The organism is Methanofastidiosum sp. (genome assembly GCA_035362715.1).
Classification (GTDB): Archaea; Methanobacteriota_B; Thermococci; order Methanofastidiosales; family Methanofastidiosaceae; genus Methanofastidiosum.
Genome location: DAOSDU010000006.1, coordinates 1 through 55,634, shown reverse-complemented (window position 1 = coordinate 55,634; position 55,634 = coordinate 1). Strand labels below are relative to the sequence as shown.

Below are 55,634 nucleotides of genomic sequence, written 5' to 3'. Positions count from 1 at the left end.
AAGTTTTAAGAAATTCATGAGTATTAAAGATACATTTCCTGAACTTGAAACAGGTAAAAATTCTAAAAATCCCTGAATAGCCCCAACTATCAACAACTCAACTAGATTCATCCTTTCCACTTTGAGATCTTTCGTATAAATGCTAATATTGATGCTTCAGAAACCATACCTGCAATTTGCACGTTGTCTGATACCCAAAAGCACGGTATTGCTCCAATCTTTCGCTTTAAAACTGCTTCCTGATTTTTAGCAACGTCAACTATTTGATATGAAAGTTTACCATGTGAAAGGTATGATAATGCAATTGTGAAATTAAGTGCCCTATTTGAATGCTTCTTATTCTTTTCAAGGAACAGCAAAACTGTTTCAGGGTAGATTGTTGAAATTAGTTCATTATTTTTCTTAATCATTTCGATACTGAAGTTGGGATCTGTTACAAGTTTTTCTCCAAAGATAAAAGAAACTCCGCCTCTATCACATTCTATGATGCACTTCCCACAAAGAGAGCACCCAATGTTTGAAAGGGGGTATACCCCATACCCTTCGTCCAATATTGGAATCTTCTTGAAAATATCACATGATTTTTTACAGCTCTGAGCATTGCATCCAATACATTTTGTATAATCAATTATCAGGCTGACATTTTCAATTATATATCTTTCAGTTTTTATCTTGTAAATTAATTCATCTTCAGAAAATGATCCATTGTAATATTTTCCATTGATATAGACAGAAGGTAGATTATCCTGATAGTACCATTCTGCTCTTTTGTCTCTTGCATTGATATACTCGAAGTTAATCTTATCAGACGCATCAACAATAGCAAGTAATACGGCAGGAACTTCATTGCTGTTATTTGCTATCGCTTTTACGTCCATAGGTACATCGAGTTCTTGTAAATATTTTAGATGCTCTAAATGTAATTCTGTTCTTTTTGGAATCCTAAACTTTTCAAAATGTTTTCTATCTACTTCTTCCTTTGGAATTGATTTAGGAACATCTTTCAGTTTTTCCTCTATCTTTTCTTCTACAAAAGCTTCAGGAGTATCGTAATCTTCAGCTAGGCGCCCTTCGGAATACTGTTTCAAAAGAACAGACAATGAAGTTTTAGGTGGCCTAACACCTATCTTTTTTACTTCTTCATAAGGTAGATATACTCTCTCCCCTTTTTTGAATCCCATATATGCAGGCCTCTCAACAAGTGTGCCCTTTTCTCTGTATTTGAATTCATCTAGTACATCAACTTCCTCTTCAGGCGGGATCGCTTCTGAGTCTTTTGGTGTTTCTGCACCAGGAATGCCTTCTGTTGATGGTGTAACAAGTTTCTTTTCAACTACTTTTGGCTTTTTCTTTTTAAAAGGAGAAATTGCAACAAGGCCAAATATATCAAGACCAAATGCCAGATGACCCTTTGGACATTTATCAACACAATCTGCACATCTTGTGCATCTTGTCGAGTTTAGGTCTTTTACAACATCTATGTCTAGGGGGCATACATCTTTACATATATTACATCCATTACAATTATCGCCGTTGTGATATAACTTTAGAAGACTTATCTTATTAGAAGGTCCGGCCAGAGCACCTATGGGGCATAGATACCTGCACCAGAATCTGCTAATAAGGAAGAACATTATTATTAAGAATATAAGTATACCAATCCTGGCCCCTAGCCAGATATTATACGAAAATCCATTAGCAATCTGATATGGAAAAGTTGCTTCTATTGTTCCTATTGGGCATAATTTACAGAATATGGTATCAACATATCTTATAGCAAGAACTAAAGTAGCTACAAGAACTATCAATCTACTTATTAGAGAAAAATCTTTTGAATTATTCTTTGCTTGAGACTTTTTTCTTGGTTTTTTATCTTTCCTTTTAAATATATTTTTAACAAAGTCAATTGCGTCTTGGAAAAAACCAAAAGGGCAAACCCATCCACAGAAAGCACTTCCAACGAATACAAATACGGCACCCATTGTTCCCAAAACATATGTCGGGACTTGTCCGTTCATTACAAAATTCTGCAATAATCCTATGGGGCAGCTTATTGTGGCCCAGGGGCAAGCATAACAATTGAAAGCTGGAACTGTAAGATGCTTTAAAAAAATCCCAAGGAAACCAAGATTTATTAGAATCAAAGAAAGTGATTGGGAAATAGTCCTAATACGTTTTATTTTGCCCATCAACTCACCATTTCAATTGCTTCTATTACTCTCTCCTGCAATTTGTCTATTCCTACGACCTTATGTACAAAATTATCTTTCCTTAGAACAATACCGTCTTTATTAAAGAAAATAACTGAGGGAAGTTCAGATACGGCATATGTATCAAAAAATTGGCCTTGAGTTTCAAGTTTAATCTCTTCAAAAGATATGTTGGGATTTTCAACAGTGAAATTAAGTATTATGGCCTTTGCATCAGGGCAAGTTGGGCAATCGTTTGATGTAAAAACCCATATTTTAACAGGGTAATCGATTTTTTTTAATCTATTAATGGTATCATCAGTTAATGTATGGCTGACCGTGCTTCCCGTCAGACCAATACAGGATAGACAAATATAAGACCCAATTTGATTTGCCTGTTGATACTGCCGACCTTCAAGCGAAACTGGCCCAATATTGAGTCCATAGATACCCGAAATAAGAAGTACAAACGCCATTATAAAGGCGATAATACTAACTATCTTCATCTTTATCACATCCTATTAACAATAGTGATATTTAAAAGTATTTGGGTATCAACCATTGTTGCTCATTTCTTTTTATCTAATGTAAAATCTAATAATGAACTTATTCCATCAACGCTGATGTTGTTAAAAGGAACCTCATTAAGTCTTGATTTTCCGTCAAAAAAGACTATACTTGGGATTCTATCAACAACAAAATAGTCGAATATTACTCCGTCATTTATCCTATCAAATTCGTAAATATCAATCTTTTCCTTGTATTTTTCCTTTATTTCATCTAAAACTGGCTCTTTCTCATGGCATATTTCACAAAGTGAAGATTTGAAATAAAGTACTATTACCCTATTTTCATCTTGTGATCTTCTGAATTCGTTTAATTTTCCTTCAATTATCCCAGTATTGTATTGATCAACAGCTTTCAGTATCTGGTCTTTTGTTTTACCCTCGGAAATCATGTTATTTATAGTAGCATCAACGATTAGGGTATACTGGCAATCTGGGAAATATTGTTTACAGTCTTTTAAATTAAAAAGCGTGCTGCATGGGCAAATAGCTTCTTCTGCTACTTGTTCGTAAAGTGTTTTTGTCTGAGTTCCATTAGTTTGATTATTATCATTGTTCGTATTATTATTTGTGTTCGTGTTTGGCTGAGAAGTACAGCCAGCAAATAATATTAGCATTCCTATAATTATAACTAATATTCTTTTCATATTCATCCTCCACCTAAGAAGACACTACAAGATAATTGACAAATGTTTCCTCTGCCATTGGTCCCTCTTTACTAAATCCTTCATTAAAGACTATTGTTGGAACTGCATTAATCTTATAATTTTTGCTGTATTCTTCAAACTCGTTTGACATAATCGTAACTGTGGATACTTTGTCTGAAACAAGTGAATAGTAATATGCACCTCTTACCATATCGGGGCAAGAAGGACAAGTTGGAGTAACAAAAATCTTTACTTCAACGGGATTACTGATAGTATTTATTTTTTTTCCAATTTCTTCGGATACTTTTGGACCCTCCATTGATGAGCTAATGATAGCTTCAAGGAGTGGATTAAATTCCTTCCCTCCTGGGAATCCATAATGTTTAATTCCATAATCTTCTTTTCCAATTACAACTATTGCTGGAACTAATTCAATATCATATTTTGTAGCCATATCCTTATTTTTATCAGTGTCATAAACTTTCAGTGATATTTTATCAGAAAGCTGATCAAACTCTTTCATAAGTGTTTCAGTTTTAGAGCAACTGAAACAGCCTGATGCTGATGTAAATAATAAGATGTCCACTTTGCCGTCCATATTAGCTAGCATTTTCTTTATTTCAGTTTTATCTGATTCAGAAAGTACTTTATCGGGATTAGCTTCGTTGCATCCTGCCATTAACAAAGTACCGATTAGCATTAAACTAATAATAATAACTTTTATTCTTTTTTCCATAGCGTCACCTTTGACTTTTCCATATCATCAAAAATACTTTTTATTGCAATTACTCCTTCACTTGCAGCAGTAACAATTTGCTGAAATCCATTAGACCCAGATGTCACGTCCCCAGCAGCATAAACTCCATCCACATTAGTTTTCTGTGAAGCGTCTACTTGGATGTAACCTTTTTGAGTTATTTCAATTCCAAGATCATTTGCACAACAACATTCTGGTATTGAACCAATCTCAACAAATACACCGTCTACGGAAATTTCTCTTCCATCCTCCAACTTTACTCCCTCAACAAACTCTTTACCTGTTATCTCAACAACATTGGAATTGTACAAAACTTCAATCTTTGGATTTGTTATAACTCTCTCAATCCAGACTAATTCCCCTCTTAGCTTTTCTTTTCTATAAATAACATAAACTTTTTTTGCCATTGAAGCAAGAAGTATAGCGGCCATATTTGCCGCATCACTTCCTCCAACAACAGCCACAGTCTTATCCCTGTAGAAAAAGGCGTCACATGTAACGCAGTAGCTTACCCCTTTTCCATAAAACTGAGCTTCTCCAGGAACTCCCAGCTTTCTTCTTTTAGTACCTGTTGCAATAAGAATGCATTTTGCTTTTACTTCTTCATCTGTTAATTTTATTGTGAATATGTCATTTTCTTTACTTGCAGAATAAACATGTTTTTCTATCACAGGGATCTCAAAACTTTTTAGATGATCTTTAAATTTCTGCATCAATTCAAAACCAGATATTACTCCAAAACCAGGATAATTTTCTATGAGATGTGCAGTCTGTGCAGTACCGCCCAAAGAATTAGATATCACAACAGCATTTAATTTAAATCTTGCAGCATAAATGCCTGCTGAAATCCCAGCTGGCCCCCCTCCAAGAATAGCAACATCAAAAACGTCCATATAAATCTAAGATTTAGGCATTCTTTTAAGATTATCTGTGGTATTTAATCCACATAAATAAACGTTATAAGAGCAATAATTAATATTATTTTATGATAAATGTCGATTTTCATATTCATTCAATGTATTCTGGAGGTACTTCCAATAACATGGAAATCCCTGTTATTGCAGAACAGTCAAAATTTAAGGGATTAAACACAATAGGGTCTGGGGATTGCCTCAATAAGAACTGGCTTAATCATTTTGTTTCTTCAGTAACCAAAATAGATGATGGTACATTTGAGCATAAAAGTGGGATGAGATTCATCCTGACTACAGAAGTAGAAGATCAAAGGAGAGTCCACCACGTCATTTTATTCCCTTCTCTATCATCTGTTGAAGAGTTTCGTAATATAATAAAAGATAAATCCCCAAATATAGACACTGATGGAAGATGCAATATAAACCTGGGAGGAGACCAGCTCTTAGACATAGTCAACAAAATAGATGGATTAATTGGGCCATCTCATGCTTTTACTCCATGGACTTCAATATACAAAGAATATGATTCCCTTGAAGAGTGCTATAAGACTAAAAATATACCTTTCCTTGAACTTGGCCTTTCTGCTGATGCTCAGATGGCTGACTGTATATCGGAGTTGAAAGATGTCACGTTCATGACCAACTCAGATGCCCATTCGCCATGGCCGCATAGAATTGGTAGAGAATTCAACAGACTAAAGGTAAAGGACAATAACTACGATGAAATAATTAAGGCCATTAAAAGACGTGGAGGAAATGAATTTGTTCTAAATGTCGGTATAGATCCTGATCTTGGAAAATACCACATGACCGCATGTACAAGATGCTATAAAAAATACACAATTGAAAATGCAATCGAAATAAAGAACAGGTGTAGTTGTGGAGGTCTGATAAAAAAAGGCGTTGCAGATAGAATAAAAGAATTGCATGATCAAGAAGTTACTCATCCCGAACACAGACCTAAATACATCAAAACTATTCCTCTCGCAGAAATTTTAGTTCAGACACTTGGCCTTGCTTCAGTAAATTCAAAAAAAGTCCAAGATCTCTGGAAGATATTGGTTCAGTCATTCAAAAATGAGATAAATGTTCTTATTGTTACCCCGAGAGAGGAAATAGAAAAAGTCGCCGGTGAAAAAGTTGCTCAGGCAATAGTTGATTTCAGAGAAGGCAATATCTATATAGAACCAGGCGGAGGGGGGATGTACGGTAAGGTGCATCTAAATAAAAAGAAGAATAATCAATCTAGTTTAGATGGATTTTTATAGTTTAGTCATCAAAAAGTGTTTTCACAACCATTATTACCTTTTCAGTATCTCCAGAAAAACGTGCTACAAAACCTTGCTTCAATTTTTTTATATCGAGATGAACGCCAGAAGGCAAACTAATATACCTGAGATTAGCTACTTCCTCTCTTGAAATAAAAATATCTCTAACAAAAGTCTCCTTTTTTTGATGTTGCTTTGCTTTCTCGAGGATTTTTTCTGTTACCAACGTATCCCAAATACAATTATTGATTTATTCATATATAAAATTAATCAATAAAATTTTCTTGCACATTCTTATTAAATAATAGAGAAACTTATAAATAATCAAGACTAATATAGACGGGGATAAAAATGTCGAAAGTTGAAGTGAGTATTAATGGAAAACAAATAGATTTGAATCCTTTTGTCGAGGAATTAATAGCTAATATTGTAAAAGGCATGATTTCTCCTTTGAAAGGCTATCATAAAGGAAAAATAAAAATTGAAGTAGAGGATTAAAATGGTATCTACATTAATAGTTTATTATTCTAAATCTGGCAACACCAAAGAAATGGCAAATATGCTAGCAACATTTTTGAGAGATGAAAAAATAGATGTTGAAGTCAGAGATGTGCTTGAAACATCACCAGATTATTTACTAGATTACGATGGCATTATACTTGGGTCTCCAACTTACTATGGGGATATGGCAGCCGAGATGAAGGAACTAATAGATAGAAGTGTAAAATACCATGGTGAGCTTTCTGGAAAACTTGGAGGAGCCTTTACTACAAGTGCATATATCGGTGGGGGAAATGAAACAACACTTCTCTCAATCCTCAAAGCAATGATGATTCACGGAATGGTTATTGTAGGAATTCACAACGCTGACCATTATGGTCCAGTGGCAATAGGTGCTCCAGATGACAGAGCAGAAAAACAATGCAGAATTTATGCTAGAAAATTTGCAGACACCCTAAAAAGTCTTAAAGGCTTTGATATAGTTGAGTAACTATGGATGTACCAGATAACTACGGTGGGATTGAAGAGAACTACTCAAAGTATGAGGATTCATATTTCGCTGTTTTACCTGTACCTTTAGAAAAGACAGTTTCATATAAAGGCGGCACTTCTTTAGGCCCTAAAGCAATAATCAATGCCAGTCAAAACATGGAACTCTTTGATGAAGAGTTTTTTGTTTCTCCCTGTACAATGGGTATCCACACAAAAAATGAAGTTAATTGTAATCAAGCAATGGAAAAGGTGATGCTTGAAATTGAAGAAGAGTCATTCAAGATTCTAAAAGATAAAAAATTTCTCTGTGTTCTCGGGGGGGAACATTCAGTTTCTCAAGCTCCAGTAAAAGCTGCAAAAAGAATGTACAAAGATATCTCTGTTTTACAGTTTGATGCACATTTAGATCTAAGGGATGCATACCTTGGGGATAAATATAGCCACGCCTCGGTAATGTCAAGGGTGGAAGAAGATGCCCCAATTGTTCAAGTTGGCATAAGAAGCTTCTCAGAAGAAGAGTATGAAAAAATTAAAGATGGGAACTACAATATCTTCTATGCAAAAGATATACACGATAACAAAAATTGGTTTAACAGAGCTATTGAAAAATTATCCGATAATGTTTACATAACTTTCGATATCGATGCATTTGATCCATCAATTATTCCTGGAACAGGGACGCCTGAACCCGGAGGCCTTTCATGGTACCTTGCATGTGACTTCTTAAAAGAAGTATTTTTCAAGAGAAATGTGGTGGCTGTGGACATTGTCGAAGTTGCGCCTCAAGAATCGTCTTCAGTTTCTGAATTTGTTGCAAGCAAACTTCTATACAAAATGATGACATACAAGTACATAAAAATAACATAATAATTCGGCCTAAAAATAGAAATCAAGGCTTGAATTTGGCAATAAAATGCAAAATCATTTATTTAGTATATTATTTTTTATTTATTTTAATGTTATTTTTTGTAGTTTGCACTTAAAACAAACAAAAGATTTTTAAATCAGTTTTTAATCTCTTAAAACAACTACCCTATAGAGGTAAGAGAATATTTTGGAGGAAAATAAATGTTGAACTTAGAGTCTTTAATATCAATTCTTGAAGCTTGTAAAAAAAACAATATCGCAGAGTTGGTAGTCAGAAAGGATTCCGTTGAGATTAGAACTGTTGTTGCCGGTGGAAGTGCCGCTGTTCATGCTGCTCAGCCTCAAATTTCTATCCCTGCTGCAATGACGTCTGCAGGAACTGTTGAAGAAACGTCAGCACCTGTTGCAAAGGAAGCACCAAAGGCAGCTGCATCTTCAAACATGATAGAACTTACAGCCCCAACACCAGGAGTATCTTATGTATCTCCCGGAACTACAATTGATAAGAAACCACTTCCAAAGGAAGGGGATATAGTCGAAGCAGGACAAGTTGTAGCACTTGTTGAAGCTATGAAGATGTTTAATGAAGTAACAGCACCAAGAAAAGCAAGAATTGCAGAAATTAAAGTAACAAATGAAACTCTTGTCAAAGTTGGACAGGTACTAATGCTTCTTGAGCCTCTCTAAGCTGGGTACTACCTAATAAGGTGATACTTATGGAAGATGTAAACTACCTAAGGGATATATTCCAAACACCCGGCAAAGTGTCAGGTATACCCCATGACGATAGAATAGAGAGAGCAAAAAAAGGATGGGACAAAAAAGGAGAAGATACAGAAAAAAGGCTTGCCGAAGCAAAGAGATTTGTCAAATCAGGTACAAAAATCATTGATCCGGCCGATGCTGTAGCTCTTTTGGAAACTGTCATTAAACCAGGCGACAGAGTTGCAATAGAAGGGGACAATCAGAAGCAGGCTAATTTTTTAGCAAAAGCTTTTGCAAAGGTAAGTCCTTCAAAAGTAAATAATATTCACATGGTACAATCAGTACTTGCTTTACCAGAACATTTAGATGTTTTTGAAAAAGGTATAGCCTCAAAAGTTGATTTTTGTTATTCAGGCCCTGTAGCAACAAGACTTGCAAGTATGGTAATGAATGGGAAGATAACAATTGGTGCAATTCACACATACATGGAATTGTTTGCTAGAACTTATCTTGACCTCACACCAAGAGTATGTCTAGTCGCCGCAAATGCTGCAGACAAGGAAGGAAATCTTTACACAGGATTCAACACAGAAGAAACCCATTCAATAATTGAAGCTACCAAATTTAGAAAAGGTATTGTAATAGTACAGGTCAATGAGATTGTTAACAAGGTACCTCGTGTAGATATACCTGGTGGCTGGGTTGACTTTATTGTACCCACTGAGGACCCATATTATATTGAACCTCTCTTTACACGAGATCCAAGATTAATTACTGAATCTCAGATATTCATAGCTATGATGGCTTTAGTTGGAGTCTACGCAAAATACGAAGTTAAGACTCTAAATCACGGTATAGGTTTTAACACCGCAGCCGTTGAACTTTTACTGCCAACATTTGGGGAAGAGATGGGATTAAAAGGAAAGATTTGTACACACTGGGCATTAAATCCACACCCAACAATGATACCTGCTATAGAATCAGGATGGGCTGAAACCTTCATGCCATTCGGTAGTGAAGTTGGAATGGAGAAATATATTATGGCAAGACCAGATATATTCCCAATAGGTCCTGATGGAACAATGAGATCAAACAGAGTAATGTCCCAGGCCGCTGGTCATTATGCTGTAGATGCATTCTTTGGTTCAACTCTTCAAATTGACCAATTTGGTAACAGTGCCGCTGCAACTGCTGGAAGAATTCCAGGTTTTGGTGGGGCGCCTAACATGGCATGTAACGCACCCGGTAGAAGACACCCGTCAAAAGGATGGCTTATGGCTTCAAAAGAAGATGGTATGAGAGAATCATTGATTGGGCCAATATACAGAGGAAGAAAACTAGTAGTCCAAATGGTTGAAACATTTGGAGAAGGAATGGCTCCAGTATTCTTAGAAAAACTAGACGCGTTCAAACTACAAGCCCAGGCCAAATTCGAGATACCCCCTATCATGATTTACGGTGACGATATAACACATATAGTTACAGAAGAAGGAATCGCATACATCCACAAATGTAAATCATTAAAGGAAAGAATGGACGCAATTAAGGCAGTAGCAGGATACACGCCTCTAGGACTTGCAGCTGATGATTCACAGACTAAGAAATTAAGGAAGGCCGGAGTAGTTATGCTTCCTGAAGATTTAGACCTATCATTTAATGACGCTAAAAGATCAAAACTTGCTGCAAAGAGCATGAGTGAACTTGTAGAATGGTCTGGAGGTTTATACGAACCACCAGTCAAATTTAGAAATTGGTAAGGAGGATTAATATGTTTAAGAAAGTTCTTGTTGCAAATAGAGGAGAAATTGCTGTAAGGATAATCAGGGCATGCAAGGAAATGGGAATAAAATCAGTTGCTGTTTACTCTGACGCTGATAAAGATGCTCTTCATGTTACACTCGCAGATGAAGCAGTCAATATTGGACCTGCCGCATCAATTAAGAGTTACTTGAACATGATGAATATCATTAACGCCGCAATTGTCACGGGCGCAGAAGGTATTCACCCAGGTTACGGATTTCTTGCAGAAAACTCTAGATTTTCAAAGCTTTGTAAAGCTAATGGAATTAAATTCATAGGCCCCAGTGCAGAATCAATTGACGCAATGGGAGACAAAGCAACAGCTAAAGATACCATGAAGAAAGGTGGTGTTCCAGTAACACCCGGTTCTGATGGAATTATAAAAACAATCGAGGAAGCCGATAAACTCATAAAGAAGATCGGAGTCCCTGTAATCTGCAAAGCCTCAGCAGGCGGCGGTGGAAAGGGAATGAGACTTGTCAAGTCCGAAAAAGAGCTAGAATCTGCTTTGAGATCTTGTCAAGCCGAAGCACAGGCAGCCTTTGGGAACCCTGATGTATACATCGAAAAGTACATAGAACAACCAAGACACGTTGAGATTCAGATTATTGCTGACCAATATGGAAATGCAATATACCTTGGAGAAAGGGACTGCTCTATCCAGAGAAGACATCAGAAACTTGTCGAAGAAGGACCTTCACCTGCTATATCCCCTGAAATAAGGAAGAAGATGGGGGAGGCAGCAGTCAAGGCGGCACTTGCTGCAAACTATGAAGGTGCCGGAACAGTAGAATTTTTGTTTAACGATAAGGAAAACGATTTCTACTTCATGGAGATGAACACAAGGGTCCAGGTAGAACACTGTGTGTCTGAAATGATAACAAACATCGATATCGTAAAGACTGGTATAAAAGTAGCAGCTGGAGAAAAATTACCATACACACAGAAAGACATTCAGATTAGAGGTCATGCAATTGAATGCAGAATTAACGCTGAAGATCCAAACACATTCGTTCCATCCCCTGGTGAAATTTCAAAACTTATCCTTCCGGGAGGGCCTTTTGTTAGAGTCGATACAGCATGTTACCAAGGGTACCAGATACCACCATATTATGACTCTCTTATCGCAAAATTGATTGTATGGGGAGAAGACAGAAACGAGGCAATTGACAGAATGTACAGGGCACTTGACGAATTTATGGTAGATGGTATTAAAACAACAATTCCATTCCACAAAAAAGTCATGAAAAACCAGATATTCAGAGGAGGAGTTTTCCACACCGACTTTATTGAAAAACACATGGACAAGTCAAAGAATGGAGGGGACTAAATGGCATTAACTGAATTAAACTATGAATTTAAGCCTGAAACCCCTAAAACAATAAAGGACGAATGGTCCCACATTGGTGTTGTAGCCAGTGGAGATCTTGAAGTCTTGATTGAAAAGGAAAACGCTCTGAAAGGAAAAATTAAAATACACATTTTAACAACAGTCGTCGGTTTTGATGACGTCTGGGAAACAGTCGTTAAGAAATTCATTGATAAAACTGGACTCTCAGGAGTCAAAGTCAACATAAATGACAACGCAGCAACCCCCGCAGTAGTTATTAGAAGACTTCAGCAGGCAGTAGATAATGGAGGAGGTCTCCAATAAGGTGATATTATGAAAATAAATTGGGAAGATCTTCAGAGTAAGAGCTTTTACCAAGCAACCGCTAGGGAAAGAGCTTACGGAATGGTAGATAAAGACACTTTCAAGGAATTTCTAGGTCCAAGAGATAAAATGACAAGTCCACACTTATTGATTCTTGGAGAGGCTGTTGAATTCGACGATGGGATTACTGTGGGCGTTGGTAAGATAAAGAAACACCCAGTATTTGTAATATCCCAAGAAGGAAAGTTCGTTGGTGGAGCACTTGGTGAAGTTAACGGAGCTAAGATGGCCTACACAATGAAACTCGCCTTAAAGACTTATGAAAAGATGAAGGAAAAATACGGCTCAGTACCAGACGACAGAAAACCAATATGCATAGTCTCATTTGACTCTGGAGGAGTAAGACTCCACGAAGCAAACGCTGGACTTTTAATGCACTCTGAATCAATGGAAACAATTTGGGAACTTCAAAACAAGGTACCCTATATTGCAATAACAGGCAGCACAATAGGTGCATATGGTGCACAGGGATTCGTCTGTTTAAGTGCAGATGTTGTCATCGCAAACGACTTTGGAAGAATTGGACTTACTGGTCCTGAAGTTATCCAGCAGGAAGTAGGAAAGGATGAATTTGACGCATCCGACAGAGCCCTCATATGGAGGACAATGGGCGCAAGGTCAAAATACATCCTAGGAGATGTTGACTACTTAATAAAAGATACAATTGGTACATTCAGAGACACAATTGTCAACATTGTCGATGAACCTATGAGTAAGATTTCTAAGACAAGAAAAGTTGGTTCACCACAGCTTGTTGAAGAAAATCTTGAAGTAGTGAAACTAGCTGCTGAAAAGAAAATAAAGGACTCAAAGGACCTCTGGAAAATTTATGGAAACGAAAACGTTGACCAGATCCCAGAGATGCCCCAGGAAAAGTTTCTTTCAGTTGTAAAAAGAAGGCCAAGGAGGATTTAAATGGTAACATCACTAATCGGAAAGACAGAAGAAGCAATCCAGATGATATTTGACAAGGATTCATTCCAAGAAAATGTTATTGGAACTACTCATCTAGATGCAGAGCTTGCACCTCCAGTAATGGTGGGCCAGGCAATGCTAGACGGAGAAGTATGCTCAGTTCTCGCAAATAACTCAAGGAGACCAAATCCCAGATTTAGAGTTGTTTACAGCGGAATCTTAGGAATGGAAGAAGCTTACAAATTCTCTCAGGCAATGTACGCTACAATAAATGCAGACAAGGACAGGCCAAAAGACAAGAAGAGGCCAATTATTCTATTAATAGACACTCCAGGAAACAGTCCAGGAAAAATAGAGGAAATTGTCGGAATGACAAAAGGAACAGCTTCCTACCAGTTTGCTATTGAAGATGCAAGATTGGCAGGACATCCTGTAATTGGAATGATTATAGGAAGAGCGGTAAGTGGTGGATTCTTATGTCACGGACTTCTTTCAGACAGAATTCTTGCACTCCCAAAAGAATATGGAACAATTGTTCACGTCATGCCTACAACAAGTATAGCTGTTATTACAAAGATACCCCTAGAGCGGCTAAACGAGCTTGTCAAGACAAATCCAGTATTTGCTTCAGGAGCTGAATTCTTCTATGACCTTGGTGGAATAGACGACATGGTAAAGAAACCTGAGGACATGAGAGCTACTATCATCAAGACAGTAAAGGAAATTAGAGAGCTTAAAAAGCAGGGTAAGGAAGACCAGCTTGGAATTTGGCACAGAGGAGAAGTCGGTGCACAGAGAGGCGGCAGAACAAAAAGAATGGAAGCCATCAAGAAGATGCAAGAAGAATACGAAAAGCTCCTACCTGAGCTATTATAATAATTTCCTTTATTTTAAATTTTTTTATTTTGAGGAATTAAAATGGAAAAAAAAACAAATCCTTATTTTGAGGAATTAAAAGATAGTGTTGAAACTTTTTCTACAGTTCCTTCTTTTGATGAAATGAAACATAGGACTCTTGCTGATAAGGGCATAAATGGCCCAACTGCAGCACACGTTATAGAAGAGGTACATACGCCTCTAAACTACGCATACATAACCTTCACAACAGGAACAACTGCTTGGCAGAATCTAGTTGGCATAACGCCAAATGAAAAAGAATACCGAAAAAATGTAGGTAAAAATGCATTAAAGATGGCAGGAGTAAAAGAAGGCCACAAAGCGATGTTTTGTTATCCACCTCTACTAAATGCAATAACAAGAAACGCATTGGAAGAGCTGGGTGTGACATGGACATTTCTCACTAAATCATCCAGAGATTCTTTTCTAATGGATCTATATTACAAGGAGCCAAATGTAATTTTTGGTGAATCATCATTTCTAAAAGCTTCATTACAAGACGCTATAAAATTAAATGTTGCAGAAGACCTCCCAAAAGTGGATATAGTAAACTGCATAGGCACACCTTTGGATTTAGAGGCTGCTGATCTAATACATGACATTCTCGGTGCCAGAGTCAATGATATATACGGTACCCAAGAATTTGGGTGGATAACAATGAATGGAAATCCTGTGAGGGAAGACATTGCATTTGTAAGATCTGATGTGGGGCATGATTTCAAAGAAGCAGTAGTGGGCGGACTTCCCACAGGGGATAGTTTTCCTGTAGTTGAATCTGGTCATGCGCTTGACAAAAATGGGAAGATAATCACCTATATGAGAGCTAGAACCCAACCTGATTATGAAATTTACGTTAGAGAAACAACACTAAATGCGAAACAAACAATTGAAAGGGCATGCCGAAGCATTTTGAGAATAAAATCCAAGGTAGCAAAAGTCCCCGAGGATGTTATCTTAAACTCCAATAGGACAGTCCTAGAACTTAAACCTTCAATAATCCCGAAAGGTTATGAAGAGAACAACGAGCCAGTAATCATAGAAGGGCCTGTTAAGACAAAGATGTTTGACCTACTTGTTCAGGCACAGCTTGACTACCAAACTTTAAGCGTTAAGGATCCATGCTGGGTCAAGGATAGGTAAATCCAAACATGATTTTTCATAGGCATGATCTGGTGTTTTCCGACTGGAAACAGATAGATACCTCAACAATTCAAAATGAGGAGTTTAAAAAACTTATACTTCAGAATATCCTCCCTGGAATTGTAAGGCGAGAAGAGATTGATGTCACTCAAGGAGATAACTACTATTCTGAAAAAGAAACGGTCTTCATTGGCTTTGTTTATCCCTATACAGAAAATGGGAGAAGGCTTAGATTCGGATCATCTGTTTCTGGAAATAAAATTACAAAGCTAGTAACTCCCTATGAAATTACAAATTTCAAATTTCAATCAAGAACACCTGCACTGTCCGCATTATACCACGTAAAAAATGAATTTAAGGTAGGTGTTTGGGGTTCAACATCCCTTGAAATTATCACGGGATTACCTTACACCCATGACAAGTCCGACTTGGATCTAATTGTAAAAAACTGCGCTCCAGATGAGCTTATTGGTCTCTTAGCTTTGTGCAACGAGATTGAGTCTAAAATGAGGATTAAGATTGATGTTGAAATTCATCTTAGGTCCGGTTATGGCATAAACCTTAAAGAGTATGCATCTGAAAGCGATACACTGCTTGGGAAAGGATTAAGAGACGTTATATTGATAGATAGAGAGAGCATAGAGGCATATTTATGAAAAAAGTAGACTTACTGGGGGAACTTGCAACTAGGAGCATCCTTTTAGAGGTATCTACGCACCCAAAACCCGGTCTTGTTACACCTTTTTCGTCAGGGGCTCACAGGGACATGGACTTTACACTTTTCTTGAAGAGCACAGCTGTACTGAGCCAGGGCTTTAAGGAGGTATCCCACTTTGGTTATAATTATAAAGGGGATATACAGAAGATGCTTCCACCTTTAAGAAAACTAGGGCTGGAAGTTGAAGAGAGGATGTTTGAAGTAACAAACGGCGTCAACACTCAAAAAGGCCTCATATTCCTTTTTTATCTGATACTTGGCGCATCGGGCCATTTATTGAACAAAAGGAGACTCTCCCCAAAAAATGTTTCATCTTCAGTTTCAAAGATAACTTCCGGAATAACTGAAAAAGAACTTGGATCAATCAAGAAAGGTAAAAAAACTCTTTCAAAGGGCGAAAATACATTTGTCAAACATGGCATCGCAGGTATTAGGGGGGAAGTAGAAAAAGGACTCCCAACAGTTATGGAACTTGGCCTGCCCGAATTCAAAAAAGTGTATGAGAAAACTCAAGACTTAAACAAGTCTTCACTTCACGCACTTATTGCCATAATGTCAAAAGCTGAAGACACAAACATTATCTCAAGAAACGGCATCGAAGCATACTATGATATCCAGAAAAAAGCAGATGAAATAGTAAAGGTGGGCGGAGTTTTAACGACTACTGGGATGTCAAAGATATTAGATCTTGAAATGGATTTTCTCAAAAAAAATATTAGCCCAGGCGGCGCCGCAGACCTATTGAGCGCAACATTATTCTTTTACTTCCTTAGTAAAGAGATGTGAGGGACAAATATGGAATTAACACCCCTTCAGACTTTTATTATTGCACTTGTATTTAGGATATCAATACCTATAGTACTATTTGTCGGGATAATCTATTTTTATAAAAAGAAAGGTAAAAAGCAGAGATGATTTAATTCCAAAACTCTTCTATTATAAGTGATGCAAGAAAGCACAATCCAGAATTCTTCATGCCCCAATAACGCTCTATATTAGGTCTTGCGACATCTAAGAGGTTTTTCAACTCCTCATTAATCAATTCATACTCGCTACTTGTAAGTTGCACGATGGATATACGTTTTCCTAGAAACTCCATAATTTTTCCTGCTTCTATCTGATCTTCTATCTCCTTAATTGAGATCTGGTACTCTGATGAATCTATAGCGCATATAATCTCAAAAAGCAGATTCTTTATGGCGTCGCGAGGTATATCTTTATTCATATTAGTCAATCTTAATTCTAATAATAGTTTATTAATCTTATGTCTTGATTAGGCTATATGAGAAATCATTATATATCACAACCGATATTATTTTTCGTGACCAGAAATAAAATTATCTTTCCAATAGTTTTTCTTGTTTTATTAGTTTCTGCTTGTTGTTTATACATAGAAGAAACAAAACCTGCCCCAGTTGAAAATGGAAATTCTCAGTCAAGTTACACAGACAAGGAGATTGAATACTTCAAAGAAATTGCGCTAGGAACTGAGTATGGTAACAATATACAGGTTATAAGAAAATGGGATTCTGATATAAGGATAAAAATCAATGGAAGTCCAAATGAAATGGATATCCAGGCCTTGAATCAAGTAGTATCAGAGATCAATGAAATTATTGGTGATAAGATAAACCTATCTATCGTTAGCACGAATCAAAATATCGATATTAACTTTGTTCCATTATCCGATTTTTCTATCTGTAATGCAGCTCCTGGAAACTATGGGTATTTTAACTGTAAATGGAGGAATAATGTGATTTACGAATGTGATATCTGCATTGCTAATGAGAATACCCTCCTTCAGGAAGAAAGGTCTCATATGATAAGAGAGGAACTAACTCAGTCTCTAGGGTTAATGAGGGATTCCTTGAAATACCGTGACAGCATATTTTACGAGGGGTGGACTCAAACTCAGAGATACTCTGAAATTGATAGAAAGATGATTGAGATATTATACTCTGGAAGTATAAGGCCCGGCATGGGAAAGGAAGAAATCGAGTTAATATTAAAAAAATAAAATTGGATCCCTAATTCAAGTTATTCTGAAATAACCTAATAGAAACTATTTTAAGTCTTTCATTTATACTCAAAGTATGAACTACAAACTACTATTGGGATGTCTTTGCATTGGATCAGGCTTATCTACACTTTATTACAGATTTACAAATGCTTTGTATTTTGAATTTTTAGATATAGTAATTTTGGCTCTATCATTTGTTGCTGGAATATACTTTATCTCAAAAGGACGAGAAGAGTCAAAGAAATTAAAAGAATAAAAATTCTCATATAAGATGGGATTATTTGAAGATATTTGGATTCAAATAGACTAAGCTATATATAATTGTTATCCTCAACAATGTGGGTGTAAAAATGTTTGGCACATTTGCAATAGGTGGAATGTGGAACGTAGGCATAATAGGCTTAGTTGTTCTAGTATTGTTAGACGCCCTGTTCCTTTGGATAGGGGCTAAATTTGCAGGAATTGACGATTCTTCATACTGGAAAGCAATTCTCGGTGTTGTTGTATTAATAGCATTGAGCGCTATATTGGGATCATTTTTCGGATCTTTAGGGATTATCGGGACAATTATTAGTTTCGTTGTAGCTCTATGGGTCGTAAAATCCATCTACGAAACATCGTGGTTAAAGGCCTTTTTAGCACTAATACTTGCATACATAGCCTTTATGGTACTTGCAGCTATATTTTCAAATCTAGCAATTTTTTAAAAAATTTTTATTTTTTAGAATAAGTGGAGGGAGTGGGATTCGAACCCACGAACACCTACATGACAGGACTCTGAATCCTGCGCCTTTGGCCAAGCTCGGCAATCCCTCCTTACTATATCATTTTTGTTTGAGAATCAGAGTGTTTTAGTCTCTCAACTTCATTCCAGAGCTTTTGTTCCTCTTCACCACTTGGTTTATAGTTAATTCCATGTGGCATGGACTTTCCTTTCTCATCAACTGTGACAAAAGTTACAAATCCATCAACAAGTTGCTCTTTTGTGAGTCTTTTGTATATCTTTGTGTATATGGTCAAGCTTGTTTTTCCAACATGCGCTAAAACTGATTCAATCTGGACGATATCTCCATTGTTTCCTGGTCTAATAAATTTCATACCATGGACCTTGATACAGACAATTTTTGTAGGATCCCCATAAACTCTAGAAGCTTCGATAAAAGCCCCCTCAACAAACCACATTGAAGTCACACCGGCAAAAAGAGTTCCGTGATGATTCAAATTCTCAGGTCTAACAAGTTTTGATATTGTAGTAAAATTTGAAGTGCCCATAAAATCAACCTTAAAGTGGGGACACAGGGATTTGAACCCTGATCCATGGATTTCCCCATCAAACTCCAGAATTTCTTCATCGGCATTACGCCATCAGTATTCTCTTTCATCCGGAAAGGATTCTGGAGTCCATGATGATGGCCTGATTACACCATGTCCCCTTTGCGAAGCCGGGGGAGGGAGTTGAACCCTCGTGATCGGATCTGCAGTCCGAGGCCGAGCCTCTCGACAACCCCGGCTTAATCAAAATAGCCTTTAAGTATTTTATAAAACTTTCGTTAAATACTTTGATGGCGAAGAAATGAACTCTTTCAACGAAACTTTGCTCTCTTCCCCGGATTTTAAGTCGCGCAACGTTACATTGCCCTCTTTTAGATCCCTTTCACCTATAATCAAAAGAGATTTTGCACCTAATTTGTTTGCAAACTTCATCTGATTTGAAAGATTTCTACCCATGATGTCAAAATCAACTTTAAATCCATTATTTCTCAAACTGGTTAATGCCTTTGAAACTTCCTTTTCAACATCACCAATAGTTGCAATGAAGAGATCAATCTCAACCTTTTCTTCTGGCCATATGTTTTTTCTCCTCATCATGAGTTCTAGGACAGCATCGCCCATCCCAAATCCAACGGCAGATATATGTTCTCCTCCAAAAAGTTCTGCAAGATTGTCATATCGGCCGCCACCAAAGAGTGCTCTAAATTCCCTTTTCCTATCGTGGACCTCAAAAACCATGCCTGTGTAGTAGTCAAGCCCTCTCACAATTGATGGGTCAAAGGTAATAAATTTTTCATAGCCTCTATCATTTAGATTTTGAGCGATCTTCTTTAGCGAATCAATGACCTTGGATATACCTTCTCCTTGGTAGGCCCCAGATAGACCTTCAATAGATTTAAGCAAGCCCCCCTTTGAATTAAGAAAAACTTCTATTTCTTTTATCTGATTATCATCTAAACCGATACCCAAGAGCATTTCCTTAAAGTCTCTTTCAGTTATCTTTTCTCTCTTGTCAATAATTTTAAGAACATCATGGTAATTTTTTATTCCAAGATCTAATAGAAATTCCTGAAGCATGCGCCTGTCCGATATCCTGACTTCTATGTCTGATTCATCAAAACCTAGGTCGCAAAGTAGTTTTATGGCACACGATATAACTTCAGTGTCAGCCCTTGGGTCTTCAGAGCCGAATATATCAATATTGAGCTGGTAGAACTCACGTAATCTACCACTCTGGGGCCTTTCATACCTCCATAGTCTTGGTATTGAATACCATTTCACTGGAAATGAAAGCTCCTTTGCCCTAGATACTAATACCCTGACAACTGAAGGAGTAAGCTCTGGGCGCAAAGAGATCATCCTGCCACCTTTATCCTCAAAGGCATAAAGCTCTTCAATGATCTCTTCACCGCTTTTTATGGAATAAAGATCAAATAGTTCGATTGCTGGCGTATCTGTTTCAAAAAATCCAAATTCTTCGACACTTTTTTTTATCGATGAAAATACTTTCTTTCTTGCAGCCATTTCATTTGGAAGAAAGTCCCTTGTACCCCTCAAGCGTTCGAACATCTTTGCACCCAGATTAAAAAATTCAAAGCAGTTTGCTGATTGATTTCCCTTGCTCTATAGCTTCCCTGATTATTGCCTCCCTTTTAAGAGTTTCTTCAGCAATATGGATGATTTCTTCAATCTTATCTTTTGGAATAACAACGACGCCATCGTCGTCCCCAACTATCCAGTCCCCTGGATTTACTATGACTCCACCGCAGACTACTGGGGCATTAATTTCCCCAAGTCTCGTTGCAGTACCAGCTCTTGTGACTATCCCGCGGCAGAATACGGGTAGACCTTCTCCCCTTATACTCTTGACATCTCTTATTGCTCCATCCACAACAACGCCAGCTACCTTTTTTAGTTTGGCCTGCATTGCCATAAGATCACCGAAAAGAGAAAATTTGGTGATCCCTCCTCCATCAATCACCAAAACTTCCCCTTCTGAAATATCCTCAAGAGCCTTTAGAGCTGTAAGCATATCGCCAGGACAGCATTTTGCGGTAAAGGCAGGTCCACAGACGAAATCGCCTTGTTTTATAGGCTTTATAGATTCATCAACCGAACCTCTTTTTCTCAGGGCATCATTGATAGAAGCAGCATCTAAAGTTCTAAGTTTTTTCTCTATCTCTCCCCTTTTCGTAAATATCTACCCCCTATCCCATATTATTTTATCCTTTTTCAATTCTTCTATCCTTTCCTTGGAGTATCCCAAAACATTAGTTAATACTTCGTCAGTATGTTCTCCTAGTGCAGGTGGGCGCAAATGACTTTTACATGGAGTAAGTGACAAACTCAAAGGAGAATTAGATGTAACCATCTTTCCTGCAATTGGATGGTCAAATTCAAAAAGCATATTCCTATATTTTGTATTTGGATCATTAAGGACCTTGTCAACTGTATTAACAGGTCCGCATGGAACGCCCGCATCATTTATTATTCTTACCAAATCTTCAGTTGTATGATTTTGTGTCCAATCTTCAATTATCTTTTTTAATTCTGCCTCATTTTTGGTCCTCAACTCATTATTTTTGAACCTTTCAGCCATAATTAAGAGATTAAATTCCGGAATATTGCTGCAAAACATCTCCCACAAATGGTCATTTCCTATACCTATGACAATGTACCCGTCAAGAGCTTTGAATACATCAAAAGGGGTAAGACTTGGATGTCTTGATCCAATTCTCTGGGGTATCTCTTCAGAAACAGTATATCTGACTACAGCATTTTCCAAAATTGCAATAATGCAATCTACCATAGCGGTGTCTATATACTGTGCTTGTCCAGTTTTCTCTTTAACTCTTAAAGCCCCTAAAATTCCAATCGCGGAGAACATGCCTGACATTATATCTGCAATTGATGATCCCACTCTTGTAGGGGGATTATCTGGAAAACCTGTTATGCCCATCAATCCTCCATAAGCCTGTGCTATAATGTCATATCCAGGCCTTCCAGGGTATACAGAATCATTTCCAAATTGAGAGATTGTAGCGTAAATTATATTAGGATTTATTTTTTTGATATTTTCATATGAAAATCCAAGCTTTTCCATTGTCCCAGGTCTGAAATTTTCCGTTACAACGTCACATATTTTAATAAATTCTCTAAGTATTTCCTTACCTTTTTCTTCTTTAAGATTCAATACGACACTTTTTTTGTTTCTGTTGACGCTCATAAAATAAGCGCTTTCTCCATTTTTATATGGTCCAAATTTTCTTGAATCTTCTCCGTCACTCTTTTCTATTTTTATAATTTCAGCCCCTAGATCGCCTAAGATCATAGTGCAGTATGGCATCGCAAGCACATGGCTTAAATCCAGTATCTTTACTCCTTCTAATGGCCTCATTTATCCACCTCACTAAAATTAAATAATGAAATTATCACAACAATTTCCTCAACAGATGGATTGCCATCTATCTCAATCGAGCGACATTTGTCCTTTTCTTCTTTTTTTTCGTCTATTATGATATCAGTTACCATATTAATAAACTTTTCCCATTTTATTTTGTATCTATCACAAAGAGAAGTTCGCCCTTTTCAACAATCATCCCTTCATAAACTGGTATCCTTGATAGTAACCCTGCCTCCGGAGCATAAATTTCTGTCTCCATCTTCATTGCTATTAATGTCATTATCGGGTCTCCTTTTACCACCCTTTCTCCGGCTTTCTTCGATAATTTGAGTACAATACCTCCTATTATCGAATCAACATAAATAATATCATTTTCTTTTCTGTATTGGCTATCATCTTTCTTTTTCTGTATCTTCTTTAAAATAGAGATTTCATAGATGAATTCATCATAAAATACCTGATACTCTCCATCAGATACTTTTTTCAATTTAATCTGATGTTCTTTATCATTAACTTTTATTTTGAATTCATCCATGAAAATCAAGCGAGAGAAGCTATCAAGACTCCAGCGGCAACAGCGGTACCGATGACTCCTGCAACATTAGGGCCCATTGCATGCATTAGAAGGTGATTCTGTGGGTCTTCCTTTAATCCCATTTTCTGTACAACCCTCGCAGACATTGGAACTGCTGAAACACCGGCAGCACCTATCATAGGATTAATCTTCTCCTTTAGGAATAGATTCATTATCTTTGCAACTATAACTCCACCACATGCAGCAGTAAAGAATGCCACTACTCCCAAAATCATGATCTTCATTGTTTGTAGATTAAGGAAGTTGGCCGCATCCATAGTACTACCAACTGAAAGTCCAAGGATAATTGTCACAATGTTCAAAAGCTCCTCACTAGCACCTTTGGCAAGCCTTTGTGTAACACCTGTCTCCCTGAAAAGATTTCCAACAAAAAGAAGTCCTACTAATGGGATAGCCTTAGGTACTAATAATCCAGTTACAATTGCAGCTATGATTGGGAATGCAACTTTTTCTTTCTGTGAAACTACTCTCATCTGTACCATTTTAATTTTTCTTTCAGCTTTTGTAGTTGTAAGCATAATTGCAGGCGGTAGTATTAACGGCACTAACGACATGTAGGAGTATGCAGCTACTGCAGTAGCACCTAATAATTCAGGAGCTAGAACTGTAGTGACATAAATTGTAGTTGGTCCATCCGCTCCTCCGATTATTCCGATAGAGGCAGCTTGTTGTGGAGTAAATCCAAGTATAATTGAACCTACAAGCGCAATAAATACTCCAATCTGAGCAGCAGCACCAAGTATGAATGTTTTTGGATTTGCTAACAACGGCCCAAAATCTGTCAGAGCACCAATCCCCATGAATATTAGACAAGGGACAATTTCATTAGCTATCAGATACTTTAAGAAAATACCAAATACCCCACCAATTGCATTAGGGTCAGAGATACCAGTTAATGGTATATTAGAAAGAATTGCCCCAAAACCAATTGGCACTAACAATAGCGGCTCAAATCCCTTGTAGATTGCGAGGTATATAAGTATGAAACCTACCACTATCATCGCAACATTACCGGCAGATAAATCAAAAATCCCGCTTGTTGTTTTGAATATTTCAATAAAGGACGATATTAAGTCGACCATATTATCACTTATCCTATTGTGAAGAGGGTATCACCAGTGTTTATAGTCTGTCCTGGTTTCACTGAAATGTTACCTATTACCCCATCTGATGGAGAGGAGATCTCATTTTCCATTTTCATTGCTTCGAGTATCAATACTACGTCCCCAACTGAAACTTTGTCCCCTGGATTCTTTTTTATTGATAGAACTGTTCCTGACATGACGGCTTTTACAGGCTCACCTTTACCTGAAGACGGTTTTGAAATTGGAGCAGGCGCTTCTCTTTGGGGAGTATAGGATGGAGCTTGGTAAACTTGTTTGGGTGATGATTGTTGTCTAGCAGTTCCCATTAACTCTTGGATATTAACCGTAGACTTCTTATTACCCAACTTGACCTCTAGATTTCCACTTTCAATATTTTCAACTTCTACTTCGTACTCCTTTCCATCTACATTAACTTTGTATTTAGCCATTATAACATCTCCATCTGTTCTCGTCTGCTTAATAATTTCCAGTTATCTATCTTAGAATGCAAATTAATAAGTGAAACTGCATCTTTAGATATATGGAAATAAGCTGCTGTTATCATTGCAGTTAATTCATCATTTGATATTCCTACTTCATCTTCAGTTTGAGTTTCAGTTAGATTAATTTTTTCTTCTTTATTATTTTTCTTTTCTTCCCTATTTTTAATAAATTTACCAAAATAATGTATAACTCCTGATAAAATAATCAAAACCAAAAAAGTTATAGCCATACCAACTATAACTAAGGTCAATCCTAAAGTCAAATAATCCATGTTTACCATTATATCCACCTTAGAATGGAATTATACCATGTTTTTTCTTGGGTAGTACTTCTCTCTTTGACTGGTATACCCTAAGTGAATTGATTAGTATCGTTCTTAGATTTTTTGGGTCAACTACATCATCAACATAGCCACGTGCAGCTGCCATGTAGGGATTTGCAAATTTCTGTTTGTAGTCTTCGCTTAGTTCATCTGTTTTCTTTGTAGGATTAGAGGCTTCAGATATCTCTTTTCTAAAGACTATTTCACATGCGCCTTTTGGCCCCATAACTGCAATCTCTGCTGTTGGCAGCGCATAAACTGCATCAGCCCGTAGATGTTTTGAAGCCATAGCTATATATGCCCCCCCGTAAGCTTTTCTCACAATAACTGTAATTAAAGGAACAGTAGCTTCAGAGTACGCATATAATAGCTTTGCACCGTGTCTTATAATTCCGCCATGCTCTTGGTCTAATCCCGGCATATAACCTGGTGTGTCAACAAAAGTCAGTATTGGAATGTTAAAAGCATCACAGAATCTGATAAATCTTGATGCTTTGTCAGAGGAGTTAATATCTAAAACTCCAGCAATATGGCTTGGATTGTTTGCGACTATGCCCACGACTTTTCCGTCAAGTCTCCCAAATCCAACTAGGATATTTGGTGCATAGAGAGGATGAATTTCATAGAATTCATTGTTATCAAGAACTGCTTTAACAATTTGACTTGCATGATAACCTTTGTTTGAATCTTCTGGTATAATCGAATAAAGCTCAGGAGTCTCCCTCAATGGGTCATCTGTTGGTGCAATTGATGGAGGGTCTTCCATGTTGTTTGAAGGCAAATAACTGAAGAGATTTCTAATAAGATTTAAGGTATCCTCGTCATTTTTTCCAACCCTATGTGCCATTCCGCTTTTAGTCTCGTGGACATGAGGCCCACCAAGTTCTTCAAAGGTCACATCCTGATGCAACACAGTTTTTACAACTTGAGGCCCAGTTATGAACATATAACTTGTAACATCGGTCATGAAGACAAAATCCCCTATTGCCGGAGAATAAACGGCACCACCAGCACAAGGCCCCATAATAGCTGTTATCTGAGGTATAACTCCAGAAGATATTGTGTTCCTGTAGAAAATATCCCCATACCCCTTCAGGGAATCAACACCTTCTTGTATCCTTGCGCCTCCGGAATCATTTATACCGATCACAGGAGCTCCAACCTTCATAGCCTGATCCATTAGATAGCTTATCTTGAAAGCATGTGCTTCTCCCAAGGAACCTCCCATAACTGTGAAGTCTTGGGAAAAGACATATACGAGTCTCCCTTCGATTGTACCGAAACCCGTAATGACGCCATCTCCAGGTATATCCGTTTTGTCTAGACCGAAATCAACTGCTCTATGTTTCATCAGTCCATTTATTTCAACAAAGCTGTTCTTGTCAAGGAGTATGTCAAGCCTTTCTCTTGCATTAAGTTTACCCTTTGCATGTTGAGATTCAAGCTTTTCCTTTCCTCCTCCCATCTTTAACTTGTCTTTCTTTTCTTTTAGCTCTTTTAGCATACCTTCAATGGCCATAAAATTACCACCGTTCGCCTTATCTTTTGATTTAGGCGGCACTGCTTCAATACTTAATAGAACTGTTTAAAAACTTTGTGGTAATCCAAATATTCGGGCTTTTAATTGACTTTTATTGGTATTTTTGTATGGCATATTGGACATTTGTCATCAATTAGGCTATTTTTCACGCCATAAGTTCTTTTGACAACTACGTTCTTGCAGTTAGGACAAAAAGTATCATTATTTGAAGCCACATTTCCAAGATAAACATATTTTAGTTTCTTTACAGCTATTTCTTTTGCCTTATAGAGCGTCTCAACTGGTGTAGATTTTATCTCCATTTTGTACATCGGCCTGTAAGCAGAAAAGTGTAAAGGGATCTCATCGCTCAACTCTGAAACAAAATCAACAAGTTTTATTATATCTTCATCTGAATCATTTAAAGTCGGAATCAATAAATTTGTTATTTCGATATGAGTTTCTCTAAATGCAGTTTTAATTGTTTCTAGTACTGGCCGGAGCCTTGCTCCGCAAATCTTTTGGTAAAACTCCTCAGAAAATGCTTTGAGATCTATATTCATTGCGTCAATATATGGTAAAGCCTCCTTTAGTGGCTTTGGATTTATGAACCCGTTTGTAACCCATACATTTTTGATACAATTTTCTGTTGCTATTTTTGAAGTATCCATTAGATATTCGTAGAATATTGTTGGCTCTGTGTATGTATAAGAGATAGATTTACACCCATGCATCTTTGCTAGCTCAACTATTTTCTCTGGCTTTAGAAAATGGTAAGCTATATCGTCAGGCGTTGATTGAGAAAGATCAAAGTTCTGGCAGTTCTGACAGAATAGATTACACCCCGGCGTTCCAAAGGAGAGAGAATATGAACCAGGGTAGAAATGATAAAGAGGCTTTTTCTCTATCGGATCTACATGGAAATACAGTTTTTCTGAGTCACTCTCTCCATAAACAAGAGTTCTTAGTTTTCCATCTAGATTTATTCTTGCCCTGCATTTGCCCCTCTCATTTGGAGATATAAGGCATACATGCGGACACAATAGGCATCTCATGTCCTCCTTTTCTTTTCTGTAAAAGAGTGCCTCTCTCATGCTAAAAATATTGATTTAATACTATTTTAATTTATCTAAAAAAAAGAGAAATTATTTTTTAGAGGATTTTACCTTTTCTAGAGCTTCTTTGAAGTCTTCTTTAGTTACAAACTCAGTCTTGTCAAGGCCTTTTCTTATGGCGTTTAGACCAGCTTCCCTGGTAAGAGATTTTATATCGGCACCTGTAAATCCTTCAGTTGGTTGGACTAGCTCATTAATATCAACGTCCTTTAGTGGCATTCCCTTGGTGTGGATCTTCAGTATATCAAGTCTTGATTCCTTGTCAGGCAATGGTATTTCGACTATCACATCAAATCTCCCAGGCCTAAGAAGGGCCTCATCTAAAATGTCTGGTCTGTTTGTCGCCGCGATGACTATTACTCTCTCCAAGGATTCAACGCCATCCATCTCTGTCAATAATTGATTTACCATTCTTTCAGTTACCTTTGCACCAGTCTCTTGGCCTCTTTTGGGCGCAATTGAATCAATCTCATCAAAGAATATTATAGAAGGGGCTACTTGCCGGGCCTTGCTGAATATTTTCCTGATACCTTTTTCACTCTCACCAACCCATTTTGAGATTAGCTCAGGACCCCTAATTGCTATGAAGTTTGCCTCGCTTTCTGTTGCAACAGCCTTTGCAAGAAGAGTCTTCCCACATCCAGGTGGCCCATAAAGGAGGATACCTTTAGGACCTTCAACGTTTATCTTTTTGAATACATCGGGATATTTTAGTGGCCACTCCACAGCTTCCTGTAATCTTTGTTTTACTTCTTTTAATCCCCCTATATCACTCCATTTTACAGTTGGAACTTCAACTAAGGCTTCCCTCATTGCAGATGGCTCTACTTCTAAAAAAGCTAAATCGAAATCATTCTTTGTTACTTCAAGCTTGTTTAGAATTTCTGGGGAAATTTCAATATCTCCTCCGCTGAGATCTGGGAGAACTCTTCTAATCGCCTTCATCCCCGCCTCTTTACACAAGGCCTCAAGGTCCGCTCCGCTGTAACCGTGTGTTTTTGATGCATAATACGATATATTCACATCCTCAGTTATCGGCATGCCCCTTGTATGAACCTGAAGTATCTCTTTTCTGTCATTTATATCCGGAACACCAATTTCGATTTCTCTGTCAAATCTTCCAGGTCTCCTCAATGCAGGGTCAATTGTTTCTGGCAAGTTTGTAGCTGCTATCACCACTACCTTGCCTCTTGTCTTTAGCCCGTCCATTAGTGTCAGAAGCTGAGAAACTACCCTTCTTTCGACTTCCCCTTTTGACTCTTCCCTTTTTGGGGCAATTGCATCGATCTCATCTATGAATATTATGGCCGGAGAGTTTTCTCCTGCATCTTCAAAGACCTTCCTAAGGTTCTCCTCAGATTCACCATAGTATTTACTCATTATTTCTGGGCCGTTAATAGAGGTGAAATAAGCGTTGATCTCATTTGCAAGTGCCTTTGCAAGGAGAGTTTTACCTGTTCCAGGAGGTCCATACAGTAAAACTCCCTTGGGAGGATCTATACCGAGTTTTGAGAAAACTTCCGGATGCTTCATGGGCATCTCAATCATTTCTCTAATCTTTTGGATCTCATCCCTAAGTCCACCTATATCTTCATAAGTTACATCAGGCATTTTTGATATCTCAGATTCTGACACAGGTTTAGGTGAAATTGTTATTTTAGTTGATGGAATTATCTTTAGGATACCTCTTGGATTTGTTTTTGTCACGACAAATGGAAGGCTCCTATTAAAGATTTCAAATACAAAAACGTTATTTTGAACGATTGGGATATCAGAGAATTTTTCTTTGAAATATGATGAAAGGTCTCCTGAAAACTGCATATCGGCCTGCATAGGAGCAAGAGTAATTGCCTTTGCTTCCTTAACTTCTGCTCTTGAAATGCTGACTCTATCCCCAAGCAATGCTCCAGAGTTCTTCCTGAGTATGCTGTCCATTCTAACTATTCCGGAACCCTCAACATTATCTGGCAGGGCCTTTGCAGCTGTTATTTTCTCGCCTTTTATCTTTACAATCTCGCCATAATTTAGGTACATCTTTCTCATTGCATCGGGGTCAATCCTTACAATACCTTTACCCACATCGAGCTTTTCTGCGCTCCCTACAACAAGTTCTATTTCATTAATTTCTTTCACTTTAAAACACTCCATAATATATTAACATTAAGTTAACTTAATATAAAGTGAAAGTAATCCTTTATAAATTTTACGGTTAAAAATAATAAAATTGGCTATCTAGAAAAAATAAAGAGACTATCCATCGTAATCTTCAAGCTTTTTGGCAAAATCATTACTGTTATAAGATTTGGGTCTATCATCTACTTCAAACGATGAAACGTCATTATCTAAGCGGGCCGGCCTTTTTCTATTAATGGCATTTTTAACATAATCATCATGATCATTTTCCCTTATTTCAAAAAGGTCACTTTCATTAAAGACCCTGCTTTCAATTTCTTCTATCTCTTTGTATATCTCATCAAGATTACGTTTGATTCGCCTGATAGAATCCTTCAAAGTTTCAACTTCATAGCTGCCTTTCTTCTTGTCCTCATCGAAAAGGAAGTTCATAAAGCCACCAATTAAATTTTTAAAATTCAATTTAAATATATATTGCTAGTCACTGGAAAACTATTTAATATGCCTTAACATAATTGTTTAAATGAAAAAAGGCCTATCCTATCTTGATATTGCAGCTTTATCAGTCATTTTATTTCATACTGTTCTTTTAATCTTAAATATTGAAAATCTCCCTGCTGACCAGAAAGATTGGTCGTACCACCTGATGATTGCTAGGATGTTTGTCGAACACAAAACTTTCTTATGGGATTACTATGAGTTCGCACCCATAGGGAGACCTCACCTTTATCCTCCATTTCTTCATTTGCTATTTGCAGCCACAAATATCTTAGGTATGGGATGGGTAACAATCCAGAAGTTTTACGGGATTCTTATCTACCCAGTTTCGCTTCTTTCAACATTCTTTGTTTCAAGGGATCTTTTTGGAAAGAAAGTCGGATTATTGTCGGTAGTGATTCTTTCAGCTTCCTACAATTACTGGTGGTGGCAGATTTCAATAGCACCGACTTCTCTAATATTTGCACTCTTTCCTTTGGCAATGTGGGCAGTATATCGAAAAAAGACAATTCTTTCAATAGCCTTACTTTCAATATTTTTATGGACGCATTTTTCTTCATTTTTAGTGGTTCTTGCAATAGGTATATTTGGAGTATTGAAACGAGACTACCTGAAGTATTCCTTAAAGATAATAATAATATCCTTAATCACTTTTAGTCCATGGGCAGTCCATGTATTGTTGAATCGTGACTGGATTCACGGAAACTGGTCATCCTTTGCAAATATGCCTACAATTGGTATTGTAACTATACTGTTTGCGATTTTGGGTGTGTACTTCCTTGCAAAAAGAAGAGATACAAAAGACATACTACTCCTGGCAACAGTTCCTTCAACACTCCTTATAGGGGCGTTGTATGGATTTAGGTTCTTTATGCATGCCCCAGTGATACTTGCAATCATAATGGCCGTAGGTGCTTATGAGACTTCAAAAAGAATAGATAAGAATGCATTCTATGTATTTTTAATAGCTTTTTTGGTAATTTCTTACACAGGGGAGCCCACACTTAGATTAAGATCAATCGGGCCAACTATGGCAGGCGCCCCACCACCACAGCTAAAATATGGCCCAAATCCAGTTGGCGAAGCAGGACCCATGCAGGGAGTTGCCCCAGTTGTCATTCAATCAACACCTCTAAAAGAAAATTTGAATGCATTGATGGGCATTAAGCTACGTACGCTCAAAATAAGCCCTTACGTTTCTGAGAATGCCTTTAATCTTTACAATTTCATAAAAAATAATACAGACCAAGACGAAATAATTCATGTTCAGGGTGGGCCAATAGCAACCTGTATATCCCTCTTCACTGATAGGAGAACTGACAATGGTATGTGGAGGGAAGTTACAAATGAAGATATGGGCAAATCGCCTCCAGCCGGTGCAAATTATGGTGTAATGGAAATAGGTGATAGGCAGAGAATTAATTTTCCCAAAGACATGATTATAGAAACATTTGGCCAGTTCATAGTCTACGATGCCACTAAGATGGAACAGATAATATTACCACAAGATCAACCTAGATTGCCTCAAATATTAACAGAAGTTTCTACTCAAATAAGAAAAGCTTCAATATCTTTAGACACTGACAGGGAATTAACAATGAAACTTCTCTTGGATGTCTCTGATAAACTTAATCAATTATCAAAAGGAGCACCTGACGAAAAAGGGAAGAAGATACTTGAAAGGTCATCTATTATCTTGAGAAATAAATCTCAGAAAATTTCCTATGCCGAAGGCCAAGAAATGACAAGAGTAAAAGAAGAACTAATGGCAATGGCCCAGTTATATGAGAGAGGAGACATTGGAGGGGCTCTAATAATATTAGAGAAAATATGACTACATCCATCCTTTTCTCTTAAAATAATAAACCATCGAAAGACCAATAGCAAGCATCAGCAAAAGTATAGAATAATATCCGTAAGGTGACTTTAACTCAGGCATAACATCAAAGTTCATCCCATATATACCGGTAATTAGGGTCAGAGGCATCATTATTGTCGCAATTATGGTCAAAACCTTCATTATCTCGTTTAATTTGTTCGAGGTATAAGATAAATAAGTGTCTTGTATTCCAATTAAGGAATCCCTCATCGAATCAAGGGAATCGAAGATACTTATGATGCTATCATAGTTGTCTCTGAAATAGATTTTAGTTTCATCTGAAATAAACATGGATTCTTTTCTTAATAGGCCTAATAGCTCTTCTCTTTCTGAAACAACTATTCTTTTGAAAAGAGAAACATCCCTCTTAAGTGTAATAACTTTCATTATGCACTCTTTATCTCCGCCATTAAACAGTTCATCTTCTGTTTCTTCTATTACAATATCAAGTCTATCCAGAACCAAAAAGTAGGAGTCTATGATCCTATCCATTATAATATGCAATAGAAAGTCAGGTCCTTTGTTCAGTATTTTTGAGAGAGCCTTCTTATCATTTTTTATTTTTTCTAAAATCTTGATCTCTTTTCTCATGTCTTTTGTTATAATGTAATTATCACTTATTACAACATCATACTCATACTTGTTAATCTTTGTATCCATGAAAACATTATAGAATACAATGAAATTATAGTCATCAAAAACTTCTATCTTGACCCTTGTCCCTTCATCACTTAAGTCTTCTACAGTCACAGGGTGTAAATCGAAGAGATCACCAAGATAGGATATCTCTGCATTTGTTGAATCAATTAGGTCAATCCATAATCTTGTGCCCTTTTCAACTAACTCTTTTAGCCTCTCAGGAGATGCTATTTCCCTCTGTATTTCTCCTTCAAGATAAAATACCTCAAACATTATTTTACAATAAGAACATGATATTTAAATTAGTTATTCTTTAAAGCTCACCTTCAAGCTTCAAAACAATCCTTCTAAAAATTCCCTTTAGGGTATATATCTCGCGCTGTGTATTAAACCCTCTCGTTAAAACGTGCTTGAAGACTGTCATAGCGTTATCTCTTCTGTATTCTCGCTCCTCAACATGCGCCAATATCTTTTTGAAATCCTCCATCAATAGATTCTTTTCAATTATTTCCTTTCCTTCAAGAGGATTTATTTTAATAGAGCATTTGGATTTGAATATTTCATAGAGTATTATTGAAAGAGCATGTGAAACATTCATCGTCGGATACCTTTTATCGGTGGGGATTGTAGTCATTGTATCGCACATCTCAACTTCTTGATTTCTAAGGCCACTGCTTTCCCTGCCCAGCACTATTCCCACTTTAAAATCAGAGGGTATCTTCTTGGCCAGACTCTCAACAGGGGTATAATTCCTCAAGACTCCGCCGCTTGTATTTACGCTTGTTGCAACAGATACGTCAACATATTTTAGAGCCTCTTCCAGACTTCCTACAATTATGGCAGATTTCAAAATATCTTCTGCATGGACCGCTAATTTGTACGCCTCATCGTCAATCTCAACTGGATTGACTAGAATAAGGTCATAGAAACCGAAATTTTTCATAACCCTCGCAACGCTGCCAATATTTCCCGAGGTTTCCGGCTCTACAAAAATTATATAAAACATCAAGAGAAGAAAATATTAGGATAAAGATAAAGTTTTGGGTGCATCAATGGAAATATCTCTGGGAGTTGACATAATCTCCCGTGACCCAAGAATTTATGCAATGGTCATACTTTCGAGGGAAGAAAACAGATTTTTGACTGTTTTGAAGGAAAGCGGGCCAAAGCTTAAACTTTTGAAACTAATAAAAAATTACTCTCCCACTTACATGGGAATCGATTCTACCGAAGAATTCTCTAAAAATGATTTAGAGAAACTTTCAAAGTATGTTTCAATAGTTCAAGTTACTGGAAAGTTTAATGACTTTACTTCTCTCCCGGCGCTTGCAAAAAGATACAGGATAAATCTAAATCCAAAAAATCCTTTTGATGAGGCATACGCACTTGCGAGATTGCCCTTCGAAGGAGTCGGCTACAAATTAAAGCTTTATGAAGATGAAACTGAGATACTTGTTTCAAGCGGCAGGAGTCTTGGGAGAGGGGGCTACTCACAAGGCAGATACCAGCGAAGGACTTTTGCCCTTATCAAATACAAGGTCAGAGACATCGAGAAGGAACTTAAAAACGAAGGATTTAATTTTGACCTTGAGGTAGTTGAGCGGGAAGGGGGATTTTCAAAAGGCACCTTCAAAGTATACTCTAACTTTGAAAATATCCCCATCAAAAGCAGCAGAGGCGATATAAGGATAGATGTTAGGCCACTTAAAAAAAGCTCCATTGAATACGAACCATTTGAAAAGAAGGTTGAAGTATCAAACATCAAAGACAGGTATGTCATTGTCGGGGTTGATCCAGGAACAACAGTTGGCCTTTCAGTACTAGATCTTGAAGGAAATGTGCTTGCTATCACCTCTAAAAGAAGTTTTTCAATGTCAGATGTCAAGGAAGAGATAAGAAAGTACGGCTATCCCCTAATATTCGGATCTGATGTAAATCCGCCTTCTGGGTATATTGAAAAGTTGAGTACCTCGTTTGATTCTATTCTTTATGTGCCTTCTCTATCGATCCCCGTCAAAGAAAAAAATGAGCTGTCAAAGGATCAAGAAGCAACGAACGCCCACGAGAGGGATGCTCTCTCAGCAGCATTAAAGGCTTATCTACACTATAAGAATAAGTTTACGCAGATAAAATCAAAAATACCCCAAGAGCTATCGCCTTACAGCTCTAGGATAATAGGCGAAGTCATTAAGGGCATGCCAATAAAAGAAGCCTTTGACAAAGTCAAAGAAGATTTGCTGAAAAAAGAAGACGAGATAAAAATTGAGCAGAAAAATCCTGACGAAGTAATTCTAGAACAGTCAAAAATAATCGAAAATTACAAAGATAAGCAGACCTTATTGAAAAAGGATTTTGAAAAACTTCAGTTGGAAAGCTTTGACATGAAAAGGAAACTTCAAGAGAAAGATTCAACAATTATATCCCTTGAAAGAAAACTTTTCGATATCCTGGACAGGCAAAAAAAAGAAGCTTTGAAGGACAATGTAATAAAAACTAAGAATTTTGAGATAACTTCACTTAGAAAAAGTGTCGATATCCTAAAAAGCAAAGTAAATTTGCTCACTGAGGAAAACAAAAGGCTAAAAGAATTAAAGCCGCTAATGGAATCTGAGGACATAATCATCGGTAAGGTTTTACCTGTTTTTTCTATCGACGGCATTAAAAATCTTGTAAAAAATCAGGATCTTACCGAAGGCGATGTAGTTTTTTTAAAAGACGCCACAGGTGGAGGGGCAGAAGCTTCCAAGATGCTATCTGAGATAAAAGTCAAAGCTGTTCTAATATTGGGTAAGATATCGCATCAGGCTCAAGAAGAGCTAATCGATATTGAAATACCGATAATCGATTCGAAAGATATAAAAATGGAGGTAATTTCGAAGTTCGTTATAATAGACAAAGAAAGCTTTGATTTAGTCTATAAAAAAGAAAAAAAACTATTAATGGCTCTTAAAAAAGAAAGAGAGTCAAATAAACTTCTTAAAATAATTAAAGATTATAAAGAACAAAGAAAATCAGATTATAAGGCCTAATTAGAGACTTTTATTGTACCAATAGCTATATAAATGTTACGGTTGCTTTAAATAATATGGAAAAAACTGAGACGAAGAAAGTTCATGCTTGCCCTGAATGTGGGAGTCATAAACTTATTCGGGACTATTCTAGAGCTGAAGTTACTTGTGATGAATGCGGTCTTGTAATTTCTGAAGATATCATCGACACAGGTCCTGAATGGAGAGCTTTTGACCATGAGCAAGGAGAGAAAAGAGGTAGAGTAGGGGCCCCTATGACCTACACTATCCATGATAAGGGTCTTTCCACCATGATTGACTGGAAAAACAAGGATATCCACGGAAGGGATATCAGCGCAGGTAGGAGAGCCCAGATATATAGAATGAGGAAATGGCATAAACGAATTAAAGTTGCAGATGCCAAAGATAGAAATTTAGCTTTCGCTTTAACAGAACTTGATAGACTCTCTTCTCACTTGCACCTACCAAGAAACATTAGAGAAGGTGCAGCAATGGTTTACCGAAAAGCCGTTGACAAGAGGCTTATTAGAGGTAGATCAATAGAATCAGTAACATCCGCATGTATTTACATAGCGTGCCGTGAATATAAAGTTCCAAGAACTTTGGATGAGATTGTAGAACATTCCAGAGTAGATAAAAAAGAAATTGGCAGAAGCTACAGGTTTATCACAAGAGAATTAGAGATAAAACTTTATCCAACAAGCCCAGTGGATTATATCCCAAGATTTGCCACTGAGTTAGGGCTTTCAGGAAAGGTCCAAAGAAAAGCACAGGATATATTAGAAGGCGCAATAAAGGTTGGTCTTACATCAGGAAGGGGGCCAACAGGAGTCTGTGCAGCAGCAATCTATCTTGCAGCCATAATGGAGGGTGAAAGAAGGACCCAGAAGGCTGTTTCAGAGGTAGCAAAGGTCACAGAAGTGACAGTTAGGAACCGATACAAAGAAATTATAGAGAAATTGGGTATTGATGTTAAGATTTAAAACATAAATCTTTATATATTGGTAACTACACTGTGTGTATGCGCTGGCGATAATATATGAATGATGATGATTTGGATATTTTTTGGAGGCTGAAGCGCCTAGAGGAGAAGAAAAGGCTAATTCAAGAGCGATTCACAGATAAAACAGAGCCTTTACATCGTGTTGCTTCTAAAAAAACAGCAAGTAATGACCGTGCATCAAGCTATACCATACCAGAAATTCGTTCTAATACCTTTTATCAAGCCTACAAAGAAAAGCATGACAGGGTTTTAAGAAGACGTACCGAGCCTGAGCCAGTTAAGCCAGCCAACGAGGAAATTAATAAAGTAATTCAAATCGAAAAGCAAAGAACGACGAATATTGACAATAAAATAAGAAAGAACTTTACTTTGAAACCAGACATCAACTGGTTTAAAGTTTCAGTTGTTCTATCTCTTTTACTTTCCGTTGTTTTAGTAACTTCTTTTTCACTCTACGGTGCCAATAGGCAAATCGATACTAATTTAGGCTCAAAAGAGTCATACATTTTTGAGCTTGAAAAACAGGCTCAAGCACTTTTGAAGGAGAATGCAACCCTAAAAGAGCTAAACGACAGTTTAAACAAGAGAAACGATATGTTAAGGGATCAGTTAGTCGATGCAAGAAACTCTATGTATAAGCTTCAGAGCACCTATCAAAATCAGCTGATAAACGAGGAGTATGCCTTGTTTTTAGCTTTGGAATTTGTCAATAATCAGGCAAGTAAGAACTTACCAGTCGAGTGTGGAACAATAAACCCCGAACTAGTACGGGTATATTATGAAAAGGCAACTATCGAAAAAGTTAATAAAACTTTTAAAATAAATATGCCTGCAGACCTGAAATACCAATCAGTTACAAGATATGTTTGCTATATAGAAATGGACGAGTCAGGAAATATAGTCCACTGGAACTGGCAGAGACCTTCTTAACAAGCATCTGGTATTATTTCAAAATCTGAATCTCCATATTTCAGATCTTTTAATTCTTCTTTTGTCAATGATTCCTTCCTAGCCTTATCCGAGGCAATAGCGCTGTAACCCAACGGATCTTCTAGGATTATGCAGACAGTTTCCCGTCCTTCTATCAGCTTATTTATCCTGTCAATTAATTCCTTACCGTTCTTTTTCTCTTCGTCTTCCCCCATCTTCATTCCCATGCCGATAACTTTTGATATCCTGGAAAGTAGGCCTTCTACATTGCTGATATACCCTTCAGATAAGGGACCAGGTTCAACTGTGACCCCGAGTTCAGGAATTCTAATGGTGCAGGTGCTAGATTTGACAATTCTTATGCTTGCATCACAGGCAGATTCAACGTTTAAAGAGTATCTTGACGGTTCTTTATTCTCTATTGGCATAATATCTGCCCTTCTATAACCGCAGTTACTACAAAGAATAGTAAAATCTAGAACTTCCCCAAAATAAGGGATAGAAATAATAGTATTGGTTACTCTGAGCGATTTTCTATTGCACGAAGGGCAATAATCGCATTCTACATTCTCATTGCTCATGTGATCTTACAATCTTGACAGATGCAGGGGCTATTAAAATCTTTCGCTCACTAATACCAGCAATATCCCCGCCAATACCTCTTAGGATACCTTTGATCTGGTCAACGGCTCTCTTAAGTTCAAGCGGTTCCCTCTCTGCCAAAAGACCGATATCAACTATCAGGATGTGTCCCTCTGAGAGCTGTTTAGAAATATCTCTTATATCCCCAAGCCCTCTGAGCTTCAAAGATTTTACATAAACGACCCCATAGTCCATGAAATCGTTTCTTTTTAGAACTTCTTCTTCATATGGAATTGATTCTACTTCTCTAATAGCCCTTGGAGACTCTGACCTTTCGCCTTCAGCCCATGATTCATCTTCCGTAATTTCCTCATCTTGATAATACTCATCAGGGTAGTAGTTTTCATCGTACTCACCGTAGTCTTGACTATCATCCCTACCAAACAGTTTATTGAGTCTTCTCATAACATCATCTCCTTATGGAGCCCATATTAATCATTAATACTAAAGCTAACTATTAATATGTAACTAACCCTTTTTATAGTTTTCGCTTACAACAGCAGTTAAAAAAGTTTAACTATTGTTAAACAATAGTTATTATCTATTTTTTTTCTAATTTTTTTGATTGTGTGTACGCACACTTCCCGCATACAAATCTGTCCTTGTGGTCAGCCATAAATGTGCCAGGGCCGCACCTTGGGCAGTAAGGGTTCTTTTTAATTACTTTGTCTCCCTCTACACTGTACATGGATGGCATTAATTTTCCTCCTTTTCCACAATCAAGCCGTTTCTTTTCAATATATGTTTCTGCTCGACTCTCATTAGGATTTTTGGGTCGCTGTACACGTATATCTTAGCAATAGATTCTTCCTTTCCATATCCAGTTTCAATGGATCTAACTACAAAGGAATCCATTTTAAAGCTCTTTAAAGCAGACAACTTGTCCCTAACTTCTGATACCTTAGGAGTTCCACCATCATGAATTACTTTAACTTCTAATTCTTTCCTGTTGAATAGTGGGTTCTCTCTCTCGTTTACGATCGTTAATTCCATAGATCTCCCTCCATCTCATTTAAATAATCTGATATTTCCTTTTTTTTCTGTTCTGTTACTTCAATAATCACAATTCCCCTATCGGGCTGACCATAAAGTACAACTGTATCCCCATCTCCGTGGAGAACAGCAGGCATAACTGCCAAATCTTCTTCTCCCTCTACCAATATTTTTTTAAACCTTTTGGTTTTGTCCTTAAAAAATCTCTCAATAGCCACCCAAAGCTCTCCTGTAATCTCAGACTGAGGATTTTCAACTGTAACTGTGTTATCACACTCAATACAATCGTCTATTTCGGCCCTCAAGTTCCTTCCATCAACAATTACGAGTTCCGGGTAAACCCCATGGTCAATAAGATTTTGAGAAACAACATCCCCAACGGATATTACCCTCTTATTCTGTATCACAGGCAAAAGTCTCTCCATAACGGATTCAACATCACCTTCAATAAGAAGTCCCATAGGAGATTTTAGTTTTAATCTGAGATCTTCTGTGAGAACAAGAGCCATCTCTTTACTTCATCCCCTAACCTTAAGGGCATAGGCGCCAGGGACATTGACTCCAATGGCCTTGGCTATCTTTGATCTTTCAGGATCAATTATTACGACAATGCCGCTCCAGTTGTCAGTAGTTTTGTCATCCTTGCACACTGGGCACATGCTTTCATATAGAATTCTCTGGCATTTTTGGCATGCTACCTTCATTTTATCCCTCTTTCTTTTCCTCTGCTATCCATTCATACTTTCCTAGGTAAGGCTGTCTCATAGTGAGCCCAATCTTTGCAGAACCCCTCTTAAGAGAAAGTGTTACAATCCTGCCTCTTATCTTGTCACCTGCTTTTAGGGCCCTTCCGCTTTCCTTACCGGAAAGAGTATTATTTTTCTTATCGTAATTTATGAAGTCGTTTGTAAGCTGGGATACGTGGACAAGCCCATCTATAGGCCCAAGCCTTACAAATGCGCCGAACTCAGTTATTTCCTCAACTTCCCCTTCAACAACTTCATAGAGTTTTGGAAGATAAATTAACGCCTCAAACACTGTGTCATAATAGGCGCTGCCATCACCAGGCACTATCTTTCCATCCCCTATTTCAATGATATTGTGGATAGCAAGGATAAATCCAAGGTCTTTATCCCAGGTCCCTTCATACTGTCCCTGAAGGATTTCAGCTATGGACTGGCTAAGTTCTCCACCAAATTTGTTGGGTGGAACCCTTGCAGTATCCCTAATTTGTATAACTTTAAACATAATATGGCCACCTTAGAATATATGGTGAAATTGGTCCAAGTATATTTAAGTGTTTCTAAAAGCTTTTAACATCTGAAATCCTAATTATTTCATGATTTCTGCCACTCTCGTTGAAAATAGGATTATAATTGACGACTCTGACGCCATAAGCAAGATTCACAGAAAAAGAGGATTTGGGGATCTTATAGATAATAAGCTATACTTGACTATTGTCGAGGGTATATACCTTTCTGAAAGAGGGATGATAAAGGTAATTTCTGATGACAAAGAGATAGATTTTGAAGAACTCTTAAAGTTTGGGAGCGTTGAGCAGAATATACTTGCCAAATACATTGTCTTTAAGGACCTAAAAGAGAAAGGGTATCACGTAAAAACAGCCTTCAAATATGGGTGCGCCTTCCGTGTTTATAGGGGCTCTATAGAGGAGGAGCATGCCGATTATATAATAGATGTTTTTATGGAAGGAGAAAAGATAGACGCCAATATACTTGCAGCGCATGTTAGGATAGCGCATTCTGTTAAGAAAGACATGGTTTTTGCTTTTGTCGACACAGATAATGATATTACCTATTATCTTGTGAAAAGAATGACATTTTAACCAAAAATTTTAAAACGTAAACACCAAAAACCCATCAAGGTGAACTAATTGAAGGTTATGAAGGAGCGATGTCTTCTCTGCACATGTTGTGCTTCTGTATGCCCAAATAACGGCATTGATATGACAGAAAATGAGATTATCTTTAACGAAAACTGTACAGAGTGTAAGATCTGTGTTAAAGCCTGTCCTGTGGGGGCAATTGAATGAAGAACTACAAATGTGATGTCCTAGTTGTTGGTGGAGGTCCTGCAGGAAGTAACGCTGCAAGATACGCAGCAAAAGGCGCTGATGTCCTTGTAATAGAAAAGAAAAAGGAGATCGGAAGCCCAGTTCAGTGTGCCGAAGGAGTTTCTCAAGGTCTTTTCGAAAAGCTTGATATGAAACAGGACAGCAGGTACATTTCTACTAAGATTGAGTTCGTGAAACTTATTGCACCAAACGGCACAGTTGTAAGGCTTGACGGTGAGAAGGTAAAATACTGGAAGAGTGGGATGGTCCTCGATAGAGAAGTTTTTGATAAAGCCATTGCAAAGGAAGCTGCAAGAAGTGGCGCAGAATTTTTGATGAAGACAAGATTTGTTTCAGCAAAGAGAAATTCTAAAGGTGTCACAGTACAAGCAAAACATATGAACGAAGATATTCAAATTGACGCTAAAATGATTATAGGTGCAGATGGCCCTCCTTCAATAGTTGCTAAGTCCCTAGGGATTAATACAACTGTCCCTTTGAGATACTTAGAGTCAGGCATACAATACCTCATGATGCCAATGGAGATTGAGCCATGCATAGAGCTTTACTTTGGCGACTGTTATGCACCTGGCGGATATACCTGGATATTCCCAAAAGGAGAGGACCAGGCAAATGTAGGGCTTGGAGTGCTACCAGTAAAAGCTAAGCAGACTGCTCAGTACTATCTTGATAAGTTTATAGAAAGGCCTAGGTTCAAAAAGGCAAAGATAGTTGAGGTAAATGCCGGGGCAATACCTGTAAAAGGCCCAATAAAAGATCCATACATGGATAATCTTTTGCTTGTAGGGGATGCGGGCAGGTTCGTAAACCCACTTACAGGTGGAGGAATCCACACAGCAATTATAACAGGAAAACATGCGGGAGAGCTTGCAGCAGAAGCTATTGCTAAAGAGGATTACACTGCTAATTTCTTGAAGAAATACAACGACATGTGGATGCCAGATATCTACGAAGAGCTCGACAAGTGCTTAAAAGCACAAGAAGCTTTCATGACTTTCAGCGAGAAGGATTTAGATTCAATCGCAGACACCCTAAAAGACCTAAAGCTTGAGACAATTTCCACAATAAGCATACTAAAGGCTATAGTTGCAAAAAATCCTGGACTTCTATTCAAACTTGGAAAGTTCATGTAATATATTTAATTTATTCTTTTTATTATCGGCGATTTGTTATTTTTCTAAACAAATACCGAAAGGGTTAAATTCTTATTTATTACTAATTTAATCAACAAACTATATTTTAAGTAGGTAGATAACCATGAAAAAAATAATTGCTATCTTATTAATGTCTTTTTTAGTTCTAACAGCAGCCTATTCAGCATTTGGAGGCGTTCTTAAGTTTACTCCTCCAGATGGATGCTATACGCCAAAATTAGTTAAGACTATTGAAGGCAGCGTAGAATATTATCCCCCCAATGGAGTTGTGCATGATTCTATAAATACTTATGACTTTCCAAGTTACAACCCAAATTGTTACTATCGTATCACATATGAATTAACAACATGTTACTACTCAACTGGAATATTTTCTATATGTACTAACGACGAATCATTTTGCTATTATCCTGAAGGAACCCCAATATATATTTATGGGCCTGTTTCAAATGAATTCTACTGGGATCCACAATGGGGAACTCCTTCAACTATTAGTATAGGTATTTCAGATGGGTATGGATGCGAACCACCCTATATTGGATACAAGATACAGATATACGAAGAATGCAGGTGTAAATCTACAATCCTTTATCCAAAGGTCGACATAGAGCAGTTCTCAGTAGCAGGTGGATCAACTATAATAAGAGATGGAAAGATTCTATCTTCCTTTGAAATATCTCCTGGAGTTCAACAGACTTTCATACAAGTAGAAAACAGAGGATTCTTCACCCAAAACGAGGCGATGATAAAATTCATGGGATTACCCAATGGAGTAACAGTAAATATCGCGCCAGAAACTCAGAAGTTAAAAGCACACAATATTGGAACATACTCAGCTGAATTCACAGTTGATCCAAATGTACCTTCTGGTACATATATGGTTACAATGATAGCATACTCCTCAAGTGGTGTATTTGATACAATAACATTTGAATTTATAGTTCCATAAATTTATTTTTTATCTTTTCTTTTCTTTGCAATACTTAGAGTATATATTCATAGATAAACAAAAATTCTTATTAGAAAAGAAAAAGAAAATATTATTTATTTCCTAGTGCATGTTCTGCCGCAGTTTCTTATCTGCTGCTGTTGTGTGGTTTTGTTTGGACAATCCCCTGTGCAGTTAGCTGGGTCACATGTGCCATCGCAGTTTCCATCACACGTACCGTTTCCAATACAGTTTCCTGCATTTGGGCATGTAGCTGTGGCGTCTGCTTGTCCTCTGTATGAAAGGACAGCACTGATGCTTACCATTGCAATCAAAAATATGACTGCAATGCCTATTATGTAATTTTTCTTCATAATAATCGCCGTAATATTAAGAATAAGCAGTTAATATATAAGGGATTTCCGAGATTATTCCCAAATTAACCCCAATTATCTTCATCTGGCTAGCATTTTCCCGATGTTGAAAGCCCTTTCAAGAATTATCTTTTTTTCTAGTATAGCTCCTTTTTCCCCAACACCAGGGGCCAGTAACACATCAGTCAGATTCATCTCTAAATACCCAATGCTCTTCTCAAATATCTCAACTGTAGCAAGAGAAGCCTTCTCATCATCCTCTTCAAAAGGTATTGTAACAACTGCGGACTTCCCTCTAATCTTTTCTCTATTTTCTGGGCAGTTGAAATAAACAAACCTATCAATAAATGCCTTCATTATCGCAGTTGGTCCATACCAGTAAACTGGCGTTCCAAAAACAAGTATATCAGAATCAATTATTTTTTCATAGAAGCCGTTCATGTCATCTTTTTTAGCACACTCTAAGCCCTTCCAGCAGGCATGGCAACCGTCGCACTCTTTGATTGTAAAATCATTTAAGAAAATGGAATCTGTATCCGCTCTTTCAGATATTGCCCCATCTAATACCTTATTAACTAAGATGTGGGTGTTGCCATTTTTTCTCGGGCTTCCTATAATGCCTAGGACTTTTGTCATAAATAAGATTTTTCATTTGAGTTCTTTATTCTTTCTGTATGAGAACATCTTATCATAGTGATCAACACCATATTTTTTGACAAGCTTATTTGTAATTTTCCTGACACCTTTCGAGTAATCCTTATCACAGTAGTCAGTTTGGTAGAGCGCTTCATACTTTGGGATTAATGAAGGGTCATATCCTTCCAAAAATTTAGTCATACGCTGCCTTGTCTCACCCTTGAAATTTAAGACATCGACTATAACATAGTCAACATTTAGATCAGAGAAAGTCTTTATCATCTCTTCTAGAGCTTCTTCATCATCTGAGATATAGGGGAGTACCGGGATGGCAGTGACACCAACTGTGATCCCTGCCTCCTTTAATTTCTTAATAGCTTCTAATCTTTTTTCAACTTTTGGCACCCTTGGCTCTAATATATTGCTGAGTGACTGATCAAGAGTTGTTATAGTCATGCAGACATTAAGAAATCCCGTCCTAGATATTTCTTCTAGGATATCAATGTCCTTCAATACCAGGTCAGACTTTGTTGTAAGCATAAGCGCGTTGTGATGCTTCAAAAACACCTCTAATACTTTTCTTGTGTTTCCAAACTCTTTTTCTGCCGGCTGGTAAGGGTCTGTGACAGTAGAAACATTTACTGTTAGATTCTTATTCCACTTTTCTTTTGAGAACTCCTTATCGAGGGCTTGAGCCGCATTGTCTTTTACTATAATCTTTCGGGCAAACTCTCCTTCTTCCATTCCAAGATATTCATGCGTATACCTCGCATTGCAATAGACGCAGTCGTGTTCACACCCCCTATAGATATTTGACCCCCACCTAAAAGGGAGAAACCAAACGTTAAGCCTGTGAAGCATCTTTTCTACTTCAACATGTTCATAGACTACCTTTTCCATATAATCAATCCTATTTTAGCGGAGTCATAAAGCCACCAGTAGTTCTTTTATCAAGTGGCGTCATATCATCGCATTTTTTTACTATAACTTCCTTTTCATAAATAAAGTTCCCAATTTCTTTTGCCTTCTTCTCGATCTCTTTTGAAATACGCCCATCTTCTTCAAACATAAATATTTTTATCAATGGGATAGGTTTCTCCTCAAAGCCCCAAACACCGATAATTTTCCCGTTGTTTACAATAGTTGTCGTTCCACTCCCAGCGCGGTCAAAAATATAATTAAAGTATTCCTTATCAAGATACCTATCCCGCTCCTTGTATCCCATTATGTATGGGTCAAGAGCAGGCAAGAGATTAATGTCATGATTATTATTTTCACTTACATTTTTTATTTTATTCACATCTTTCTCAGAAACTATATGCTCTCCAATTCCATAAATAGTCACATGCTCTAAGTCACTTAAACCATCAACTATTTTCCTTACTTGAGTTTTTGGAAAACCTGTCCACCAAGAGATATCAGTTATGGTGACTGGCCCAAAAGAGGCGAGATACTGCGACACTAATATTTTTCTTGCCCCTTCTTGGGAATACTTGTTAAGATTGACATCGGGTAAGTATTCGTCTACCCTATAATAAGTATGAGAATTACTCTTCCACCCTGCTTTAGATAAGCCTCGGACCAAAATTCCAAGATCACACATAATATTAATTATAGGGAATAGGTTGGCTTCTGTATTAAGCTCCTTTTTGATTTCACTGGTATTCATGCCTCTATTTTGTAAAAGTTTAAGAATAGATTTTGAAACTTCCTCATACTCCCTTTCTGCTACGCCTATGAATTTGTAATACTTTTCCGAATTAATCTGAATTGATTCTTTAGTTGCCGAAAAGGCAATGGAAACATTTTCCTTGGGGATAATATGGACAGTCTTTCTAACACACCTGATCTTAACAAGCCTTTTTTCTAGGAGCTCTCTATCTAGCGATTCTTTTCTGAAATTAATAATCCGATTAAAAAGGGACAGATAAGGCGTACTAGCATATGTAGCATGTAGGCCCCAGATATCCTTTGCAACTTGGAGCACATCTTCTCCTTTTGTTTCTTCTGAGAGGTGTTGCTTTCTCAAAAGAAAATTGTTTAATTGGGATACTTGGTATTCTACCATCAACCCATTTTTATGTCTCCTAGTTTAATATTCTATCTCTTCTTTTTGAACTAAGTCTGAAAACAAGATTATTTGAATTAAACAGTTTTCCCTATTTCCATATATTTTTCCCTATTTTCCCTATTTTTTTCCATATCTTTATATATAGGGAAAACATCATTTTATACACCTATAGGTGTTTATTATGAAGAAGATATATGCAATTTTAACGTCCTTACTATTTATAGTAAGTGTTTTTGGTGTTGCTCAAACGATGGCCGCTACTACAAATCCGGGATGTCAATACGGAGAAGGATACTACAAAATTAGCAGAAATTCAGTTAAAGTCGGAGAAACATTTACAATTACTCTTAAGAAAGCTGCTATGAACGATGTTAAAATTCAAGGAAAAGACGTCACTGAGATTACTCTTGGAATTGTTGCAAATAAAAAACTTCCATATCAAATAGGACTTGTTGAGCTGATAAATGTAGAGTATTTTAATGGTGACGGAACTCTACTATACAGCGGTCTTGTCTTGCCTGATGCTTTGCCATCACCTGATTTCCCCCATTGGAGTGAAATTACTCCAGATTGGAATACTGATGTTGCATGGATAACATGGACATTTAGAGCAGTAAGTCCGGGAACATTGACTTTAAACGGAGCATGCGGGGAAACAGAAACAGTCACAGTTCTTTCTAAAGCCCTACCATTCAAGTTCTTTGCAAAGCTATTCGGATTCGGTAAAAAAGATTAATTTATTTTTTTATTATTACTTTTCTTATATTTCTACTAAGCAAAAGTTTAAATATTGTTAGAACTCCAATTTAGTAACTATAATGGTGTTAGCTATGAAAAAAATATTTGCTATGTTGATATCCTTGCTATTTGTAGTAAGTGTATTTGGGGTGGCCTCAGCAATGGCCACAGAACCATGTAAATACGAATTTATTGGCCCAACGTCCGTCCAAGTCGGGGACACATTCCAAGTCAAGTTGATGCTTAATGGGGGCTGTTGTTGGTCGTACTACGGAGGGGTAAAGGATTCTATTGAATCAATTTGTACACAACCAGGATGTGAAGGGTATGATATTATACCTGGTGGATACCTTTTTACATACAAAGCACTAAAAGTAGGCACTTACGAGAAATTACTTGCTGTTGGATGTTCTGAAGATGAAAGAGTCTACTACGGTGTGACTGTAACTCCAAAGGAATACCCAATGCCTTTTTTCATGAAGCTACTTGGTTTTGGCAAGAAAAAATAAATCTTTTTTTATTAATTTCTTTTCTTAGATAAAACAATTCGTTGATTTCTAGTTTATATTAAAACGTCATGTAACTTTAGTAAGTTTTATATTCTCTAATCCATTGCCTGTGGCAATAGAAGACCTGATAAGATGGCAATTGATTTTTCTAAACTAAAAAAGATTGATAGAAAGACAGCTCTCGCCCTAACTATAACATTGTTATTTTGGGCATCAGCCTTTGCAGGAATTAGGGCAGGCCTTAAATCGTATGAACCCGGGCACGTTGCGCTCTTGAGATTTCTTGTAGCTTCTGCTTTTTTAGTAATTTACGGCTCTTATAAGAAAGTAAAACTCCCTGAGAAGAAGGACCTCCCGATGATCTTACTAATAGGATTTCTATCAGTAACAGTGTACCATGCACTTCTCTCATATGGGGAGGTAACTGTCACTGCAGGGGCTGCAAGCCTGCTAATTGCCTCAGGACCTATCTTCACTGCGCTTTTGGCATCATCTATACTCGGAGAGAAGTTGAAGATGTGGGGGTGGATAGGCATATTCATAAGTTTTTTTGGAGTTGCATTGATATCTTTGGGAGAAGGTGGAGGAATATCATTTGACCCAAGGGCTATACTGATACTTATTGCTGCATTTTCAACTAGCCTTTCGTTTGTCTTGCAAAAACCCTTCCTGAGAAAATACAAATTTGTTGATCTAACTGCCTACACAATGTGGGGCGGGACCCTATTCCTTTTGGTATTCTTACCGGGATTTATAAATGATATAAGGACTGCATCTATCGACTCTACGCTTTCCATAATATACCTGGGAATATTTCCAGCAGGCATAGCATACCTCACTTGGACCTATGCTTTGGCCAAGATGCCAGTTTCCATTCTAACAAGCTTCCTAGCCATATCTCCATTTCTTTCAATTATCATAGCTTGGTTTTGGCTTGGGGAGATACCTGGATCCATTTCCATAATAGGTGGGGTAATTGCAATACTCGGTGTAACACTTGTCAATGTGAAAGGAAGATAGATAATCCTCACAATTTAAGAATACTTTCCTTATGATTTATAAGAGAAATTTATATCTTCTTTGACTTTAGGATGGGATTTAAAATCCATTCCAAAAAGATCAGTCTAATAATTCATAAAGCTCTTTTTCAGAGAGTCCTTCTACTTTTCCAAGCTCTATATCCGATATCCTTTCAGATAATTCAATAATAAGAATCTCTATTTTTTCAGACTTCATTTTAATCCTCTCTTTTAATATCACATCTACATAAAATTCCATCAATCTCTTCATATTCTTTTCCACATTCACGACAATAGTATTTTGATGTTTCTATTATTTCACTGTGATCTATTATTATTTCTTCTTTTACTATTACTATGTCATAACTATTAGGCTCTGATATGAATTCATCACTTCCACATTCACACTTGAATCTTGTCAGATTTTCACATCCTAAAAGCATACTACTTAAGAATAAATTACAATCTGTCTTAATATACCTAGTTATTAAAATCTTAATTAAAATATGGTAATATCAAGAAATAGAGAATATCTAAAAAAATTAATTTAGCTTAACGCCATTGCCAAAGGAACAATGATGTCTTTTTCTTTTTTAATTTGGTCGGCTATTAGTACTAGGGTTATCCCTATCCTGTTTTTATACTGGGCAACATGAAATTCAAAATCTGTGAGGTGATTTAGCATATCTAAATTTAATTGCAGGTATTCTGAGGCGTTAATTACTTCAATACCTCTCACCTTTCCCTTGTTAGAAACATCAAGCACAATATCCCCAACATCAAAATTTCCTTTGAATTTTTCATCTGGCCCATAGCCGCTGTGAACAAAAAGAATGTCACACTCAGAGTCGTATGAAATTAATTTCTTATCTGACGCTTCCAACTTACCACCTAATAAATCCATTTTTTGACTGCCTTTTTCCAAGGCTCGTATATCATAATATATTTTTAACTTATATTTCTTTCAGTTGACAAATCTTTCTTTTTTTTCAGATAATTTTTTATTGAACTAATCTTTACTAGTTTTATGAGACACTATAAGATAAAGCAGGTTGATGCATTTACAGACAGAATTTTTGGGGGAAATCCAGCAGGAGTTGTTCCATCTGCTGAAGGATTAACTGACAAAGAGATGCTATCAATTGCAAATGAAATAAATGCTTCCGAGACTGCGTTTGTCCTGCCTAGCGATACTGCAGATTTTAGGATAAGATGGTTTACCCCAAAGAAGGAAGTTTTGTTCTGCGGCCACGCTACAGTTGCAAGCTTACATGCGCTAGCAGAAGAAGGAAAATTTGGCATGGAAAATGACGGTGAATACTCCTTCAAAGTTGAAGCTAAAATTGGCATCATAACAGTTGATGTGATAAAATCAAATAAAGAGATAAAGATAATCCTTCATTCCCCGAAGATTGAATTTCTAAGAGAGGATATCGATATGCCTGGATTCCTTGATGCCTTAAAGATTAAAGAGGATGAGCTTGACTTAAACTACCCAATAATGAGGGAGAAAAATCTTGATTATCTTTACGTCCCAATAAACGGCCTAGACGCCTTAAGAAATATAGACTATGACTATCAAAAGCTAGAAAAGTTCTGCGGGAAATATAACTTCCCAGGTGTTTGCCTATTCACAACTGAAACTTTTGATAACGATTCTAAAGCACATTCTAGGTTCTTTGCTCCCCTTTACGGCGTTAGGGAGGATCCTGTGACAGGCTCTGCGCAGGGGCCACTTGGTGCGTACCTTTTGATTAATGGCATAATTGAATTTAGCGGAAGCGAAGTTAATATCAAATCAGAGCAGGGCGATATTATAGGAAGGCCCGGCCGAGTAATAATAAATGTAAGAAAAGATGAGTATAGCTGCTTTGCCTCTAAATTGATAAGTTCAGCTGTAACTGTAATTGAAGGAGAGATTTATCTACCATAAAATTATTCGATTACTTTCCCAAAGATATAGCAGTCCTCTCCGCACCAGTGCTTTTCCAAAAGGAACTGCTCTTTAAATCCCATCTTGTCATAGAATCCTATTGCGTTGTAGCGCTTCAAGCTCCAGCACCAGAGTTTTTTCACATTTTCTTTTCTGCAGAGGTCTATAGTGAAATCTATCAAGGCTTTGCCCACGCCCTTCTTTGAAGTTATCAATGCATCTATCTCACATGACTCTTCAACTATTAGTAATCCTATAGCGCCAACAATTTTGCCTTCATCAATTGCAACATAGTAGTTGCCTCCTTCAATTAGGGGTGTAATCTTTTCTACTTCAGAAAAGGAATACTCTTCCGTATCAAGCCCTTTTAAGAGGGCGGATAGCTCTATGGCATGAGATTTTGTGGCCTTTATTATTTCCATATGAGGATAATCCTATTATTTGGTATTAAAGCTTTTGATGAGATCATCTGTAATTTCTAATGATTAATTCTTTTATTTCTCCCCTCTTATTTGGATCACAGTTTATTATCCTTTTTGCATTCACTCTTTCTATTGTGAAGTCCTTATACAAATTATCAAAAAAGTCATCTTTAGGATCTTCATTTTTTGGATCAGAATTACTAAGAATTAGATATGCCCCCTTTTCGTCAAGTTCTTTATAAAATTTAGATAGTCTTATCTGGTCTTCATCGGTGAACTCTTCCTTAGAATAACTAGTAAAGCTTGATGTTTTAGTTAGTGGCCTATAGGGTGGATCAAGATAGACTAAGCTATTATTATTAGCATATTTCAATGAATCAGTAAAATCACCACAGATAATTTCAGTATTCTTTAGAGCAAGATTTACTTTCCTAATATTCTCTTTGTCGCATATTTTAGGATTTTTGTATCTACCGTGAGGTACATTGAACTCTCCATTTCTATTCTGTCTAAATAGTCCATTAAAACAAGTTCTGTTTAGAAATATCATATGCGAAGCTCTTTCAATCCAGCCAGTATTATAATTAATATAATCAAATGAATTAACCTGTGAATTGTATCTATCTCGGATTGTATAATAGCAACTTTTTCTTTCCTCTTCGTTTTTAGAGATGTATTCTATTTCTAAATTTTTTAGATGATTAATAAGTTCTTTCGGATCATTTTGCAGAACTTTATACCCAACTATTAGCTCTTTGTTTATATCAAATAAATAGGAATTATTAATTTGAAATCTACTTTTTAGATAAAAGAAAATTGCACCGCCACCAACAAAGGGCTCAATATAAGATACTATTACCTCTGTATTTATAATATTCTTAGGAAGCCTTGATGAAAGTTCAGGTATAAGTTGTGATTTGCCACCTGCCCACTTTAAGAAAGGCTTAGCAATTATAGTATTATCTGCTGATTTAATAGTATTCCCTGAAATATTATTTATCACAATTAAGGGTCTTCTGTGGAGGATTTAACCTTTTTTGTATTATTTCAATATATTTTTTTTCTTTTTCTATCCCTATAGAATTTCTTCCCATTTTTTTTGCAATAACAGAGGTCGTACCAGAGCCAACAAAAGGATCCAGAACAGTGTCACCTTCTTTAGTACAGGCCAAGATTATCCTTCTTAAAAGCTCTTCAGGTTTCTGTGTTGGATGAGAGCCTGCCCATTTTTCACTTTTTGGAGTTAGTGGAATTGACCAAACATTCCTCGTCTGCTTTCCTAGAGGATTTATTGAATCTTCAATTAGATTTTTTGTGTCCCCATAATTGAAAGTCCATTTTTCACCTTTACCATTCTTTGTAGCCCAAATTAAGTGCTCAGTACTTTCTGTAAACATTCTGCAAGTAATATTTGGCTGAGCATTAGGCTTAAACCAAACAATACTATTGTTAATTTTAAGATCCGTCATATGTTGAATTATGAATCCCAGCTGATATATATTATGAAAAGAGCCACAAATCCAAAAGCTTCCCCCATGCTTTAATACTCTAACACACTCTTGAATCCAATAAATATTGAATTTTAAGAAATCATCTTTTGTGAATATGTCCCATTCTTCTTCCAATGTAATGTGTTTGCTGTATTTCCATCCAAGCCCCTTCTTTTTTGCAAGACCATATGGGGGGTCAGCAAATACTAAGTCTATTGATTCATCAGGTATTTCCCTTAATTTTTCTAGGGCGTCTCCATGGATAATTTCATGTTTAGTTTTCATTTTCGATTCTTCTCTATCCATTCTTTCATTAGAGTATTAATCTTTGTCGATACCTTAATATCATTTTTTTCACATATTTTCCTGAAATTTTCCAACACTTCCTTGTCTACTGTAATATTTAAAGGAACTTTTGTCATTCAAACACCAATCTACATTAATAAATACTAATCTACATAAATTAGCATTAAGAATTTATAAAAATATCTAAAATACATAAACATGGTACTCCAATGGAAACCCAAAAATCAACCAAGAAAATATTCTTTCAAAGATTTTCAATTAGCAGATGGAACTATAATAGGCGTTTTTCAAGGCAGTAGGGGATCAAAGCCTGATCTTGATATCGTGGTTAAATATAAAGATAAATATACACGAAATGGTGTTAGAACTCCAAAACATATTCATTGGGTAATCGATCTGTTAATCAAAAAAGAACATGATAAAAAACTCACATTAGAATTCATAGAGTACCTCAACGAGATGTATGATATAATTGAACCATTTAAAACAAAAGAGGAACAACAAAAATGTGAATTAAAATATACTACTTCTCTTAATTTGTCAAAATTTGAAAAATTGAATTGTTATGGGCAGTATTCTATTGAATTTATTGGCCACATAATAGAGCTATTTAGTATAGAAGAAAAAACTGGGCTTGAAAATGCATTTATGTTTAAAAAAGTATTAAATGCAATTAAAGAAGAGAAAGATATTTTTTCCATAGTGTCAACAGCTACTCACAATGGAAGATTATAAATTTTAATTATTCTAGAATTAAAAGGTGCCGGGGGCGGGATCCGAACCCGCGACCTCACGGTTTCCCAGCCTTGTTTCATGCTTATGAGCCGTGCGCTATAACCAGGCTAAGCCACCCCGGCAGGTGAGATTAAATGAACTATGGCCCAACCTTTTTAAGATTTGCTATTTATACAAATTTAAACCCTTTCTCTTTCAAATCTTCTATAATATCTCTTAAATCTAAATCAGAGCTATTGACCTCCGGCACAAAATACCTAGGATTGCCATCATCAAGTAGGTTATACAATTCACCCAAAAAAATATCTTTTAGATTCTTTTGAATAAAATATGTATTAAGATCACCCATATGGGATACAAATCTGCCGCTTCCATAGTCCTTCTTTCCCCAGAGGTGAACACCTTTTATCATTTCTCTAATGGGATAAATTGACCTAATGACAGAACTAATCTTTTCAGTATTGAACTTGCCAGGGCCTAGATTATAGCTACTAAAGATTTGGATAACATCCAGAACAACTCTAAGTTTAAGGCCATTCTTATTAATCGATTCACATAGTTTTTCTAAATCTGTAACATTTGACACAAGAAATTTTCCACCTCTATAGAGTGTCCCATATCTATTTTCTATCAGTATCTCAGTATCTGGATAGGTATCAGAGATACCTTTCTCAAAGACCTTATAGATTTCTATAAAATCATTTAGATTGTAGTAATCATTGAAAGGTGGGTGTATCTCTATAATCTTAGGTGCTCTATTATTCCCAACAAGTTTAATAATAAACTCGCCGAACTCTTCCGCCCACTTTTTACTTACCCATAGCTTTGGAACAAAATCTTTGTGGGATTCTTTTATCGTACTGAAACTAGATATCAAATTTGTATCAAATTTCCTTTTCCCATAAGAATACTCTGTGTGGAGGGAATATTCTTTTAATGGTCTTATATAAGGCACATCAAAATTTGCACTAACTTCCTTTATCTTTGGAGATATATCTACCGGGTATATCCTCCCGTCATAGTCTATTGGAATAAAAATTGACATCAAGGAGGATTACTATCAAATGAATAAAACTATATCGATTTTTCAATCATTTGAAAGTAGGAAGTACCATTTATAGATCTTCATTCAAATAGATAAAATAAGAAAAGAAAAGATTAAATTATATTAAGCTGAAGTGGCTGGCTTGTGAATTCTAATCCATCCGCAAGCATCTATCCATACGTAAGAAGCAGTGATAACTGCCCCAGAAATCTTATGGAATCCAAGTTGAGTCTTTCCAAAGTTGTTAGTTGCATCTTCTTCTAAAGCAATTCCTTCAACATCATTTCCGTTTGCAAACTCTAAAGCAGCCTTTTCCAAAGCGAGTTGAGCCTGTTCATCATTAACTGCATTTGCATATGCGTCTGCATCAGCACCGGCTATTACTCCGACACCAAATGAGGCTACCATAGCAACTGCAATAAATATAGCTAGTATTTTTTTCATAATATTGCCTCTTAGCTAATAGACATATCCATCTGTCTTTATATATAGTTGTTGTGTAAACCTT

71 protein-coding genes and 4 tRNA genes (1 of these 75 running past the window's edge) are annotated in these 55,634 nt (G+C 36.8%); 29 read left to right on the top strand and 46 right to left on the bottom strand.

Translation table 11 applies throughout. The features are described from left to right. From PLI06_05375 to PLI06_05350, 6 genes are all read right to left on the bottom strand, one after another. Nucleotides 1-111, bottom strand: partial view of an undecaprenyl-diphosphate phosphatase gene (locus PLI06_05375; GenBank protein HOI77025.1) — the 5' portion only. 657 nt of this gene lie to the left of the window's left edge; the window shows 111 of its 768 coding nt (coding positions 1-111); its start codon is at nt 109-111; its stop codon lies beyond the left edge, outside the window. Beyond that, on the bottom strand, nt 108-2,189 hold the full coding sequence (locus PLI06_05370) for a 4Fe-4S binding protein (protein HOI77024.1): 2,082 nt from the start codon (nt 2,187-2,189) through the stop codon (nt 108-110). Before PLI06_05370 ends, PLI06_05375 begins: the two co-directional genes overlap by 4 nt. Next, nucleotides 2,189-2,695 carry a thioredoxin family protein gene (locus PLI06_05365; GenBank protein ID HOI77023.1) on the bottom strand — a complete coding sequence of 169 codons (507 nt, stop codon included), beginning with the start codon at nt 2,693-2,695 and terminating at the stop codon, nt 2,189-2,191. Before PLI06_05365 ends, PLI06_05370 begins: the two co-directional genes overlap by 1 nt. A 62-nt stretch (nt 2,696-2,757) precedes the next feature. After that, the gene (locus PLI06_05360) at nt 2,758-3,372 is read right to left on the bottom strand and encodes a thioredoxin family protein (GenBank protein ID HOI77022.1); all 615 of its coding nucleotides are present in this window, start codon (nt 3,370-3,372) and stop codon (nt 2,758-2,760) included. Nucleotides 3,373-3,415: 43 nt separating this feature from the next. Then, entirely contained in the window at nt 3,416-4,138 is a 723-nt protein-coding gene (locus PLI06_05355) for a thioredoxin family protein (protein HOI77021.1), read from the bottom strand. After that, entirely contained in the window at nt 4,123-5,052 is a 930-nt protein-coding gene (locus tag PLI06_05350) for an FAD-dependent oxidoreductase (protein ID HOI77020.1), read from the bottom strand. The genes PLI06_05355 and PLI06_05350 overlap by 16 nt, the downstream gene beginning before the upstream one ends. Nucleotides 5,053-5,144: 92 nt before the next feature. On the opposite strand from PLI06_05350, the gene PLI06_05345 reads away from it, so the two are divergent. Further along, nucleotides 5,145-6,341 carry a TIGR00375 family protein gene (locus tag PLI06_05345; GenBank protein HOI77019.1) on the top strand — a complete coding sequence of 399 codons (1,197 nt, stop codon included), beginning with the start codon at nt 5,145-5,147 and terminating at the stop codon, nt 6,339-6,341. A 1-nt stretch (nt 6,342) separates the two neighbouring features. Here the strand turns inward: PLI06_05345 and PLI06_05340 are convergent, their stop codons facing one another. After that, entirely contained in the window at nt 6,343-6,567 is a 225-nt protein-coding gene (locus tag PLI06_05340) for a hypothetical protein (protein ID HOI77018.1), read from the bottom strand. A gap of 125 nt (nt 6,568-6,692) precedes the next feature. Here PLI06_05340 and PLI06_05335 point away from each other — a divergent pair, with 125 nt between their 5' ends. From PLI06_05335 to citG, 12 genes are all read left to right on the top strand, one after another. After that, nucleotides 6,693-6,839 carry a hypothetical protein gene (locus tag PLI06_05335; GenBank protein ID HOI77017.1) on the top strand — a complete coding sequence of 49 codons (147 nt, stop codon included), beginning with the start codon at nt 6,693-6,695 and terminating at the stop codon, nt 6,837-6,839. Between the two features lies 1 nt (nt 6,840). Continuing rightward, nucleotides 6,841-7,332, top strand: coding sequence for an NAD(P)H-dependent oxidoreductase (locus PLI06_05330; GenBank protein HOI77016.1), 492 nt, complete (start codon nt 6,841-6,843; stop codon nt 7,330-7,332). Nucleotides 7,333-7,334: 2 nt separating this feature from the next. Beyond that, a complete protein-coding gene (speB, locus tag PLI06_05325) occupies nt 7,335-8,201 on the top strand; it encodes an agmatinase (GenBank protein ID HOI77015.1) in 867 nt (288 codons plus the stop codon). Between the two features lie 201 nt (nt 8,202-8,402). Then, on the top strand, nt 8,403-8,888 hold the full coding sequence (locus PLI06_05320) for a hypothetical protein (protein ID HOI77014.1): 486 nt from the start codon (nt 8,403-8,405) through the stop codon (nt 8,886-8,888). A gap of 29 nt (nt 8,889-8,917) precedes the next feature. Then, nucleotides 8,918-10,663: a malonate decarboxylase subunit alpha gene (gene mdcA / locus PLI06_05315; protein HOI77013.1), complete on the top strand. Its 1,746-nt coding sequence runs from the start codon at nt 8,918-8,920 to the stop codon at nt 10,661-10,663. An 11-nt stretch (nt 10,664-10,674) separates the two neighbouring features. Beyond that, nucleotides 10,675-12,036: an acetyl-CoA carboxylase biotin carboxylase subunit gene (gene accC, locus PLI06_05310; GenBank protein HOI77012.1), complete on the top strand. Its 1,362-nt coding sequence runs from the start codon at nt 10,675-10,677 to the stop codon at nt 12,034-12,036. Then, complete coding sequence (gene mdcC / locus PLI06_05305; GenBank protein ID HOI77011.1) at nt 12,037-12,360, top strand: malonate decarboxylase acyl carrier protein; 324 nt, start codon at nt 12,037-12,039, stop codon at nt 12,358-12,360. A gap of 9 nt (nt 12,361-12,369) precedes the next feature. After that, nucleotides 12,370-13,335: a biotin-independent malonate decarboxylase subunit beta gene (locus PLI06_05300; protein HOI77010.1), complete on the top strand. Its 966-nt coding sequence runs from the start codon at nt 12,370-12,372 to the stop codon at nt 13,333-13,335. Further along, nucleotides 13,336-14,211 (top strand): biotin-independent malonate decarboxylase subunit gamma, encoded by an 876-nt coding sequence (gene mdcE / locus PLI06_05295; protein HOI77009.1) that lies wholly within the window; start codon nt 13,336-13,338, stop codon nt 14,209-14,211. It begins immediately after the preceding gene. 42 nt (nt 14,212-14,253) lie between these two features. Continuing rightward, nucleotides 14,254-15,372, top strand: coding sequence for an acyl carrier protein (locus PLI06_05290; GenBank protein HOI77008.1), 1,119 nt, complete (start codon nt 14,254-14,256; stop codon nt 15,370-15,372). 8 nt (nt 15,373-15,380) lie between these two features. Next, nucleotides 15,381-16,028: a malonate decarboxylase holo-[acyl-carrier-protein] synthase gene (locus PLI06_05285; protein HOI77007.1), complete on the top strand. Its 648-nt coding sequence runs from the start codon at nt 15,381-15,383 to the stop codon at nt 16,026-16,028. Then, nucleotides 16,025-16,876 carry a triphosphoribosyl-dephospho-CoA synthase CitG gene (citG, locus tag PLI06_05280; GenBank protein ID HOI77006.1) on the top strand — a complete coding sequence of 284 codons (852 nt, stop codon included), beginning with the start codon at nt 16,025-16,027 and terminating at the stop codon, nt 16,874-16,876. The genes PLI06_05285 and citG overlap by 4 nt, the downstream gene beginning before the upstream one ends. Nucleotides 16,877-17,006: 130 nt before the next feature. Here citG and PLI06_05275 read toward each other — a convergent pair whose 3' ends face one another. Then, complete coding sequence (locus PLI06_05275) at nt 17,007-17,315, bottom strand: hypothetical protein (GenBank protein HOI77005.1); 309 nt, start codon at nt 17,313-17,315, stop codon at nt 17,007-17,009. 96 nt (nt 17,316-17,411) lie between these two features. On the opposite strand from PLI06_05275, the gene PLI06_05270 reads away from it, so the two are divergent. From PLI06_05270 to PLI06_05260, 3 genes are all read left to right on the top strand, one after another. Next, nucleotides 17,412-18,107: a DUF2927 domain-containing protein gene (locus PLI06_05270; GenBank protein ID HOI77004.1), complete on the top strand. Its 696-nt coding sequence runs from the start codon at nt 17,412-17,414 to the stop codon at nt 18,105-18,107. Between the two features lie 76 nt (nt 18,108-18,183). Then, entirely contained in the window at nt 18,184-18,366 is a 183-nt protein-coding gene (locus PLI06_05265; protein HOI77003.1) for a hypothetical protein, read from the top strand. Between the two features lie 94 nt (nt 18,367-18,460). After that, the gene (locus tag PLI06_05260; protein ID HOI77002.1) at nt 18,461-18,817 is read left to right on the top strand and encodes a hypothetical protein; all 357 of its coding nucleotides are present in this window, start codon (nt 18,461-18,463) and stop codon (nt 18,815-18,817) included. A 24-nt stretch (nt 18,818-18,841) separates the two neighbouring features. Here PLI06_05260 and PLI06_05255 read toward each other — a convergent pair. The 16 genes from PLI06_05255 to PLI06_05180 form a co-directional block, all read right to left on the bottom strand. Further along, nucleotides 18,842-18,926 (bottom strand) — tRNA-Leu (locus PLI06_05255). Nucleotides 18,927-18,929: 3 nt separating this feature from the next. Then, complete coding sequence (locus tag PLI06_05250; GenBank protein HOI77001.1) at nt 18,930-19,382, bottom strand: hotdog domain-containing protein; 453 nt, start codon at nt 19,380-19,382, stop codon at nt 18,930-18,932. 16 nt (nt 19,383-19,398) lie between these two features. Next, nucleotides 19,399-19,543, bottom strand: a tRNA-Trp gene (locus tag PLI06_05245). Nucleotides 19,544-19,550: 7 nt separating this feature from the next. Next, nucleotides 19,551-19,621 (bottom strand) — tRNA-Cys (locus PLI06_05240). Nucleotides 19,622-19,646: 25 nt separating this feature from the next. Then, nucleotides 19,647-20,951 carry a histidine--tRNA ligase gene (gene hisS, locus PLI06_05235; GenBank protein ID HOI77000.1) on the bottom strand — a complete coding sequence of 435 codons (1,305 nt, stop codon included), beginning with the start codon at nt 20,949-20,951 and terminating at the stop codon, nt 19,647-19,649. A gap of 22 nt (nt 20,952-20,973) precedes the next feature. Further along, nucleotides 20,974-21,525, bottom strand: coding sequence for an RraA family protein (locus PLI06_05230; GenBank protein HOI76999.1), 552 nt, complete (start codon nt 21,523-21,525; stop codon nt 20,974-20,976). A gap of 57 nt (nt 21,526-21,582) precedes the next feature. Next, on the bottom strand, nt 21,583-22,779 hold the full coding sequence (locus PLI06_05225) for a CaiB/BaiF CoA-transferase family protein (GenBank protein ID HOI76998.1): 1,197 nt from the start codon (nt 22,777-22,779) through the stop codon (nt 21,583-21,585). Further along, nucleotides 22,776-22,913 carry a hypothetical protein gene (locus PLI06_05220; protein HOI76997.1) on the bottom strand — a complete coding sequence of 46 codons (138 nt, stop codon included), beginning with the start codon at nt 22,911-22,913 and terminating at the stop codon, nt 22,776-22,778. The genes PLI06_05225 and PLI06_05220 overlap by 4 nt, the downstream gene beginning before the upstream one ends. Nucleotides 22,914-22,933: 20 nt before the next feature. Further along, on the bottom strand, nt 22,934-23,320 hold the full coding sequence (locus PLI06_05215) for a hypothetical protein (GenBank protein ID HOI76996.1): 387 nt from the start codon (nt 23,318-23,320) through the stop codon (nt 22,934-22,936). 5 nt (nt 23,321-23,325) lie between these two features. Next, the gene (locus PLI06_05210) at nt 23,326-24,462 is read right to left on the bottom strand and encodes a sodium ion-translocating decarboxylase subunit beta (GenBank protein HOI76995.1); all 1,137 of its coding nucleotides are present in this window, start codon (nt 24,460-24,462) and stop codon (nt 23,326-23,328) included. Nucleotides 24,463-24,470: 8 nt separating this feature from the next. Further along, nucleotides 24,471-24,914: an acetyl-CoA carboxylase biotin carboxyl carrier protein subunit gene (locus tag PLI06_05205; protein HOI76994.1), complete on the bottom strand. Its 444-nt coding sequence runs from the start codon at nt 24,912-24,914 to the stop codon at nt 24,471-24,473. Continuing rightward, on the bottom strand, nt 24,914-25,249 hold the full coding sequence (locus PLI06_05200) for an OadG family protein (GenBank protein HOI76993.1): 336 nt from the start codon (nt 25,247-25,249) through the stop codon (nt 24,914-24,916). Before PLI06_05200 ends, PLI06_05205 begins: the two co-directional genes overlap by 1 nt. Nucleotides 25,250-25,259: 10 nt before the next feature. Then, nucleotides 25,260-26,810 carry a carboxyl transferase domain-containing protein gene (locus PLI06_05195; GenBank protein HOI76992.1) on the bottom strand — a complete coding sequence of 517 codons (1,551 nt, stop codon included), beginning with the start codon at nt 26,808-26,810 and terminating at the stop codon, nt 25,260-25,262. 101 nt (nt 26,811-26,911) lie between these two features. Further along, nucleotides 26,912-27,904, bottom strand: coding sequence for an AmmeMemoRadiSam system radical SAM enzyme (amrS, locus tag PLI06_05190; protein ID HOI76991.1), 993 nt, complete (start codon nt 27,902-27,904; stop codon nt 26,912-26,914). Nucleotides 27,905-27,955: 51 nt separating this feature from the next. Further along, nucleotides 27,956-30,058 carry a CDC48 family AAA ATPase gene (locus tag PLI06_05185; GenBank protein ID HOI76990.1) on the bottom strand — a complete coding sequence of 701 codons (2,103 nt, stop codon included), beginning with the start codon at nt 30,056-30,058 and terminating at the stop codon, nt 27,956-27,958. Between the two features lie 117 nt (nt 30,059-30,175). Continuing rightward, entirely contained in the window at nt 30,176-30,490 is a 315-nt protein-coding gene (locus PLI06_05180) for a hypothetical protein (GenBank protein ID HOI76989.1), read from the bottom strand. Between the two features lie 91 nt (nt 30,491-30,581). On the opposite strand from PLI06_05180, the gene PLI06_05175 reads away from it, so the two are divergent. Next, complete coding sequence (locus PLI06_05175; GenBank protein HOI76988.1) at nt 30,582-32,390, top strand: hypothetical protein; 1,809 nt, start codon at nt 30,582-30,584, stop codon at nt 32,388-32,390. Here the strand turns inward: PLI06_05175 and corA are convergent, their stop codons facing one another. Further along, nucleotides 32,391-33,347 carry a magnesium/cobalt transporter CorA gene (corA, locus tag PLI06_05170; GenBank protein ID HOI76987.1) on the bottom strand — a complete coding sequence of 319 codons (957 nt, stop codon included), beginning with the start codon at nt 33,345-33,347 and terminating at the stop codon, nt 32,391-32,393. A 40-nt stretch (nt 33,348-33,387) separates the two neighbouring features. Beyond that, nucleotides 33,388-34,080: an RNA methyltransferase gene (locus PLI06_05165; protein HOI76986.1), complete on the bottom strand. Its 693-nt coding sequence runs from the start codon at nt 34,078-34,080 to the stop codon at nt 33,388-33,390. Nucleotides 34,081-34,126: 46 nt separating this feature from the next. On the opposite strand from PLI06_05165, the gene PLI06_05160 reads away from it, so the two are divergent. Genes PLI06_05160 through PLI06_05150 form a run of 3 tightly spaced genes read left to right on the top strand, consistent with a single transcriptional unit; the run spans nt 34,127 to nt 38,036 of the window. Further along, nucleotides 34,127-36,103 (top strand): DUF460 domain-containing protein, encoded by a 1,977-nt coding sequence (locus tag PLI06_05160; protein ID HOI76985.1) that lies wholly within the window; start codon nt 34,127-34,129, stop codon nt 36,101-36,103. A gap of 56 nt (nt 36,104-36,159) precedes the next feature. Continuing rightward, nucleotides 36,160-37,086, top strand: a complete 927-nt coding sequence (locus tag PLI06_05155) for a transcription initiation factor IIB (GenBank protein ID HOI76984.1) — start codon at nt 36,160-36,162, stop codon at nt 37,084-37,086. Nucleotides 37,087-37,142: 56 nt separating this feature from the next. Then, nucleotides 37,143-38,036 carry a hypothetical protein gene (locus tag PLI06_05150; protein HOI76983.1) on the top strand — a complete coding sequence of 298 codons (894 nt, stop codon included), beginning with the start codon at nt 37,143-37,145 and terminating at the stop codon, nt 38,034-38,036. Here the strand turns inward: PLI06_05150 and PLI06_05145 are convergent. The 7 genes from PLI06_05145 to PLI06_05115 all read right to left on the bottom strand — a co-directional run bounded on the left by PLI06_05145 (nt 38,033) and on the right by PLI06_05115 (nt 40,919). Next, entirely contained in the window at nt 38,033-38,617 is a 585-nt protein-coding gene (locus PLI06_05145) for a ZPR1 zinc finger domain-containing protein (GenBank protein HOI76982.1), read from the bottom strand. The genes PLI06_05150 and PLI06_05145 overlap by 4 nt on opposite strands. After that, entirely contained in the window at nt 38,607-39,083 is a 477-nt protein-coding gene (gene sepF, locus PLI06_05140) for a cell division protein SepF (GenBank protein HOI76981.1), read from the bottom strand. Before sepF ends, PLI06_05145 begins: the two co-directional genes overlap by 11 nt. Before the next feature lie 136 nt (nt 39,084-39,219). Then, nucleotides 39,220-39,375: a 30S ribosomal protein S27ae gene (locus PLI06_05135; GenBank protein ID HOI76980.1), complete on the bottom strand. Its 156-nt coding sequence runs from the start codon at nt 39,373-39,375 to the stop codon at nt 39,220-39,222. Next, nucleotides 39,375-39,671, bottom strand: coding sequence for a 30S ribosomal protein S24e (gene rps24e, locus PLI06_05130; GenBank protein HOI76979.1), 297 nt, complete (start codon nt 39,669-39,671; stop codon nt 39,375-39,377). The genes PLI06_05135 and rps24e overlap by 1 nt, the downstream gene beginning before the upstream one ends. Further along, complete coding sequence (locus PLI06_05125) at nt 39,662-40,180, bottom strand: DUF359 domain-containing protein (GenBank protein ID HOI76978.1); 519 nt, start codon at nt 40,178-40,180, stop codon at nt 39,662-39,664. Before PLI06_05125 ends, rps24e begins: the two co-directional genes overlap by 10 nt. A gap of 9 nt (nt 40,181-40,189) precedes the next feature. After that, a complete protein-coding gene (gene spt4 / locus PLI06_05120) occupies nt 40,190-40,375 on the bottom strand; it encodes a transcription elongation factor subunit Spt4 (GenBank protein HOI76977.1) in 186 nt (61 codons plus the stop codon). 1 nt (nt 40,376) lies between these two features. Further along, complete coding sequence (locus PLI06_05115; protein ID HOI76976.1) at nt 40,377-40,919, bottom strand: DNA-directed RNA polymerase; 543 nt, start codon at nt 40,917-40,919, stop codon at nt 40,377-40,379. Nucleotides 40,920-41,010: 91 nt separating this feature from the next. Here PLI06_05115 and endA point away from each other — a divergent pair, with 91 nt between their 5' ends. The 4 genes from endA (at nt 41,011) to PLI06_05095 (ending at nt 43,869) form a co-directional block, all read left to right on the top strand. Beyond that, complete coding sequence (gene endA, locus PLI06_05110) at nt 41,011-41,517, top strand: tRNA-intron lyase (protein HOI76975.1); 507 nt, start codon at nt 41,011-41,013, stop codon at nt 41,515-41,517. A 57-nt stretch (nt 41,518-41,574) separates the two neighbouring features. Then, on the top strand, nt 41,575-41,724 hold the full coding sequence (locus tag PLI06_05105; protein ID HOI76974.1) for a 4Fe-4S binding protein: 150 nt from the start codon (nt 41,575-41,577) through the stop codon (nt 41,722-41,724). Continuing rightward, the gene (locus PLI06_05100; protein ID HOI76973.1) at nt 41,721-42,899 is read left to right on the top strand and encodes an NAD(P)/FAD-dependent oxidoreductase; all 1,179 of its coding nucleotides are present in this window, start codon (nt 41,721-41,723) and stop codon (nt 42,897-42,899) included. Before PLI06_05105 ends, PLI06_05100 begins: the two co-directional genes overlap by 4 nt. Before the next feature lie 124 nt (nt 42,900-43,023). Continuing rightward, nucleotides 43,024-43,869: a hypothetical protein gene (locus PLI06_05095; GenBank protein HOI76972.1), complete on the top strand. Its 846-nt coding sequence runs from the start codon at nt 43,024-43,026 to the stop codon at nt 43,867-43,869. Between the two features lie 95 nt (nt 43,870-43,964). Here the strand turns inward: PLI06_05095 and PLI06_05090 are convergent, their stop codons facing one another. From PLI06_05090 to PLI06_05075, 4 genes are all read right to left on the bottom strand, one after another. Continuing rightward, the gene (locus PLI06_05090; protein HOI76971.1) at nt 43,965-44,222 is read right to left on the bottom strand and encodes a hypothetical protein; all 258 of its coding nucleotides are present in this window, start codon (nt 44,220-44,222) and stop codon (nt 43,965-43,967) included. Between the two features lie 81 nt (nt 44,223-44,303). Continuing rightward, nucleotides 44,304-44,858, bottom strand: a complete 555-nt coding sequence (locus tag PLI06_05085) for a flavodoxin family protein (protein HOI76970.1) — start codon at nt 44,856-44,858, stop codon at nt 44,304-44,306. Between the two features lie 12 nt (nt 44,859-44,870). Then, nucleotides 44,871-45,758, bottom strand: coding sequence for a radical SAM protein (locus PLI06_05080; protein ID HOI76969.1), 888 nt, complete (start codon nt 45,756-45,758; stop codon nt 44,871-44,873). Between the two features lie 10 nt (nt 45,759-45,768). Next, nucleotides 45,769-46,926, bottom strand: coding sequence for a winged helix DNA-binding domain-containing protein (locus PLI06_05075; protein ID HOI76968.1), 1,158 nt, complete (start codon nt 46,924-46,926; stop codon nt 45,769-45,771). A gap of 184 nt (nt 46,927-47,110) precedes the next feature. On the opposite strand from PLI06_05075, the gene PLI06_05070 reads away from it, so the two are divergent. The 3 genes from PLI06_05070 to PLI06_05060 all read left to right on the top strand — a co-directional run bounded on the left by PLI06_05070 (nt 47,111) and on the right by PLI06_05060 (nt 49,196). Beyond that, nucleotides 47,111-47,665, top strand: coding sequence for a hypothetical protein (locus PLI06_05070; protein HOI76967.1), 555 nt, complete (start codon nt 47,111-47,113; stop codon nt 47,663-47,665). Between the two features lie 94 nt (nt 47,666-47,759). Beyond that, nucleotides 47,760-48,176, top strand: a complete 417-nt coding sequence (locus PLI06_05065; protein HOI76966.1) for a hypothetical protein — start codon at nt 47,760-47,762, stop codon at nt 48,174-48,176. 132 nt (nt 48,177-48,308) lie between these two features. Continuing rightward, the gene (locus PLI06_05060; GenBank protein ID HOI76965.1) at nt 48,309-49,196 is read left to right on the top strand and encodes a DMT family transporter; all 888 of its coding nucleotides are present in this window, start codon (nt 48,309-48,311) and stop codon (nt 49,194-49,196) included. A 217-nt stretch (nt 49,197-49,413) separates the two neighbouring features. Here PLI06_05060 and PLI06_05055 read toward each other — a convergent pair whose 3' ends face one another. Both PLI06_05055 and PLI06_05050 read right to left on the bottom strand, forming a co-directional pair. Then, nucleotides 49,414-49,638: a hypothetical protein gene (locus tag PLI06_05055; GenBank protein HOI76964.1), complete on the bottom strand. Its 225-nt coding sequence runs from the start codon at nt 49,636-49,638 to the stop codon at nt 49,414-49,416. Between the two features lie 104 nt (nt 49,639-49,742). Beyond that, nucleotides 49,743-50,078 (bottom strand): DUF2283 domain-containing protein, encoded by a 336-nt coding sequence (locus tag PLI06_05050; protein HOI76963.1) that lies wholly within the window; start codon nt 50,076-50,078, stop codon nt 49,743-49,745. A gap of 144 nt (nt 50,079-50,222) precedes the next feature. Between PLI06_05050 and PLI06_05045 the strand changes: the two genes are divergently transcribed. Next, the gene (locus PLI06_05045; GenBank protein HOI76962.1) at nt 50,223-51,128 is read left to right on the top strand and encodes a PhzF family phenazine biosynthesis protein; all 906 of its coding nucleotides are present in this window, start codon (nt 50,223-50,225) and stop codon (nt 51,126-51,128) included. Nucleotides 51,129-51,130: 2 nt separating this feature from the next. Here the strand turns inward: PLI06_05045 and PLI06_05040 are convergent, their stop codons facing one another. Genes PLI06_05040 through PLI06_05025 form a run of 4 tightly spaced genes read right to left on the bottom strand, consistent with a single transcriptional unit; the run spans nt 51,131 to nt 53,462 of the window. Further along, nucleotides 51,131-51,550: a GNAT family N-acetyltransferase gene (locus tag PLI06_05040; GenBank protein HOI76961.1), complete on the bottom strand. Its 420-nt coding sequence runs from the start codon at nt 51,548-51,550 to the stop codon at nt 51,131-51,133. A gap of 43 nt (nt 51,551-51,593) precedes the next feature. Then, nucleotides 51,594-52,553, bottom strand: a complete 960-nt coding sequence (locus PLI06_05035; GenBank protein HOI76960.1) for a DNA adenine methylase — start codon at nt 52,551-52,553, stop codon at nt 51,594-51,596. After that, nucleotides 52,543-53,346, bottom strand: a complete 804-nt coding sequence (locus tag PLI06_05030) for a DNA methyltransferase (protein HOI76959.1) — start codon at nt 53,344-53,346, stop codon at nt 52,543-52,545. The genes PLI06_05035 and PLI06_05030 overlap by 11 nt, the downstream gene beginning before the upstream one ends. After that, a complete protein-coding gene (locus tag PLI06_05025) occupies nt 53,322-53,462 on the bottom strand; it encodes a hypothetical protein (protein ID HOI76958.1) in 141 nt (46 codons plus the stop codon). Before PLI06_05025 ends, PLI06_05030 begins: the two co-directional genes overlap by 25 nt. Nucleotides 53,463-53,544: 82 nt before the next feature. Here PLI06_05025 and PLI06_05020 point away from each other — a divergent pair, with 82 nt between their 5' ends. Continuing rightward, on the top strand, nt 53,545-54,081 hold the full coding sequence (locus tag PLI06_05020; GenBank protein ID HOI76957.1) for a hypothetical protein: 537 nt from the start codon (nt 53,545-53,547) through the stop codon (nt 54,079-54,081). Between the two features lie 26 nt (nt 54,082-54,107). Here PLI06_05020 and PLI06_05015 read toward each other — a convergent pair. From PLI06_05015 to PLI06_05005, 3 genes are all read right to left on the bottom strand, one after another. Beyond that, a tRNA-Met gene (locus tag PLI06_05015) sits at nt 54,108-54,203 on the bottom strand. Nucleotides 54,204-54,250: 47 nt separating this feature from the next. After that, nucleotides 54,251-55,126, bottom strand: a complete 876-nt coding sequence (locus PLI06_05010; protein HOI76956.1) for a hypothetical protein — start codon at nt 55,124-55,126, stop codon at nt 54,251-54,253. 123 nt (nt 55,127-55,249) lie between these two features. Continuing rightward, nucleotides 55,250-55,570 (bottom strand): hypothetical protein, encoded by a 321-nt coding sequence (locus tag PLI06_05005; GenBank protein ID HOI76955.1) that lies wholly within the window; start codon nt 55,568-55,570, stop codon nt 55,250-55,252. Nucleotides 55,571-55,634 lie beyond the last annotated feature (64 nt).

Coding starts and splice junctions, on each gene's coding strand:
- PLI06_05370 (HOI77024.1), bottom strand. CDS start 2,189: ATGGGCAAAATAAAACGTATTAGGACTATTTCCCAATCACTTTCTTTG.
- PLI06_05365 (HOI77023.1), bottom strand. CDS start 2,695: ATGAAGATAGTTAGTATTATCGCCTTTATAATGGCGTTTGTACTTCTT.
- PLI06_05360 (HOI77022.1), bottom strand. CDS start 3,372: ATGCTAATATTATTTGCTGGCTGTACTTCTCAGCCAAACACGAACACA.
- PLI06_05355 (HOI77021.1), bottom strand. CDS start 4,138: ATGGAAAAAAGAATAAAAGTTATTATTATTAGTTTAATGCTAATCGGT.
- PLI06_05350 (HOI77020.1), bottom strand. CDS start 5,052: ATGGACGTTTTTGATGTTGCTATTCTTGGAGGGGGGCCAGCTGGGATT.
- PLI06_05345 (HOI77019.1), top strand. CDS start 5,145: ATGATAAATGTCGATTTTCATATTCATTCAATGTATTCTGGAGGTACT.
- PLI06_05335 (HOI77017.1), top strand. CDS start 6,693: ATGTCGAAAGTTGAAGTGAGTATTAATGGAAAACAAATAGATTTGAAT.
- PLI06_05330 (HOI77016.1), top strand. CDS start 6,841: ATGGTATCTACATTAATAGTTTATTATTCTAAATCTGGCAACACCAAA.
- speB (HOI77015.1), top strand. CDS start 7,335: ATGGATGTACCAGATAACTACGGTGGGATTGAAGAGAACTACTCAAAG.
- PLI06_05320 (HOI77014.1), top strand. CDS start 8,403: ATGTTGAACTTAGAGTCTTTAATATCAATTCTTGAAGCTTGTAAAAAA.
- mdcA (HOI77013.1), top strand. CDS start 8,918: ATGGAAGATGTAAACTACCTAAGGGATATATTCCAAACACCCGGCAAA.
- accC (HOI77012.1), top strand. CDS start 10,675: ATGTTTAAGAAAGTTCTTGTTGCAAATAGAGGAGAAATTGCTGTAAGG.
- mdcC (HOI77011.1), top strand. CDS start 12,037: ATGGCATTAACTGAATTAAACTATGAATTTAAGCCTGAAACCCCTAAA.
- PLI06_05300 (HOI77010.1), top strand. CDS start 12,370: ATGAAAATAAATTGGGAAGATCTTCAGAGTAAGAGCTTTTACCAAGCA.
- mdcE (HOI77009.1), top strand. CDS start 13,336: ATGGTAACATCACTAATCGGAAAGACAGAAGAAGCAATCCAGATGATA.
- PLI06_05290 (HOI77008.1), top strand. CDS start 14,254: ATGGAAAAAAAAACAAATCCTTATTTTGAGGAATTAAAAGATAGTGTT.
- PLI06_05285 (HOI77007.1), top strand. CDS start 15,381: ATGATTTTTCATAGGCATGATCTGGTGTTTTCCGACTGGAAACAGATA.
- citG (HOI77006.1), top strand. CDS start 16,025: ATGAAAAAAGTAGACTTACTGGGGGAACTTGCAACTAGGAGCATCCTT.
- PLI06_05275 (HOI77005.1), bottom strand. CDS start 17,315: ATGAATAAAGATATACCTCGCGACGCCATAAAGAATCTGCTTTTTGAG.
- PLI06_05265 (HOI77003.1), top strand. CDS start 18,184: ATGAACTACAAACTACTATTGGGATGTCTTTGCATTGGATCAGGCTTA.
- PLI06_05260 (HOI77002.1), top strand. CDS start 18,461: ATGTTTGGCACATTTGCAATAGGTGGAATGTGGAACGTAGGCATAATA.
- PLI06_05250 (HOI77001.1), bottom strand. CDS start 19,382: ATGGGCACTTCAAATTTTACTACAATATCAAAACTTGTTAGACCTGAG.
- hisS (HOI77000.1), bottom strand. CDS start 20,951: ATGTTCGAACGCTTGAGGGGTACAAGGGACTTTCTTCCAAATGAAATG.
- PLI06_05225 (HOI76998.1), bottom strand. CDS start 22,779: ATGAGGCCATTAGAAGGAGTAAAGATACTGGATTTAAGCCATGTGCTT.
- PLI06_05220 (HOI76997.1), bottom strand. CDS start 22,913: ATGGTAACTGATATCATAATAGACGAAAAAAAAGAAGAAAAGGACAAA.
- PLI06_05215 (HOI76996.1), bottom strand. CDS start 23,320: ATGGATGAATTCAAAATAAAAGTTAATGATAAAGAACATCAGATTAAA.
- PLI06_05210 (HOI76995.1), bottom strand. CDS start 24,462: ATGGTCGACTTAATATCGTCCTTTATTGAAATATTCAAAACAACAAGC.
- PLI06_05205 (HOI76994.1), bottom strand. CDS start 24,914: ATGGCTAAATACAAAGTTAATGTAGATGGAAAGGAGTACGAAGTAGAA.
- PLI06_05200 (HOI76993.1), bottom strand. CDS start 25,249: ATGGTAAACATGGATTATTTGACTTTAGGATTGACCTTAGTTATAGTT.
- PLI06_05195 (HOI76992.1), bottom strand. CDS start 26,810: ATGGCCATTGAAGGTATGCTAAAAGAGCTAAAAGAAAAGAAAGACAAG.
- amrS (HOI76991.1), bottom strand. CDS start 27,904: ATGAGAGAGGCACTCTTTTACAGAAAAGAAAAGGAGGACATGAGATGC.
- PLI06_05180 (HOI76989.1), bottom strand. CDS start 30,490: ATGAACTTCCTTTTCGATGAGGACAAGAAGAAAGGCAGCTATGAAGTT.
- PLI06_05175 (HOI76988.1), top strand. CDS start 30,582: ATGAAAAAAGGCCTATCCTATCTTGATATTGCAGCTTTATCAGTCATT.
- corA (HOI76987.1), bottom strand. CDS start 33,347: ATGTTTGAGGTATTTTATCTTGAAGGAGAAATACAGAGGGAAATAGCA.
- PLI06_05165 (HOI76986.1), bottom strand. CDS start 34,080: ATGTTTTATATAATTTTTGTAGAGCCGGAAACCTCGGGAAATATTGGC.
- PLI06_05160 (HOI76985.1), top strand. CDS start 34,127: ATGGAAATATCTCTGGGAGTTGACATAATCTCCCGTGACCCAAGAATT.
- PLI06_05155 (HOI76984.1), top strand. CDS start 36,160: ATGGAAAAAACTGAGACGAAGAAAGTTCATGCTTGCCCTGAATGTGGG.
- PLI06_05150 (HOI76983.1), top strand. CDS start 37,143: ATGAATGATGATGATTTGGATATTTTTTGGAGGCTGAAGCGCCTAGAG.
- PLI06_05145 (HOI76982.1), bottom strand. CDS start 38,617: ATGAGCAATGAGAATGTAGAATGCGATTATTGCCCTTCGTGCAATAGA.
- sepF (HOI76981.1), bottom strand. CDS start 39,083: ATGAGAAGACTCAATAAACTGTTTGGTAGGGATGATAGTCAAGACTAC.
- PLI06_05135 (HOI76980.1), bottom strand. CDS start 39,375: ATGCCATCCATGTACAGTGTAGAGGGAGACAAAGTAATTAAAAAGAAC.
- rps24e (HOI76979.1), bottom strand. CDS start 39,671: ATGGAATTAACGATCGTAAACGAGAGAGAGAACCCACTATTCAACAGG.
- PLI06_05125 (HOI76978.1), bottom strand. CDS start 40,180: ATGGCTCTTGTTCTCACAGAAGATCTCAGATTAAAACTAAAATCTCCT.
- spt4 (HOI76977.1), bottom strand. CDS start 40,375: ATGAAGGTAGCATGCCAAAAATGCCAGAGAATTCTATATGAAAGCATG.
- PLI06_05115 (HOI76976.1), bottom strand. CDS start 40,919: ATGTTTAAAGTTATACAAATTAGGGATACTGCAAGGGTTCCACCCAAC.
- endA (HOI76975.1), top strand. CDS start 41,011: ATGATTTCTGCCACTCTCGTTGAAAATAGGATTATAATTGACGACTCT.
- PLI06_05105 (HOI76974.1), top strand. CDS start 41,575: ATGAAGGAGCGATGTCTTCTCTGCACATGTTGTGCTTCTGTATGCCCA.
- PLI06_05100 (HOI76973.1), top strand. CDS start 41,721: ATGAAGAACTACAAATGTGATGTCCTAGTTGTTGGTGGAGGTCCTGCA.
- PLI06_05095 (HOI76972.1), top strand. CDS start 43,024: ATGAAAAAAATAATTGCTATCTTATTAATGTCTTTTTTAGTTCTAACA.
- PLI06_05090 (HOI76971.1), bottom strand. CDS start 44,222: ATGAAGAAAAATTACATAATAGGCATTGCAGTCATATTTTTGATTGCA.
- PLI06_05085 (HOI76970.1), bottom strand. CDS start 44,858: ATGACAAAAGTCCTAGGCATTATAGGAAGCCCGAGAAAAAATGGCAAC.
- PLI06_05080 (HOI76969.1), bottom strand. CDS start 45,758: ATGGAAAAGGTAGTCTATGAACATGTTGAAGTAGAAAAGATGCTTCAC.
- PLI06_05075 (HOI76968.1), bottom strand. CDS start 46,926: ATGGTAGAATACCAAGTATCCCAATTAAACAATTTTCTTTTGAGAAAG.
- PLI06_05070 (HOI76967.1), top strand. CDS start 47,111: ATGAAGAAGATATATGCAATTTTAACGTCCTTACTATTTATAGTAAGT.
- PLI06_05065 (HOI76966.1), top strand. CDS start 47,760: ATGAAAAAAATATTTGCTATGTTGATATCCTTGCTATTTGTAGTAAGT.
- PLI06_05060 (HOI76965.1), top strand. CDS start 48,309: ATGGCAATTGATTTTTCTAAACTAAAAAAGATTGATAGAAAGACAGCT.
- PLI06_05055 (HOI76964.1), bottom strand. CDS start 49,638: ATGCTTTTAGGATGTGAAAATCTGACAAGATTCAAGTGTGAATGTGGA.
- PLI06_05045 (HOI76962.1), top strand. CDS start 50,223: ATGAGACACTATAAGATAAAGCAGGTTGATGCATTTACAGACAGAATT.
- PLI06_05040 (HOI76961.1), bottom strand. CDS start 51,550: ATGGAAATAATAAAGGCCACAAAATCTCATGCCATAGAGCTATCCGCC.
- PLI06_05030 (HOI76959.1), bottom strand. CDS start 53,346: ATGGATAGAGAAGAATCGAAAATGAAAACTAAACATGAAATTATCCAT.
- PLI06_05025 (HOI76958.1), bottom strand. CDS start 53,462: ATGACAAAAGTTCCTTTAAATATTACAGTAGACAAGGAAGTGTTGGAA.
- PLI06_05020 (HOI76957.1), top strand. CDS start 53,545: ATGGTACTCCAATGGAAACCCAAAAATCAACCAAGAAAATATTCTTTC.
- PLI06_05010 (HOI76956.1), bottom strand. CDS start 55,126: ATGTCAATTTTTATTCCAATAGACTATGACGGGAGGATATACCCGGTA.
- PLI06_05005 (HOI76955.1), bottom strand. CDS start 55,570: ATGAAAAAAATACTAGCTATATTTATTGCAGTTGCTATGGTAGCCTCA.